Source organism: Anaerococcus sp. HMSC075B03 (assembly GCF_001815585.1).
Classification (GTDB): Bacteria; Bacillota; Clostridia; order Tissierellales; family Peptoniphilaceae; genus Anaerococcus; species Anaerococcus vaginalis.
On sequence record NZ_KV821178.1, the window covers coordinates 88,685 to 146,355 of the forward strand.

Here is a 57,671-nt window from a genome sequence, read left to right on the forward strand (position 1 = left end):
TGTATCAATGCCATCAATGGAATTATTTAGGATGCAAGATGATTCATACAAAAATGAAATTTTACCAAAAAATGTAAAAAAAGTTTCAATAGAAATGGCATCAACATTTGGCTGGAGCGAATTTACCGGAGATGATGGATTAAATATCGGCATAGATAGGTTTGGAATTTCTGGTAAAGGAGAAGAAGTCCAAGAAGAATTAGGATTTTGTGTAGAAAAAATTAAAGAAAAAATTACAAATAAATTTTTCAAATAAAAATACAAAGACATAAATATAAAGAGACTCATATTGATAAAATATTATTGATATGAGTTTTTTATATTCTTCTTATTTTAATTTTCTAATGGGTAAAATTATAATGAAAATAAAAAAAGGAAGTAAAAATGGAATTGACAGAAAAATTTGAAAAAGACAATTGTAAAAATCCTAGAGAGTATTCACTAATACATAAGGAAATTCCCATAAAATTATCAAGCGATATGTGGGCTGCTCTTGCGTATTTGTTGTGGTATGTGCCAGATATTTCATCGATCCAATCAAAATCAAATGAATTGATTTCAAATAAGGAATATGATTATTATACTTTCGTAGAAATAATGACTTATATGGATTTAAGAGATGAGGATTGTTTGTTTACAAATGAAATTGACGAAAAAATTGCATCTGAATATAAAAAAAGAATTTGTACAAATTCTCAAAAATTAATTTTAACTCAATCTGATGGGGAAACAAAAACTGAATCCTTGTTAAGACATATTAGAAATGCAATAGCACACGGCTCTTTTAATATAGTTGAAGATTTGATGGTTGGTTTTGATGAAAAAATAATTGGCAAAGATGAGGCAAAAACTACAGCAATTTTTAAAATAAAACCAAAAAATCTTTTGAATGCCTTAAAAATGTTAAATGAAGATTTGACAAATCAAAAATTAATTTCAAAAGCCTTAAAAAATACTTCTTATTGGGTTGAGCCTTATCAAGAAGGTTTTGAAAGAAGCAATAAATTTGATTTATATGCCAAGAAAAATGAAAGAAGATACGCGATTGAGATTAGAAATTATAAATCTCAAAGAGATATTGATAAAGGATTTGCAAGAAAGCTTGCTGATAATTTTGAAAAATTAAAAAATGAAAGAGTAAGACCTGTTCTTGTAATAAATACATCTTTTTTGCAAGAAGAATCAAAAAACGAATTGATTGCAGCAGATGTATTGATTTTGGATGTGAAAAATATTAAAAAAATGTTAAAGGGCAGAGATATGATAAGAGAAATTGAAGATGCTCAAAGCCTATATAAATATAAAAAATAAAAATAAATATTAAATTTTCATATATAAATAAATAAAAATTACAAAAATACAATCTAAAATTTTAATTTTATTTACTAATCCTTTAGAAAAATTAATTATTATGAGATTTGAAATTGATTCTTAAAATATTTCCAGTATAATCTTCATATATAAATTATTTATATTTTATAAAATTTTAAAGGAGGAATTATGACTGAAAATTATAATGAAAATAATAGGAAGAAAAGAACTTCCGAAATGAGGGAGCACAGAAGAGCTAGATACAATGATGATTATTCTAGAGATAATAGTATTTCTTGGGGTTCAATTATCGCTGGTGCAATTTCATTTGCAGCTGTTTTTACAGTATTAAGTTTACTTGTTGGAGCTTTAGGTCTTGGAATTTTTTCACCAAATAATGAAAATCCAATTCAATCTATGGGAATTGGTGTAGGAATTGCTACAATAATTATTTTGATAATTTCCTTTGCAATTTCTGGATTTATTTCTGGAGCTTTTTCAAAAGGACAATCTTTACTTCATGGATTTATGAGCTGGGCTTTATCAATAATGTTATTATTTGGTTTAGTAACTAGCATTTTATCATCTGCTTTTGGACTTGCAAGTTCTGCTGCAAAATCTGTAGCAAATACTGCAGGAAATGTTGCAGGAAGCGTAGCAAGCACAGCAGCTGATGGAGCAGGAAATGTTCTATCAAGTGTTGGAGATTCAATTTCTGAAGTTGATATAAAAGAGCTTGAAAAAAATATAGAAGATGCTTTAAAAGAAACTGATGTTAAAGAACTTCAACCTGGATATTTAAAATCTCAACTTGATGAATCAAAAGACGAAATTGCAGAAGCTGGAAAAGAACTTGTAACAAATCCAGAAAATTCTGATCAAATAATTGATGATTTAGCAAAATCTTTAGAGAAAAAGGCTAAAAATATTACTGATTCTGTTGATAAAAAAACAATCCAAGAAGAAGTTTACAAAAATTCAGATCTTTCTAAAAAGGAAAGCGAAGAGGCTGTAAATAATATTTATGATGGAATGGATAAGGCATCAAAAGAAGCTAGCAAACAAATTGAAAATGCAAAAGATTCTTTAGAAAAGGCCAAAAAAGATGTAGATAAAACAGTTGAAAAAGCAAAAGATGGGGCAGAATCTGCAACAAATAAAGCATCAGCTGGAGCTGTTTTAGTATTTTTATTCTTAATTGTTGGACTTGCAATTGAAGTTTATACAGCAAAAATTGGAGAACAATACGTAAATAATCTTTAAAAATAAATTCAAAAAATCCTAAAGGAAATTTCCTTTAGGATTTTTTCGTACGCTTAAATAATTTGAATGTCCATAAGATAGAAAAAAACCACCTACTAGTCAGGTGGAAAAATTAAGTTTTTATTATTTTATCATAGATAAAACTTGCTTGTAAGGATTTTGTGCATTTATAATTTGGCTATATTTTAAATATTTATCATCTTCATCTAAACTTTTTGCGCAATCAATGGAAACTAAAATTCCGGAATGATCTAATTTTATGATTTCAGTTCTCATGTGATAAATAATATCGCTTTTGGATTTATCTCCTTCAAATCCGTTTTTTACAACATAAGCATCTGAAGTATTTTTTAAAATATTTGCAAATCTAATGGCGTCATTTTTTGTATTATCATTTGTCAATATATATATTTTTTTATCTGGCAAATCTGGATCTTTTTTGATTTCAGTTTTTATTTGATCATAATACATAAAATCATTTTTATTTATGCCTTGTGATTTTTCAGGGAATTTTATAGCCTGATTTTTCATAAATGAGGAGTAAGTGTTGACTTTATCCTTGTTATTTTTCATGTAGGATAGACTTTGCTTTAATAAATTTCCCCTATAAAAAATAACTTTTTCGTATGAATAATCTTTATGAATTAGCAAAGGAAGAATTTCGTTTGCATATTTGTCATCAATTGATTCGTTGTTTGATAAGTTAATAAAAATATTTTTAATTTCTTGATTATTTTGTAATATTTTTTTCAAATTTTCCTTGTCTTTTTCCAAATCATTTGAATTAAAACTTGGCATATTTATCTCTAAAATATTTTTATTTTCCTTAATTTCTATTTTTTCTAAATCATCTTTTCTTCCAAGAAGTCTTTTGTACCTATTTACAACTTGAGCATCTCCTAAAATTTTTCCCCTAGGAGAATCTTTATTTTCTTTGTAATATCCAAATATACTTCTATAAGTTTTAATATCAATTACATTTGTTCTATTATCATCAAGGATTGAAAGATATGATTGAATTGCATCAAAAAATTCTTGATCTGATTTTGAATTTTTAATTCTTTTTTTGTAAGCGTCGATTTGATTCATTAGAGATTTCAAATTTTCTTTGTTTTCCTTATCAATAGCATAATTTCTGCTTACATAATAAGTAAGTTTATTAAAATCTGCAATTTTTTCTGCACTTGTAAGGGTTCTTTCTTCAGTATTTCCAATAAAAATTTCTTTTTGTACAGAATTCATTACATTATCTCTAAATTTTGGATATTTATAAGTTTCGAATTTATTTTTTGAAGAAAAAATAGCTTTAACAATAAAAAATATTAAAAAAATCAAGATAAGAAGAAGGGCAAGCCTTCTTCTCATATATTTTCTTTTTTTTGCCTTTAATCTTTTTTTTGATCTTTTATTAATATTTGTTTTTTTTGATTTAATTTTTATATCTTTTTTTCTTACTTTTTTTTTCGTATGTCTTGATGCGGACTGATCTTTTTTATTTCTTTTATTATTTTTACTTTTCATAATTCACCTGTATTTAATATATCAAAAAATAATTTATATACAAAATTTTTTGTAATATAAAAAATTATTTAGGGAAAATAACTGAAAAAGTTGAGCCTTTTCCTAGTTTTGATTTTAATTTTATTTTTCCTCCAAGGCTTTCAACGAAATTTTTTGTAATAGAAAGACCTAGACCATGTCCGTTTGTTTTTGTGTTTCTTGCATCATCAATTCTATAAAATCTCTCAAAAATAACTTCTTTTTTTTCATCAGATATTCCAACACCATTATCCTTTATGTCAATGTAAATATTGTTTTTATCTTCATAAAGGCTTACTCTAATCAAGCCATCTTCTTTTATAGCTTTTATAGCATTTGAAATTAAATTTTGAATTATTTGGCTTATCTTATCCTTATCAGAATAAATCATAACTCCATCTTTTATTTCTTCAATCAAAGAAATATCAAGTTTTGTAAGTCTTGGCTTTATAGTATCAAGAATAAGTTTTATATGTTGGGATAAGTCGAATTCTTTTTTATTTATTTTTAAATATTCAGAATTATCATTGAAAGATTTATTTAAATTTACAACAAGCCCTTCAAGTCTTTGAGTTTCCTCTAACAAAGACGAAAGAGTTTGCTCATCAACATCAATAACTCCATCTTTTATCGCTTCTATATAAAGTTGTAGATTTGTAATTGGAGTTCTAAGTTCATGAGAAATATCTTGAGCGTATTGCTTTCTTACATATTTTTGATTTTTTAAATTCCTTGAAAGATACCTTATATTATTTTGTAAATTTTCAAGCTCAATAATTTTGCTTTCCTTTAAATTTATATCATAATCGCCATCTTTAATTTTTAAAGTTGCATCAGAAATTTGCTTTATAGGATTAGTTATATTTGTAGAAAGCACTAAGGCAATAATTATCCCAATAGTAAGAGAGATGACAATGGCAATTATGATTGAATTTCTAAAATTATTTAAAAGTTCATTAGCTGCCATTTCTCCAGTATCATAAGTTATAATTAATTGGCCCCTATAATCATTGAGATTAGGATTTATAATATCGTAACTTTTTGTAGTGGTAAGAGGATTTTCATTGTCATTTCTTCCCTTAAAACGCATTACTGGCTCATTGTTTTTATCTAAAATTTCAATATCAATATTTAAAGCCTTAGAATATTTGCCAAGTCTTTCTTTCATAGTATAAACATCATTATCAGTCAAAAGACTTTCAAATTGCTTTTTAATATTCAAAGGCATATTATCCTCAGTGGTTGCAAGGAAATTTTTTGTATAGATACTTAATAAATAAGAAATTGCAATAGAAAAAACTAAGATGCAGGCAAAAATTCCTCCAACAAAGTTTCTAATTATTTTATTTCGAAGAGACGTCATCGACACCACCAGATTTATAACCCATACCATAAATTGTTTTTATATAGTCAGGTTTTTTTGGATTATCTTCAATTTTTTGTCTGATATTTTTAATGTGAGTATCAATAGCTCTGTCGTAGGCGTCATAGTCAAAACCAAAAGTGATTTCTATAATTTCTTCTCTAGTAAAAATCTTATTAGGATTTGAAAATAGAGTTTTAATTATTTGAAATTCATTTTTTGTAAGGAAAATTTCTTCTCCATCTTTGAAAAATCTATTATATTCAAGATCCATTTCAAGTCTGCCATCAATTGTTTTTATAATGTCAGCTCTTGGAATATTATATTTTTCAATTCTTCTAAGAACAGTTTTGATTCTTTGCATAAGTTCCTTTGGAGAAAATGGTTTAGTAACGTAATCATCAGCGCCAAGTTTTAAACCATTTATAATATTTTCCTCACTTACCTTGGCAGTAACCATGATAACAGGAACATTAGACTTGTTTCTAATCTCTTTAATAAGATCTTCGCCAGAAATTTTTGGAATCATCAAATCAAGCAAGATCAAATCAATTTGTTCATTTTCAAAAAAATCCAAACCTTCCTTGCCATCAAAAGCTTGAAAGACATTGTAGCCTTCTTTTTCAAGATAAGATTTAATAATTTTTGAAATACCTTGTTCATCTTCAATAATTAAAATATTTATATCATTCATCTGTTTCACCTCTGTTTTATTATACCTTATTAAAATTGTTAAAATTAATATATCCTATTAATTAGTTTATATTATGTGAAAAATTTAAAAAAATGATAGATTTTAAATAAGCTGGGTATAAATAATATGTAAGATAATTACAAAATTTTAAAAATATATGAAGGAGAGAAATATGATTAGTTCAATTATAATAGGCGCATTGTGCGGATGGATTGCAAGTATGATAATGAAAACAGATGCTCAAATGGGAGCTATAGCAAATATAGTAGTAGGAGTTATAGGAGGAGCAATCGGTTCTTGGATACTTGGAATGGTAAATATAAGCGTATCAGGATTTGTAGGAAGTTTAATTTCAGGAATCCTAGGTTCTGTAATTTTAATTTATATTTATAATTTAATAACAAAGAAAAAATAAATTTTAAAAATTTTAAGACTGGTTTAGCCAGTCTTTTTTTGTAAACATTTTAAAAAAAATTTAAATTGCTATCAAATGTCAAGAGGGTTTGCTATAATATAATTATGGATGTAAATGAAAAATATATAAAAATCGCAAAAGAAATTTTAGAAAAAGGCTATGACGAAGAAGAATTAAACAAAGAGGTAAGACCTGTTTGGGATGATGGAGAAAGTGCTTACACAAAATATTTGCCCCAACAAGTCGTAAGATATGAGAAAGGAGAATTGCCTCTAATAAGTTTAAGAAAAATTGCTTGGAAATCAGCTATAAAAGAAATTTTGTGGATTTATCAAGATAGGTCAAATGATGTAAATTTATTAAAAGAAAAATACAAAGTAAATTATTGGGATTCATGGAAAAATGAAGATGGCAATCTAGGAACAGCCTATGGCTATCAAATAAATAAAAAATTCAAATCGCCAGAAACAGGACAGATGACAAATCAAATCGAACGTTTAATTGACCAAATAAAAAATAATCCTCTAAACAGAAGATTAATTATGAATTTGATTGATGTAGACGATATGGCAGATATGACTTTGATACCATGTGCATTTTTGACAATGTGGACAGTAAGCGGAGAATATTTAAACCTTACTTTGGTACAAAGAAGCGGAGATTTTTTGGCGGCAGCAGCACCAGGAGGAATAAATGCTTTCCAATATTACGTTTTATTAAGAATGGTTGCCCAAGTTACAGGATATAAAGCAGGAGATTTTGTTCACTTTATTCAAAATTACCACATTTACAAAAAACACATACCAAGCGTTAAAAAAATATTAGAAATAAAAGTTGACGAAAAAAGCAAACCAAAGCTTGAAATAAATCCAGCTATAAAAGAATTTAAAGATTTTACAATAGATGATTTTAAATTAATAGACTATTATCCAGACCAAACAAAATACGACATAGATATTGCTTTGTAGCTTGTTGCAAAGAAATATTTTTTAAGTATAGTCAATCGGTATGGAGGAATTATGGAAAAAATAACTATAATTGGATCAGGAGGTTCTGGAAAATCAACTCTTGCCAAACAGCTAGGAGAAAAGCTTAATATAGAAGTTTTTTACTTAAATAAAATATGGTGGATAAACGATAAAGACCACATTAGCGATGATGAATTTTTAAAAATTCAAAAAAATATAATAGAAAACAAAAAATCATTTATTTTTGACGGCTACTATCCAGACACTTTGGATTTAAGATTAAAAGCTAGTGATACGATTATTTTTTTAGATTTTCCACCAGTAACAAATTTAAAAAGATCAGTAAAAAGATCATTAACAGAAAAAAATAATGAAGACGATCCAAGCCTAGATAGGACCGAAAAATTAAATAAAGATTATATTTCTTGGCTATTAAATTTTGATAAAAACGAAAGAGATAAAATCCTAGAAAAATTAAATAAGTTAAAATTAGAAAAAAAGATTGTAATAATAGACAATGACAATAAAAAAGATTTATTTTTACAATCTATTGCATAAAAAAAGAGCTTTAAGCTCTTTTTTTAATGTAAATTATTTTTATATTATTGACCATTATTTGTATTGTTTTTATTATTTTTATTTTCTTTATTATCTTTAGATTTTTCATCCTTATCTTTTTTATCCTTTTCATTAGAATTGTCGTCTGATTTTGGCTTTTCAGCTCCTAAAGGAGAATACATATAAGGAATATTATATTTCCAATCTTCTGGTATTATTCCATCCCATTTATTAGGATCATAAGATTTTTTTCTATCAACAAAGGCTCTAGTTGCTTGTAAGGATTTAGGGGTTTTATTTGTTGCAAGCAAATTGTTTCTTTTATCAACTGTGATCCAAACGTGCATATCATCTTCATCTTTTGGAAGATTATCTTTTGTAAATATTTCATCTTTGACAGTGCCTCTAGGATCTGAATAAGATGCATAGGTTGGAAGTTTTCCACTTATTGTGTCAACTTTTGCATGGATTATTCCTTCTGGCTCTTCGAATTTTGCAGTTTCATATTCCTCTAAAAGATTTCTATTAACTACATTCCACATACTAGCTGCTCTATTATATGAATAGCCATTTAAAGATAAATTTTGATCGTCTGATCCCATCCAAACTCCAACTGTATAATAAGGACTATATCCTACACACCAAAAATCAACACTATCATCACTAGTACCAGTTTTGGTAGCATAATCTGTACCATCTAAGTAGATAGTCTGGTAACTTTCTCCAGTAGATTGTAAAGCAGATGTTATTTGATAAGCGGTTTCTGGACTAGTAACTTTATTTTTATTAACTTTATTTGAATCAAAAATTACTTTATTTCTATTATCTTCAATTTTAGAAAAAGTAAGAGGTTCAATATACTCTCCGCCATTTGCAAGAGCGGCGTATGCTGCGGTCATATCTAAAACTGATAGACCTCTTGTCATTGCTCCAAGTCCTAACGCTGCTAAATTTTCATCGTTATGAGCACTATCTTCTTCCTTAGTAATAAAATTATCTTTTTTATCTTTTTTTATTAAACCAAAGTTTTCGAGATATTCTTTTGATTTATCTATCCCTATATCTTTAAGGGTTCTAACTGCGTTAGTATTAATTGAATATACCAAAGAATCTCTTAAAGTTACAATACCTTTGTAATATTTATATACGTTTTCTGGCCAAATTTCTCCTTGTTCATTTCTCATAAATGGAACATCATCAATCCCAGTTGCCAAATTATATCCGTTGTCTAAAGCTGGGGTATAGGTAGCTAGAGGTTTAATTGAGGAGCCAGGTTGTCTTGGCTGATCTATGGCTCTATTTAGTGTTTTAAGACCTTTTTGATCACGTCCACCAACAACAGCTTTTACTTCTCCATTTTTATGGTCAATTACAACAGTAGATGATTGTGGTTGAATAACTCCTTCAAGATCAATATCATAATAAGATTTATTAAGAGAATAAGATCCTGATTCGTTTTTTGTAATTAAATCTTTGTGTGCTTTTAAATATTTTGATGTAATTATAATTGAGCCATCATTTCCTTTTTTGACATTTTCATTTGAAATTAATTGTATTAAGCCTGTTTTATGAGTTCTTAGATTTGAATTTTTGTCATCTAATGTATAAAATTTTTTCAAAATTATATTAGTTTGGTCTAGACGAACTTTGTTTGAATTTATTATGAAATTTTCATTTTCATCAAAGTAGGCTTCATCAGCTGATAAAGTAAAATCATTGTTATCATTAATCACATTTGATTTTGCATAGTATAAAACTTCTCCTTGTTCATTAATAATATTTCCAAAATTATCATATAGTAGAGAAAGTAATGGGGCATTATACCAGCCTTGAGTGTTTCCCATTATATATTCTGAAAAATCATCATAAATATTTTCAAGTTGTTCTTGCATTTTTGTATCTATAGTAGTTGTAATTTTTAAACCACCATAATACAACTTGTTATAAGCTTGTTTTTCATCAATGTCATAAAGTTCTTGTAGTTTTTCTACTACTTGTTTTTCTAAAAGTGTATTAAAATAAGAAGCCATTAATGGTTTTTTGTCTTTTGGTGGCTTTATATTGCTAGCTACATCTTCGTTTAAAGCTTGTTGATATTCTTTTTGAGAAATATATCCTTCTTCTTTCATTTTTAAAAGAACATCTTTTTGTCTTTCAAATGGTTTTGGATTATAAATAGCTGAATATTTTTGCCCATCTATTGAAAATTCTCCTAAAACTTTTTGGTTTGTAACTTCAGATGTTGGGATTGTTTTAAATAAAGCAAATTCTGTAGGGGATTGAACGATTCCTGCGATAGCTGCACATTCGGCAAGTGTTAATTCTCCTACGTCTTTTGAAAAATATGTTTGAGCTGCAGCTTGAACTCCATAAACATTTTGTCCTAGAAAAACTCTATTCATATAAGCTTCGAGTATTTCATCTTTGTTTAAATTTTTTTCGATTTCTAGGGCAAGAAATATTTCCTTAATTTTTCTTTCATAAGTTTGGTCGTTTGAAAGATAAGTGTTTCTTGCAAGCTGTTGAGTTAGAGTTGATCCGCCTCTTACTATTGATCCGCTTTTTAAATTTTGAAAAGCAGAACCAATTATTGACATTGGATCAATTCCACCATGTTTGTAAAATCTTCTGTCTTCAACTGCTACAAAAGCATTTTTCATATTTTCAGGAATTTTATCGTAATCAACAATTTCCCTATTTTCGCTAGTCCTAATAGAATCAATTTCATTTCCATCTTTATCAACTATAGTTGAATTTTCACTCATTTCATATTTTATATTATCGGGATTAACCTTTGGAGATTTTTTCATAACCTCAATTATTCCTCCACCAACTAATCCTGCAAATATAGTTGCTAATATGCCTAAGGCAAAAAACGCTATAAGTAAAACTTTTAAAACTATAGAGGAAATTTTTTTATTCATTTTGACCTCCTTGCTTAAAGTCTTTATTTTTTTATTTCAAATTAATCATAAATTTAAACTTACTATTATTTTATCATTTTTTAAAAATTTAATCTATTTTATTCAAATAAATATTGGAGATTATTTTTAGATTCTTTAATTTGATTCAATAAATTGTATAATCTTAATAGAAAGGAAGTTTATGCAAGAAGTTATACAAGTAAATGTTTTTGAAAAAAATGAAAATCCAAATAAAGAATTTGAGCTTGAATCATTAATTAACACAGCAGGCGGAAAATCTGTTGCAAAAATTAGTCAAGTTATTTCGAAAGTAAATCCAGCCTACTACATAGGTTCTGGAAAAGTTTCTGAAATTGAAGATATAGCAAAAAAATTAGATGTAAACACTGTAGTTTTTGATGTGGAGCTTTCGGCATCTCAGCTTAGAAATCTTGAAGAGAAAATGAAACTTCACGTCGTTGATTGGACAACTTTAATTTTGGATATTTTTGCTCAAAGAGCAAATACAAAAGAAGCAAAATTAAAAATTAAACTTGCTCAATTAAAATATCAGTTGCCAAGAATTAATAAATGGTTTGCTTATCTTTCTCGTCAATCAGGTGGAATTGGAACAAGAGGGCCAGGCGAAACAATGCTTGAAACTGATAAGAGAGCTATAGTTCGTGATATAAGAAGTCTTGAAGAAAAACTAAAAGATTTGGAAAAAACAAAAAGTGTAAATAGAAAATCAAGAGATAAGATTTTAAATATTTCACTTTTGGGCTACACCAACGCAGGAAAATCTACAATATTAAATAATATGCTAAAAATTTTTGGTAAAGAAAAATATGTATATTCTGATGATTTGTTGTTTGCAACTTTGGATACATCAACAAGAAGATTAGATTTTTCAAATACCAAGGTTACCTTAACTGATACAGTAGGATTTATTGATAATTTGTCAAAAGAATTAAATGATTCTTTTCTTACAACACTTGAGGAAATAAAATTTTCAGATATGCTTTTAGTTGTAATTGATTCATCATACGATATTGAAACCCAATTGAAAACAATAGATAAGGCTTTGGAAGATATTGACGTTGGAGATAAAAAAATTCTTTATGTTTTTAATAAAATAGACAAAATAGAAAATGATACTCTTCTGTTAGGATATAAGAGAAAAGAAGAAAAAATTTATATATCAGCAAAAAATCAAGATGATATTATAAAATTGAAAGAAAAAATTGTTGATGTTATAAAAGATGATTATATAAAAGTAAAAATGAAAATACCATACGAAGATGGGAAAGTTTTAGATTATATAATGACAAATTACGACATTGACAATAAAGATTATGATGAGAGTTCATCAATATTAGAGTTTGATATTTCAAAGAAAGACTACAATAAATATGAAAGATATATCGAGAAAAATTAGCGAAGATTATAAAACCATCAAGGGCGAAATTAAAGATGAATTTGAAATAGAAAAATCAATTTTTATCACTAATATGAAATATGTGGAAAGCGAAAAAGATGCCATTTCTTTTATTGAAAAAATCAAAGAAAAATACAAGGATGCCAACCACAATTGCCATGCATATATAATAAATGAAAAACCAGAAATAAAAAGATATTCTGATGATGGAGAGCCACAAGGCTCAGCAGGTCTTCCCATGCTTTCGGTTTTAGAAAAAGAAAAACTTTTTAATGTAGTTGCAATTGTAACTAGGTATTTTGGTGGCAAAAAACTTGGGAAGGGCGGTCTAGTAAGAGCCTACACAAGAGGAGTTTCAGATTGCCTTGATGGAAATATTACTTGTCGAAAAATTTTTGTAGAAAGTAAAATAATTTTCGATTATAATTTACTAGGAATAATAGAAAACTTCCTAAATGAAGAAAAATATATTATTATAGAAAAGGACTTTCTTGAAAATGTTAGAATAAATTTATATATTAAAAAGGAAGATTTTGAAAAATTTGAAAAAAAACTTATTGATATGACATCATCGAATATAAAAATAGAAAAAATTGATGAAATAATGTTATACGAAGATTAAAAATAGGAGGAAATATGTCAGGACATAATAAGTGGAGCAAAATTAAAAATAAAAAAGGTAGTGAAGACGCAAGACGTGGAAAAATTTTTACAAAACTTGGTAGAAATATTTCAGTTGCAGTAAGAGAAGGTGGAGATAATCCAGAATATAATCCAGCTTTAAAAGCAGCAATCGACAAGGCAAAAGCAGAAAATATGCCAAATGATAATATAGAAAGAGCAATAAAAAAAGCAAGCGGCGACACAAGCGGAGCAAATTTTGAAAGAATAATTTACGAAGGCTATGCCAAAGATGGAGTAGCTGTAATTGTAGATTGTCTTACAGACAATAAAAATAGAACAGCTCCAGATATTAGACACATTTTTGATAAAAACGGTGGAAATCTTGGAACAGATGGTTCAGTTATGTTTATGTTTAACAGAAAAGGACTTATTGAAATCGAAAAAGATGAAATTGATTTTGATGAATTGATGTTAGAAGTTATTGATTTTGGAGCAGAAGACGTAACAGACGAAGGAGATGTTTATCAAATAATAACAAGCGTTGAAGACTTCCAAACAGTTCTTGATGGAATAAAAAAAGAAAATTATAAACTTGCAAAGGCAGATATTTCGTATATTGCAGACAATTTGATTGATGCACAAGAATCAAATAATAAACAAATAATGAAATTAATCGATTCCCTTGAAGATAACGATGACGTTCAAGAAGTTTATACAAATTGGAATGTGCCAGATAATATAGAAGAATAATATGTTAAATTTTAATATAGATAGAGTAGCATTTTCTCTTTTTGGAATTGATATATATTGGTATGCAATATTAATTATTACCGGAGTTTTAATTGGAGCAAAATTTGCCCAAAAAGAATTTGTAAAAAGAGGATTTAAAGAAGATTTTATTTACGACTTACTTTTTGTGATTTTGCCACTTGCAATTATTGGAGCAAGAGCTTGGTATGTAATTTTTGAATGGGATATGTACAAAAATAATCCAATTCAAATTTTAAATTTCAGAGCAGGAGGACTTGCTATCCACGGCGGAATTTTATTTGCAATAATTGGTATTTATTTTTATGCCAAGAAAAAAGAAATTCCGTTGATAGATATTTTAGATGTAATGGCACCATCTTTAGCTTTTGGTCAAGCCATTGGAAGGTGGGGTAATTTTGTAAATGGAGAAGCACACGGGACACCTACAAATTTGCCATGGGCGATAATAGTTGATGGAGTAAAAGTCCATCCTACATTTTTGTATGAATCAATTGGAGATTTTTTAATATTTTTATTTTTAATAAATTATAGGAAAAAAAATCCCAAAAAAGGAATTCAAACAGCAATATATTTTATCGCTTACGGAATTTTGAGATTTTTTGTAGAAGGACTTAGAACAGATTCTCTAATGATAGGGCCAATAAGAATGGCACAACTTACAAGCGTTATTTATTTAATCGTAGGCTTGTATTTATTTTTCAAATATAAAAATATAAATTTAAAACCATATAGAAAAAATTAAACAGCTTCGGCTGTTTTTTTATTGAAAATTTTTATTTTGGGAATTCAAACCACTTTTTTTAAAAAATATAAAAAAAATTAAAAATTTCAAAAAAATTTTAAAAAAATAAATTTTTTAATCCTTTACAATTTACAGATTTTGGTATAAAATATATGTGAAGTGGAAATAAGTGGTAGAAGGTGGGTCATGTTTTTAGGAGAATTCATTCACAAATTAGATTCTAAAAATAGAATAATGATGCCAAGTGAATTTAGAGATGATCTTGGTAATGAATTTTATGTAACCAAGGGCCCAGAACGCTCATTAGTTTTGTATACTATTGAGGAATTTGAAAAACGTGCTAAAAAGTACGAAGAATTATCCTACCAAAACAAAAACAACAGGGCGATAAAAAGATTGTTTTTTTCTTCCACTATCAAGGCTTATTTGGATAAACAAGGGCGAGTTTTATTAAATAAGCAATTACGCGACTATGCTAATTTAGGCAAAGAGGCTATTATAATCGGAAATAATTCAAACATAGAAATATGGGATTTGAATAATTGGAATGATTATATTGGTGATGTTGAAGTGAACTTATCAGAAATTATGGATCAGTAATATGGAATTTTCTCATAAATCAGTTTTGTTAAATGAAACTATTGAAAACTTAAATATAAAAGAAGATGGAATATATGCTGACCTAACTTTGGGTAAGGGAGGCCATTCTAAAGAAATTTTAAAAAAATTATCACCAAATGGTCTTTTGATTGGCTTAGATCAAGATAAGGATGCTATCAAAGCAGCTAGAGAAAATTTGAAAGATTTTTCTAATGTCTTATATTTTAATGAGAATTTTGAAAATATTGAAAATGTTCTTGATGAAGCTGGTTTTAATAGGATAGATGGCGCTTTGATGGATATTGGCGTAAGTTCTTACCAAATTGACAATGAAGATCGAGGTTTTTCTTATATGAAAGACGGTCCATTGGATATGAGGATGAACAAAGATAATGAGTTAACAGCAAAACAAATTGTCAATGATTACTCTTTGGATGAGCTTTGGAAAATTTTTTCTGAATATGGAGAGGAAAGATATTCCAAAACAATTGCTAAAGCAATAGTAGATTACAGAAAAATGCACGAAATTAATACAACTTTACAACTCCGAAATATTGTTATGAAATCTGTAAATACTAGTGAAGCTCATCCTGAAAAAAGAGTATTCCAAGCTTTAAGAATTGAAGTTAATAGAGAGCTTGAAGTTTTGGAAAATACTTTAGAAAAAATAGTTGATCGTCTAAATAAAAATGGAAGATTATGTGTAATAACTTTTCATTCTTTGGAAGACAGGATCGTTAAAAATAAATTTAAAGAGATGAGTAAAAAATGTATTTGTCCACCTGATTTTCCTGTTTGTGTTTGCAATCATGAAAAAAAGGTAAAATTAATTAGCAAAAAACCTATTTTACCAAGCAAAGATGAATTGAAAAATAATAATAGGTCTCATAGTGCTAAGCTTAGAGTTTGTGAGAGGATTTGATATGTCAAACGCTTTGAAAAAAAGAAAAATAAATAAAAATTTAAATAAAAAATTAAAGCTAAGTTTGCACGATCAAACTTCTTATGATATTAAGTTTAGATATAATAAACTCCAAAAAAAAGATAGGAAGTTTAAGAGAAATATATTAGCTTTATTATTTTTATCTTTTATTTTTATGGGTTTTATTTCATTACATAATTATATTAAATTGAATAATAGAATAAAAGAGTATAATAAATTACAAAGTCAATATACATCTTATCAATTAACAAGGGATAGATTAAATAGTGATCTTGAAGATTCAGTTAGTTTGAAAGAAATTCAAAGATATGCGATGGAAAATCTTGGCATGATTTATGAAAATGAAGGTAATGTTGTATATCTTAATATTGATAGGTAGGAGAGATGAAAAATACGATTTTAATTATTTTAATAAGTTTAATATTAACTTTGATTTTGGGAAAAATTATAATTCCAATTTTAAGATCAAGTCATATTGGACAAAATATTAGACAAGAAGGACCAAAAAGTCATTATGGAAAAGCAGGTACGCCAACTATGGGTGGTATTATATTTTTAATATCAGCACTTGTTTTGACATTGATATTTGTTCCTTTTTCTATGAAAACTTTTATATTATTGTTAGCAACTTTTGGATTTGGAGCTATAGGTTTTATTGATGATTTTAGAAAATTAATTTTAAAGAGATCATTAGGATTAACAGCTAAGCAAAAAATAATTCTTCAAGTTGCTTTATCATTTTTAATTGCAATTTTATGTTTTATTTTCCAAAATGATACAATAACAAAATTGTGGATTCCTTTTACAGATATTAGATTAAATGTTTCAATTTTAGGAATTCCTATAATGATGTTTATTATGATTGGAACTTCAAATGCTGTAAATTTAACTGATGGACTAGATGGTTTATCTACTCAAGTTTCTATTCCAGTATTTTTAACATTTATAATTTTAAGTCAAAATATAGAAGATGAATTGTTTGCAAGTATTATGCTTGGTTCTGTTTTAGGATTTTTATTTTATAACTCAAATCCAGCAAGTGTATTTATGGGGGATACAGGTTCTATGGCAATCGGTGGAGCTGTAGTTGGACTTGCCATAAATATGGGAATAACTTTATTTTTAATTATACTTGGAGGAGTTTATGTGGCTGAGGCTTTAAGTGTAATAATTCAAGTTGCCTCATACAAATTTAGAAATAAAAAGAGAATATTTTTGATGACTCCAATCCACCATCATTACGAATTGAAAGGATACAAAGAACCAAAAATAGTTACTGGTTTTACAATAGTATCAGTAATTTTATCTTTGATTACTTTATTGATAGTATTATGAAAAAAGTTTTAGTTTATGGTTTAGGAATTACAGGCATATCTACAGTAAAAACTTTGGACAAATTAGGTTATGAAGTTTTTACTTTCGATAAAAATAAAAATACTGATGAAAGATTAGAGGGCTATAATTATAGCCCTATTTCTGATATTAAAATTGAAGAAAAATATGATTTTGTAGTAAAATCTCCAGGAATTAGACCTGATGATGATATTATAAAAATTTTAGAAAAAAATAATGAGATAATTACTGATATTGAATTATCATATAGACTTTTTAAAGATAAAAAAAATATAGCAATTACAGGAACAAATGGCAAAACAACAACTACTTCACTTATTAGCCATATTTTAAATCAAAGTGGAAATAAAGCTATTGGAGTCGGAAATATTGGCGAAGGCATTTTGTGGCAAATGTATAAGAATGATGAGATTTTTGTTGAAGAAATTTCTTCATTTCAACTTCACAATACCAAATTTTTTAAGCCACATATAGCAGGGATTTTAAATATTACTCCAGATCACATAGATTGGCATGGATCTTTTGAAAATTATATAGAAGATAAGTTAAAAATTGCTATAAATCAAAATGAAAGTGATTATCTTATCATTAATCACGACGATGAAATTTTAAGAAAAAATAAAAATAAATTCAAATCAAAAATATACGAATTTTCTATAAAAGAAGAAGTTCAAAAAGGAATATATTTGAAAGATGACTCTCTTTATTTAAAAGACGAAAAAGAAATTTATTTATTAAAAAGAGATGATTTAAAAATTGTAGGAGATCACAATCTTTTAAATGTAGCTTGTGCTATACTTTGCTTGTATTTATTTGGCCTTGATCTTGATGAAATTATAAAATATACAAAAACTTTTAAGGCTATTGATCATAGACTTGAATTTGTAAAAAAAATTAGAAATGTATCTTTTTACAATGATTCTAAGGCTACTAATGTAGATTCTGCAATAAAAGCAATAAATAGTTTTGATAAAAATGTTATTTTGATTGCAGGTGGCTATGATAAAAAAATTGATTACACGCCATTATTTAAAGATACAAAGAAAAAAATAAAAACTATGATTTTAATGGGTCAAACAAAGGAAAGTTTACGAAATCTTTGCGAGAAATATAAAATTAATTATTATTTAGTAAATGATATGAAAGAAGCTGTAAATAAATCTTTTGAAATAATGAAAGATTTTGATACGGTATTGCTCTCTCCTGCAAGTGCTAGTTGGGGAATGTATGACAATTACATGCAAAGAGGGGATGACTTCAAAAAAAGAGTTTTAGAAAAGGAAGATTAGATGAGAGTAATAGTATCTGGCGGTGGAACTGGCGGACACATTTATCCAGCCATAGCCATGTGCCAAAAATTAGAAGAAGAAATAGATGATTTGGAAATTCTTTATGTGGGATTAAATGATGGGCCAGAAAAAAGAATTGTAAATAAATATGGTTACAAATTTAGATCTATTGAAGCTATGGGTCTACCAAGAAAAATTTCCAAAAGACTGTTTAAATCTCTTTTGACAAATTTAAGAGGTTTCAAAGAAGCAAAAAAAATTATTAAAGAATTCAAACCAGATCTTGTTATAGGAACAGGTGGTTATGTTTGTGCACCAATTCTCTATCAAGCAAGCAAGAAAAATATAAAAACTTTGATACATGAATCAAATTCTTTTCCAGGAGTTACTACAAGATTTTTGTCAAACAAAGTCGACCTTGTTTGTATATCATTTGAAGAAGCAAAAAAACATTTGAAAAATAAAAATAATGTTTATGTAACAGGAAATCCAGTAAGAACTAATTTTAATACATCATATAGTCAAGAAGATTTGGACAAGTTAGGAATAAAAAAAGATAGACCAGTAGTTTTTTCTTTTGGAGGTTCTAATGGTTCAAAATATCTAAATGATGCAGTTAAACAAATGAGTGAATTTATGGATGGAAAATTTTATTTGCTCCATCAAACTGGATTAAAAAATTATGATGAATTTATTAAAAACACAAAAGAAAATGAATATATAAAGGCATTTTCTTATATAGATAATATAGATTTATTTTATGCGGTAAGTGATTTAGTAATAGCATCATCAGGAGCTATGAGTTTAAGCGAAATATCAAATCTAAAAAAAGCATCAATTTTAATACCAAAAGCCTACACAACAGAAAACCATCAAGAATATAACGCAAGGTCATATTTGAAAAAAGGTGCTTGCTCAATGATTTTGGAAAAAGAATTAAATGGCAAAATCCTCTATGAAAATATACTTGATATTGTAGAAGATAAAGAAAAATTAAAGGAAATGGGCGAGAAGGCAAGCTTGTTACAAAATCCTAATGCAAGTGATGAAATTTTTGATTTGATAAAAAAAGTTATGGGTATGTGAAATGAGCAAAAAAAATAGACAAAAAAATAAAGGCAGAAAAAAGTTAAAAAGAAAACAAAAATTATTTACTCCTTTTTTTGTGATTTTTTTAATGATAGTAATCGCAGCTATATTAATTGTTAATTTATTTAGGCATGACTATTATAAAATTTCTCAAGTTTATATAAAAGGAAATAAAATTTTATCAAATGATCAAATTTTATCAAAATTAAATAATCCAATGGGAAAAAATATAATTTTATACGATGAGAAAGAAAGTATAGAACATCTAAAAAAAGAAAAAATAATAAAAAGTGCCAAAATAGAAAAAGAACTTCCAGATAAAATTATAGTAAGAGTAAAAGAAGAATATCCTTATATGATTGCAAGATACAAAAAGGATAGCTATGTTATTGCAAATACAGGAAAAGTATTAGATAAAACAGTAAATGAAGAAAATAATAATTTACTAAAAATCAAAGGAATAAAAAACAAACCAGAAATTGGAAAAAATTTTACCGATAAAAAAAATCTAATAAAATTTATCGATTCTATTCAAAAGCTAAAATATGCTAAAGACATAAAAGAAATAGACTTGGAAAACTATAATGAAATTGGTATAATAATAAATGATATTCAGATTAATTTCGGAGATTTAAAAAATTATAATTATAAACTTAAACTACTTGATTCAGTTTTAAAGGATATAGAAAATAAAAAAATAAAAGCTTATTCAATTAGCCTAGATAAGGGTAAGAATCCAGTAGTTGAAGTTGAAGAAAAAAGTCTTGACGAAAAAGATGAAAATAATTAAAAATATTAATCTTAATGAAACGGGGGATGAAGATGGCAAATATTAACATGGAAGTAGAAAATAACGCCTTAGCCAAAATAAAAGTAATAGGAGTTGGTGGTGGCGGAAATAATGCTATAAGTAGAATGAGAGAGGGTGGCCTTTCTGGAGTAGAATTTATTGCATTAAATACAGACCTTCAAACTTTAAATGAAGCGAATGCTGACATCAAATTACAAATAGGAGCAAAGCTTACAAGAGGACTTGGAGCTGGAGCTAATCCTGAAATTGGTGAAAAAGCTGCTGAAGAAAGTGAATCAGAAATTGATGAATCACTAAAGGGAGCAGACATGGTATTTATCACTGCTGGAATGGGCGGTGGAACTGGTACTGGAGCAGCCCCTGTTGTAGCAAGAAAAGCAAAAGAACAAGGAATACTTACAGTAGGTGTTGTAACTCGTCCTTTCACATTTGAAGGAAGAAAAAGACAAACATCTGCAGAAGGTGGAATCGAAGCTTTAAAAGAATGTGTGGATACATTAATTACAATTCCAAATGATAGACTTTTACAAATTGTAGAAAAAAGAACATCAATGGTAGACGCATTTAAAATGGCTGACCAAGTACTTATGGATGCTGTAAGTGGTATTTCAGAACTTATAGCTGTACCAAATGTAATCAACCTTGATTTTGCTGATGTTAAATCAATTATGTCAGACCAAGGAATAGCTCACATGGGAATTGGTAAAGCAAGCGGAGAAAACAGAGCAGTAGATGCTGCAAAAGCTGCAGTAAATTCTCCATTACTTGAAACATCAATCGAAGGAGCTAATGCAGTATTATTAAATGTAACTGCAGCAGAAGTTGGTCTAATGGAAGCAAACGAAGCAGCAGAATTAATTAGAGAACATATAGATTCAGATGCAAATATAATTTTTGGTGTAGGAAGCGATGAATCATTGGGCGATGACATTAAAATTACTGTAATTGCCACAGGATTTGATCAAGACAACCAAACAAGAAGAGAAGTTTTAGAAAACAGAAGATCTTCACAAAGTGTTAGCCAAAGACAAACACAAAAAAAACCAAGTTCTTCAAATCCATTTGACGATATAGATCTTCCAGATTTCTTAAAATAAAATGAAGTGTCCATATTGTGACTCAAATGATACAAAAGTTATAGACTCTAGAGCAACAGAAGATAATCATGCTATTAGAAGAAGAAGGCTATGTCAATCTTGCAATAAAAGATTTTCAACTTATGAAAGATATGAAGACCAAACTTTAATGGTTGTAAAAAAAGATAATACTAGAGAATCTTTTGATAGGTCAAAACTTATAAGTGGAATTGTAAAATCTTGCGAAAAAAGACCTGTAAGCATGGAAGACATTGAAAAAATAGCAGATGATGTCGAAGTTTCTATAAATCATATTGGTAAAAAGGAAGTATCATCCACTACCATAGGAAAATTTGTCATGGAGCATCTAAAACAATTAGATCCTGTAGCTTATGTGAGATTTGCATCAGTATATAGGGAATTTAAAGATGTTGAGAGTTTCTATAGAGAGATTAAAAATTTAAAAGAAAAAAATTAGAAAATTTAAGGGGCTATTGCAAGATGAAAATGACAAAAAACAAATTCATTTTGCAACAGTCCTTTTTTTGAAAGATTGGATAAAATGGACTTATTTGAATTAAATAAATTAAGAGAACTAGAAAAGTCTGCGCCATTAGCTGACAGGATGAGACCTGAAAAAATTGAAGATTTTTTAGGACAAGATCATCTTCTAGGAGAAGGAAAAATTTTAAGAAGAATGATAAAATCTGATAGAATTTATTCTTCTATTTTTTATGGACCTCCAGGAGTTGGCAAAACTACCCTTGCAAAAATTATTTCAAATTCAACTAATATGGCTTTTGAAAAAGTTTCTGCGGTAGCTAGTGGAATTAATGACTTAAAGAAAAAAATTCAAATTGCAAAAGATAATTTGAAATTTGAAAATAAAAAAACTATTTTATTTATTGATGAAATTCATAGATTTAATAAAAGTCAACAAGATTATTTACTGCCTTTTGTTGAAGATTCTACGATTATTTTGATAGGAGCTACAACAGAAAATCCATATTTTGAAGTAAATAAAGCTTTAATTTCTAGAATGTATGTATTTGAATTAAAAGCACATACAGATGATGATTTAAAAAAATTAATAGATATGGCTTTAAGTCGAGATAGGCTTTTACAAAATAAAAATATAAAAATTGACGATGATGCCAGAAATACTTTGGTTAAATATTCTAACGGGGATTGTAGAGCCTTGTTGAATGCTTTAGAAATTGCAATATTTTCACAAGAAGATAAAGAAGGTATAATAGTAGTTGATCGAAAAAGTATTATAAATTCTATCCAAAAGAAAATTTCTATTTATGATAGGGATGGAGATAGACATTATGATACTATTTCTGCTTTTATAAAATCTATGCGTGGCTCAGATCCTGATGCAGCAATTTATTATTTGGCAAAAATGTTAAATAGCGGAGAAGATATAAAATTTATAGCAAGAAGAATGATTATATTTGCATCAGAAGATATTTCGCTTGCTGATCCCTACGCGCTAGGCCTTGCTACAAATACTTTTACAGCAATTAATACTGTAGGTATGCCAGAGGCAAGAATTATTTTGGCAGAGACTTGTATATATTTATCTTTAGCAAAGAAAAATAATTCTACATACCTTGCTATAAATAAGGCTATGGATTTTGTAAAAAATGAAAAAGATTTGGAAGTACCAAATAAATTAAAAGATACCCATTATAAAGGAAGTAAAAATTTAGTTAAAGATACTTATTTATATCCTCATGATTATGACGGATATGTAAAACAAGACTATCTTCCAGATGGCTTTGTAGATGAAAAATTTTATAATCCAAAAAATATAGGTTATGAAAAAATACTTAATGAAAGTTTAGAAAAAATTAAGAGAGGAAATAAGGATGAAATTAAGAGAGATTAAAAAAGATGTTGAAAAATACATCGACCAAGAAATTACAGTTGAAGGATGGATTAGACAGGCGAGATTTACAAAAAATGTCGGCTTTATAGAATTAAATGATGGGACAATTTTTAAAAATCTTCAAATTGTTGTTGGAAAAGAATTAGAAAATTTTGAAGATTTACAAAAAGAACATCTTTCAGCATCATTAAGAATCAAAGGAATTCTTGTAAAAACAAATAATGCCAAACAAGCCTACGAACTTCAAGCAAAATCTGTAGAAGTTTTAGGTCACAGTGATGAGAAATTTCCTATTCAAAAACAAAAACAATCTCTTGAATATATGAGAACTATTCCTCATTTAAGAGCTAGAACTAATACTTACAGGGCAGTTTTTAGATTAAGGTCAAAACTTGCTTATGCTCTTCATAAATTTTTCCAAGAAAGAGGATTTATTTATTTAAATGCTCCATTAATTACTGCATCTGATACAGAAGGTGCTGGAGAAATGTTCCAAGTTACTACCCAAAATTTAGATAAATTAGATTTAAATAAGGATGGAAAAGTTGATTATTCTAAAGATTTCTTTGGAAAAAAATCTTATTTGACAGTTTCAGGACAACTTGAGGCAGAAGATTATGCTCTTGCTTTATCAAATATTTATACTTTTGGTCCAACTTTTAGGGCTGAAGAATCAAACACACCAAGACACGCTGCGGAATTTTGGATGATTGAACCAGAAATTGCTTTTGCAGATTATAATGTGTGCATGGATGTGGCTGAAGATATGATGAAATATATGATAAGTTTTGTTTTAGAAAATTGTAAGGATGAAATTGAATTTTTCAACGAAAGAGTTGATGATACTTTGATTGAAAGACTTACAAAAGTTAAAGAGGCAAAATTTGCAAGAATTACTTATACTGAGGCTATAGAAAAATTACAAGAAGCTGATGTTGATTTTGAATATCCTGTAAAATGGGGAATGGATCTTCAAACTGAGCATGAAAGATATTTATCAGAAAAAATAGTTGATGGTCCAGTTTTTGTTACAGATTATCCAAAAGATATAAAGGCATTTTATATGAGAAGAAATGAAGATGGAAAAACTGTTGCAGCTTTTGATATGTTAGTTCCTGCTGTAGGAGAATTAATTGGTGGAAGTCAAAGGGAAGAAAGATATGATGAGCTTGTAAAATCTATGGAAGATAATGGGCTAAAACTTGAAGATTATCAAAATTATTTAGATTTAAGAAAATATGGAACAGTAGTTCACTCAGGTTATGGACTTGGATTTGAAAGAGCAGTAATGTATCTTACAGGAATGAAAAATATCCGTGACGTAATCCCTTACCCAAGAACAGTAAAATCTTTTGCATCAAAAAACTAAGGAGAAAAAATGAGAGAATATAATCCAAATGCCATCGAAAAAAAATGGCAAGAAAAATGGGATGAAAATGAAATTTTTAAATCAGTAATTGATAAAAATAAGAAAAAATTCTATCCACTCGTAGAATTTCCTTATCCGTCAGGTCAAGGTCTTCATGTTGGCCACCCAAGACCATACACAGCTTTAGATATTGTTGCAAGAAAAAGAAGACTTCAAGGAGAAAATGTAATTTATCCAATGGGCTGGGATGCTTTTGGACTTCCTACAGAAAATTATGCTATAAAAAATCACATTCATCCTTCAATTGTAACAAAAAATAATATCGAAAATTTCAAAGCGCAAATGAAATCTATTGGATTTTCATTTGATTGGTCCAAAGAAGTAAATACAACAGATCCAAATTATTACAAATGGACTCAATGGATTTTCATTCAATTGTATAAACATGGACTTGCTTATAAAAAAGAAATGCCAGTAAACTGGTGTCCTTCATGTAAGGTTGGTCTTGCTAATGAAGAAGTTGTAGATGGAAAATGTGAAAGATGTGGGTCAGAAGTAACTCACAAAGTTAAAAATCAATGGATGCTAAAAATCACAGAATATGCCGATAGGCTTATTGATGATTTGGACGAAGTTGATTATGAAGAAAAAATAAAAACTCAACAAAAAAATTGGATTGGAAGAAGCCACGGGGTAGAAATTAATTTTTCTTTAAAAGATAAAGATTACAAATTAAATGTCTACACAACAAGACCTGATACAATTTTTGGGGCAACTTATATGGTAATTGCACCAGAACATCCAATGCTTGAAGAATTTAAAGATGAAATCAAAAATTTGGATGATGTAAAAGAATATCAAGATTTTGCTAAGAAAAAATCAGATTTTGAAAGAAGTGAGCTTACAAAAGAAAAAACTGGCGTAATGCTTGATGGAATTTCTGCAATAAATCCTATAAATGGAAAAGAAATCCCAATTTGGATTTCAGATTATGTATTAATTTCTTATGGAACAGGAGCTATAATGGCGGTTCCTGCTCACGATGATAGGGATTTTGAATTTGCACAAAAATTTGATATGCCAATTGTTCCAGTAATTAATACAGGCGATGAAGATTTACCAACAACTTCAATTGATAAGGGGATTTTAATAAATTCAGATTTTCTAAATGGATTAAGTGTAGCAGATGCTAAAAAGAAAATGATAGAATTTGTTGAAGAAAAAAATCTAGGATCTGCTAAGGTAAATTATAAATTAAGAGATTGGGTATTTTCTAGACAAAGATATTGGGGAGAACCAATCCCAATGATTTATTGTGAAGAACACGGATGGGTTGCTGAAAAAGAAGAAAATCTTCCAATAAAATTACCAGAAGTTGAATCTTATGAAGTAACAGATGATGGCGAAAGTCCACTTTCAAAAATTGATGAATTTGTAAATACTACTTGTCCAATTTGTGGAAAGCCAGCAAAAAGAGAAACTGACACCATGCCACAATGGGCTGGATCTTCTTGGTATTATTTAAGATATACAGATCCAAATAATAATGAAGATCTTGCAAGCAAGGAAAGTTTAGATTATTACACACCAGTTGATTGGTACAATGGTGGAATGGAACATACAACTCTTCACTTATTGTATTCAAGATTTTGGCACAAATTTTTATATGATATAGGAAAAGTTCCAACAAAAGAACCATATCAAAAGAGAACTTCTCACGGAATGATTTTAGGAGAAGACCATCAAAAAATGTCAAAATCAAGAGGCAATGTTGTAAATCCTGATGATATTGTAAGAGATTATGGGGCAGATACCCTAAGATGCTATGAAATGTTTATTGGAGATTTTAGATCAACAGCTCCATGGTCAGACGAAGGCGTTAAGGGTTGTAGAAAATATTTGGAAAGAGTATTTAATCTTTATGATTTAGTTGAAGATGGCGACGAATATACAAAAGAAATTGAAATTCTAATTAACCAAACTATTAAAAAAGTAAGTGATGATTATGAATCATTAAAATATAATACAGCAATAGCTTCACTTATGAGCTTGTTAAATGAAATGAGAAATATTGGAAAAATTACCAAAAAAGATTTCAAAACTTATTTGATTTTATTAAATCCAGTTGCTCCTCACTTGACAGAAGAATTGTGGGAAGAAATTGGTTTTGAAGGCGAATTAAACCAAACTAGCTGGCCAACTTATGATGAAAGTAAACTTGAATATGATTCAATTGAACTTCCTGTTCAAGTTAATGGTAAAGTTAGGGCTACAATAAAAATTTCAAAAGATGCGAATCAAGAAGAAGCTGTAATAAGTGCAGAAAATGATCAAAATATTCAAAAAAATATAGATGGTAAGGAAATATTTAAGGTAATATATGTACCAGGAAAAATATTAAACTTGCTTGTAAAATAATAAAAAGGCTCTTGCAAAAAATTAATGCAAGAGCTTTTATTTATACCTAGATTTTTGAATAAGTGAAATTATTTTTCTGATTTTTTCAGAAGAATTTAAGTCATCAAAAGATATTTTTTTAATATTATTAATTATTTCTATATTATTATTTGTGAAATTTTTGTAGTCAGATCCTGTTATGAAATCAATAAAGAAATTTTTTTCGATTTTTTCTATAGAAAGAATAAAAATTCCTTCTAAATCTTTTGCATTATTTAAATAAACTCCAAAATTATTTTCTCGTTCAAAACCATTTATCCAAACAAAATCTTTATCCTTATTTATTTTTAATCCCAAATCAATTATTTTATTAAAAATTTTCAAAAAATCATCGGCAATAAAATCATCATAGAAATTGGAAATTTTTATTTGCCCATAAGAATTTTTGATTTTTAAAGAAACTTCCTTGTTATTATAAAATTTAGCAAACAGAGATTTAAAAATATAAAAAGCTGTATTATACGATAAATTTTTTTCTCTGGTATTTTTGTCCAAAGAAAGAATTACAGATGATTTTTGGGGTTTATTTTTTATTGTATGAACTAAATTTCCATTTATAAACTCAACGTCCAAAAGCACATTTTCCGAAATTTTTGGATTTTCATCTAATAAATAGGAAGAATTAGGCATAAAAATACTTCTGTCCAAAATTATTTTTGTTGTATCATCTTCGTATTTTCTTTTTACAATTTTGGCGCTTATTTGATTTATTTGTGGATGACTAATATATAACAAATCCTTCATAAAATTACCTCTAAATTATTATATCATATGTTATAATCATATTGGGAGAATCTTATGAGAAAAAATTTGTTTTTTTTACTTATTTCTTTAATATCTGGTATAGGAATTTATACTTATTTTGAGGCTTATGATTTTTTGTTTGGGATTATAGGCTTATTTGTATGTGGAATTTTTCTTTTTGTAAAAAAATCTTCTCTTTCTTTTTTATTTTTTGGATTTTCTCTGGGAATTTTTTTGGCATTTTTTAATTTTCATTCTTATAAGCTTGAAAAATATGATAATTTAGATTTAAATTTAACTGTTGTTGAAAAAATTAAAAATGATAATTCCTATACTTATTATGTAAAAGCAAAAAATACTGATAAAAAAATAGATGGAAAATCTACTTTTATATCTGATAAAAATTTTGAAATAGGAGATAGGTTAAGGGCAAATTGTGATATTTCTATGCCATCATCTAATACCAATCCATATTTATTTTCTTATAGGAAGTATTTATTATCTAAAAAAATAAAAAGCAAGCTTGATATAAAATCTTTTGAAAAATTGGGAGAATCTTCTTCTGTTTTTTTAAAAATCAAGAAAAATTTTAACCAATATATTAATAAGGTGTTTGAAAAAAATTTGTCTAAGGATTCTTTTTCTTTTGTAAAAGCTGTTATTCTTTCGGATAGATTTGAATATAGACAAGGTCTTTCGAAATTAGGATTAGCTCATATTTTGGCGGTTTCTGGTCTTCACATTGATTTATTGATGGCTTTGTTAATATTTTTATTGATAAAAGCAAATATTTCATTCAAGTACGCTTATCCGATTTCTTTGGGAACTTCTTTATTTTATGCCTATTTAATTTCATTTCCATTTTCGGTTTTGAGAGTTTTATTTATATACAGTTTATCTTATTTGGCATTTTTACTAAAAAAAGGCAAGGATACAGGAAAAAATCTCATTGTAGCCATGTTATTAATTTTACTGGCAAATCCTTTTGCAATTTTAAATTCTGGCTTTATTCTTTCGTTTTTGGCAGGATTTGCAATTTATGAGATTTATCCAAAACTTGTAAGGGGGAAAAATTTCTCTTATTTAAAAAAATACATAATTTTTATTCTTTGCTTGCAAATAACTTTGGCTTTTCATGTGATTTACTATTATGGATATTTTAATTTGCTTAATTTTTTTGCGAATTTTTTGGTTGTTCCAATTTTTTCTATAAGTATGTATATAATTTTTGGAATAATTATTTTGTATCCGATATTTGGAGGATTGTTAGCTGGTTTTTTCTTTATTTTGGATTTTTTGATAAAATCTATCATGGATATAGCAAATTTTTTGAGTACTTTTACAATTTTTGGCTTGAATTTTCCAAAAGAGTCGATCTTAATTAGTTTTTATTATTTAATACTTTTGTATATACTTGTGAAATTTAAAAATAAAAAACTAAGGGCAAAAAATTTTTTGGCGATTTCTATGATTATAGTGATTTTTTCTATTTTAAAAGAAAAAAATAAGCCGATTTCCTATCAAATGCTTGATATAGGGCAGGGAGATTTTTTTATTTTGGAAGATAAGGGCGATTTTTATTTGTTTGATTGTGGGGAAGTTTCTTACAAAAATTATTCATCAACTGAAAAAATAGCTATAGATTTTTTAAAGGCAAAAGGAGTTAAAAAAATCAAGGCGGTTTTTATTTCTCATGAGGATAAGGATCATTCGGGCGCTTTGGAAAAATTGAAAAATGAATTTGAAGTTGGTCCTGTAATTTCTAATATTTATAATAAAAATCTAGGGAAAAAATATAAATTTTTGGAAATGAAAGAGGGAAATATTTATAAGGGAAAAAATTTTAGCGTTGAATGTTTAGAAAATTTTTCTGGAGATGAAAATTCTAATTCTATGCCTCTTTTAATTAGGATAAATAATTTTAAAATTTTGACTATGGGAGATTTGCCAATGGAGTATGAACAAAAAGTTGCAAGAGATATTGATATTTTAAAAGTTTCCCATCATGGCTCAAGATTTTCAACTTCAAAGGATTTTGTAAATAAAACAAGTCCACAAGTCGCTTTAATTTCAGCTGGAAGAAAAAATACGTACGGACACCCATCAAAAGAAGTCTTAGATAATTTAAAAAATGTTAAAATATACAATACTCAAAAAGATGGATATTGTAAGATAGAATTTTACAAGAATTCATTTAAGGTAAAAAAATATATGAAAGGAGGATTTTTTAGATGAATTATAAGGAATTTATGGCTGAACTTTTTTCAAAAAAAAGCAGGGGAATTTATCTAATCGATTCAAAAGAAGAATATCTAAAAGAAACAATTATAGACCAAGCAAAGGATTTAATTTCTTTTCCTGACTTTAATTATATAGAAATTAAGGGCAAAAAAAGCCTTGAGGACATAAAAACTGCCATGGATACATATCCAATAATGGAAGATAAAAAAGTTGTGATTTGGAGAAATATCGACTTATCTAAAAATAATATAAAAGATTATGAGGAAATTTGTAATTTGATTATTGAAGATATAGAAAATTTAGCAGATTTTTTGACATTTATAATAATATCTGATGAAAGTGTATTTAAAGGAAAATTTTACAAGGTAATCAAAAAAAATGGAAATATTGTAGAAATTGATAGGCTAAATAATAATGAGCTTGTTTCTTTTATTGGAAAAAGATTTGTAAAAAATAATAAAAAAATCAAAAAATCTTATATAAATGAAATAATTGATAGGTTTTCATATTTAAATAAAAATTCGCAAATCGACCTTTATGAGGTTGTAAATACAGTGGATAAAATTATTGCAAATTCCGATAAAAGCGAGGTTTTATTGGAAGATGTTCACGACCAATTAGACCAAGTTTTAGATTTAAATATTTTTAATCTCACAGATGCTCTGTCAAAAAGGGATACAAAAACTGCTATGAACACATATTTATTTATGGCAAAGGATATGGATGAAATATTTAAAATTTTTTATATGCTAGTAAGACACATTAGAAATTTAATTGGAATAAAAATTTTATCAAAAGATTCTTACAATGATTCCTTTATGCAAAAATCTTTGGGTATATCAAATTTTGAACTTAGAAAAGATAAAAGTTTTATTGGGAATTTTACTTTGGATGAATTATTTGATTTGCAAGATTTTTTATATACTTGCGACTTAAAACAAAAAAGCGAAGATTTTGATATGAATTTAAATATGTTAATTTTTATAGAAAAATTTTCAAAATAAAAAAATCGACTCATTCTAATCTTGGCGACTTTTCTAAGTCGCAAGTTTGAATGAACCGACTAAAAATTAAGCGTTTAATGAATTTAATTTTTTAGCTAATCTTGAAGTTGTTCTACTAGCTTGATTTTTGTGAATTATGTTTTTAGCTGCTGCTTGTTTTACTTTTTTATCAACAGTTTTGAAAAGTTCATTAGCTTTTTCGCTATCATTATTTGCAATAGCTTCTTCAAATTTTTTAACATAAGTTTTTATTTCAGATTTTGCTGATTTATTTCTAGCAGTTTGTTTTCTTGTTACATCAATTCTTTTTATTGCTGATTTAATGTTTGCCATTTTTTCACCCCCAATTTATATCGACTGATTTATTTTACCATAAAACTATATTTATTACAAATCTTTATAAATTTTAAATATTAAAATATTTGGAACTTTTGAGATATTCGTTTATAATTATAAAATGAGAGAGGTGTTATATGACAGAAAAATCTAATGATTTAGAATTTCTTGATTGGATAAAAACAATACTTTTGGCATTGGCAATTGCTTTTGTTATAAAAATTTTTATAATGGATGCAACAAAAGTTGAAGGAAATTCTATGCTAAATACATTACATAGTGGCGATATGCTATTTGTTGACAAAGTTTCAAAACATTTTAAGGGATACAATAGGGCAGATATTGTAATAATTAATGCTCCAGACCAAGAAGATACTTTGTATATAAAAAGAATAGTTGGTATGCCAGGAGATAATATAGAAGTAAAAGATGGAAATGTGTATGTAAACGGAGAAATCTACGAAGAAAATTATATAAATAACGAAGAAACCCTAACGACAAATGAAAATTCATCTTGGGAAGTTGGCGAAGGAGAATATTTTGTTATGGGAGATAATAGACTTCCAAATGCAAGCAATGATTCAAGAAATTTTGGTCCGATTTCCGAAGAAAAAATTGTAGGGCATGCATTTTTAAGATTTTTCCCAATTTATGATATAGGATTTGTAGATAAGGAAAACAGATAATGAAGAAAAAAGAGAATATTAGAAATTTCTCTATAATTGCTCATATTGACCATGGAAAATCGACTCTTGCAGATAGGCTTATAGAAAAAACAGAGTCTGTTGCAAAAAGAGATATAAATGATCAAATGTTAGATAGCATGGAGCTTGAGCAAGAAAGAGGAATAACCATAAAATTAAAATCAGTAAAGTTAAAATACAAGGCTAATGATGGAAAAATTTACGATTTAAATTTGATTGATACTCCAGGCCATGTTGACTTTACTTATGAAGTTTCAAGATCACTAAAAGCTTGCGAAGGAGCAATTTTGGTTGTTGATGCTTCCCAAGGAGTTGAAGCTCAAACTTTGGCAAATACTTACCTTGCACTTGAACAAGATTTGGAAATTTTGCCAGTTTTAAATAAAATTGACCTTGAAAGTGCAAGAGTCGAAGAAACAAAAGAAGAAATAGAAAATCAAATTGGTCTTGATACAGAAAATATTCCCTTAATTTCTGCAAAAACTGGTTTAAATATTGAAGATGTACTTGAAGATATTATAGAAAATGTTCCAGCCCCAGAAGACCATGATGACAAACCATTAAAGGCTTTGATTTTTGATTCATATTATGATTCATACAGGGGAGTAATTTGCTATGTGAGAATTTTTGAAGGAAGTGTAAAAGCAGGCGATGAAATTTTGATGATGGCAAGTGGAAAATCCTACGAAGTAACTGGCGTAGGATATACTATGAAAAATAGAATTGAAACCAAAGAATTAAAAAGCGGAGATGTAGGATTTATTGAAGCAAGCATAAAAGATATTAGAAATGCGAGAGTTGGAGATACAATTACCTTAAAAAATAATCCAACACAAAAAGCACTTTCTGGTTATAAGGAAGTTTTGCCAATGGTTTATTCTGGAATTTATCCAGCTGAAGGAGAATCATTTAACAAATTAAAAGATTCATTGGAAAAGCTTCAAGTAAATGATGCGTCTTTAGTTTTTGAACAAGAAAATTCACAAGCTCTTGGTGTTGGATTAAGGTGTGGATTTCTAGGTCTTTTGCACATGGATATTATTACAGCAAGACTTGAAAGAGAATATGATTTAGATATAATCGCAACAGCACCATCAGTAATTTATAAGGTAAAAACAAAAGGACACGAAGAAAAAAAATTAGAAAATCCTAATGATTTTCCTCCACCATCAGAAATTGAATATGTAAAAGAGCCTATTACAATTTCTGAAATTATGACTCCAAAAGAATATATAGGACCTGTAATGGAACTTGCTCAAGCAAGAAGAGGAGATCTTATAGATATGTCATATATTGACGAAAATAGGGTTTCAATAAAATATAAAATTCCTTTGAACGAAGTAATTTATAACTTTTTTGATTCTTTAAAATCAAGATCAAAAGGATATGCTTCGCTTGATTATGAAGTTGTAGATTATGAAGAAAGTAATCTAATAAAACTTGATATAAAAATCAATGAAGATAAAGTCGATGCTCTATCTACAATTGTTCACAAAGATTTTGCCTATGCTAGGGGAAGATCAATTGTCGAAAAATTGAAAGATCAAATTCCAAGACAACAATTTGCAATTCCAATTCAAGCTACAATCGATTCAAAAGTTATAGCAAGAGAAACAGTAAAAGCTTTGAGAAAAGATGTAATTGCAAAATGCTACGGTGGAGATATATCAAGAAAGAAAAAACTTTTAGAAAAACAAAAAGAAGGAAAGAAGAGGATGAGACAATTAGGAAGCGTACAAATTCCACAAGATGCCTTCCTTGCTGTTTTGAAATATGATGATGAATAAAGCTTTTATCTAGCTTCAAATTAAAAAAAACCTTCAAGCACGAATATCTGACTACAAAAATTTTTGATTTCTAAATCAAAAACTTCTAAAAACCGTAAACTCGCTACGCTCAGACATACGGTTTTTTAACGAAGTTTTTAATTTGAAATCAAGTAAATTTTTTCCGTATGATATTCTTTGCATGAAGGTTTTCTAAATTAATTAAGTGAAGTTAGTAAGGCTTTTTTATTTTTGAAAAATTTAAGGAGAAAATATGGAAAAAATTGGAATCTATATTCATATTCCTTTTTGTAAGAAAAAATGTTTTTATTGCGATTTTACAGCCTTTCAAAATTTAGAATCTTGGATTGATTCGTATTTTGAAAATTTAAAAAAAGAAATAATCTTGTACCAAAAAAATATGAACGTAGAAGTCGATTCTATTTATATTGGTGGAGGTACACCAACTTACGTTGATTATCATTATATAATTGAGCTTGTAGAAATTTTGAAAAATTTTGATTTAAGTCATGTAAAAGAATTTACAATTGAGGCAAATCCAAATTCTTTGACTTTGGAGAAATTAAAAGCCTACAAGAACTTGGGAATAAATAGAATTTCTCTTGGTGTCCAATCTTTTGATGATAAAGTTTTAAAAAAAATTGGCAGGGACCATAATAAGGAAATTGTCTTAAAAGATATAGAAAATATAAGAAAAGCAGGTTTTAAAAATCTATCTTTAGATATGATTTTAAATCTGCCTGGTGGAAATTTTGATTCTATAAAAAATGATTTGGAGATAATAAAAAAGATAAATCCAGAACATTTATCTTATTATTCTTTAATACTTGAAAAAGGATCACATTTTTATAGTTTGTATAAGAAAAATAAGCTTGATTTGATGGATGATGATTTGGAAAGAGATATTTTTTCTTATATTGAAAAATATTTGAAAGATTTGGGACTAAATAGGTATGAAATTTCTAATTTTTCAAAAAAGGGATTTGAATCTTACCACAACAAAAAATATTGGTCAGAAGGTGGATACCTTGCCTTTGGACTTGGTGCATCTGGATTTTTGTCAAATGTAAGATATAATAACGTAAAAAATTTTGTAAAATATGAAAAATTAATTAATGAAGGAAAATTTCCAATAGAATTTAGAGAATTTATTTCAGAAGATGAAAGAGAAAAAGAATATATAATTTTTAAATTAAGAGAAGTGGAAGGGATCAACTTAAAAGAATTTGAAAATATTTTTGGGCATTCTCTTTTAGAAAAGTATAGTGAAATAGTTGAAAAATTTTATAAAGAAGGATTTTTTGAAATTGATAAAAATTTAAGATTTACTCACAAGGGTTTTGATTTATCAAATGAATTTTATATTGAAATAATATAACTTGCAAAAAGAAATTTACCTAGTATATTATAATTAGCAGTCAGATAATTGGAGTGCTAAATGAGGTGAAAATAATGAACGAGAGAAAGAAGATGATACTCTTTTCCATTATAAACTCATACGTTAATCTTGGAGAGCCTATTGGTTCAAATTCATTACTTAATGAATATTCTCTAGATATTTCGTCTGCAACAATTAGAAATGAGATGAGCACTCTTGAAAAAATGGGGCTTTTAGAAAAAGCTCACACATCGGGAGGAAGATACCCATCTGATAAAGGTTACAGACTTTATGTAAATAATTTATTAGAAAATTCATTAAATGAAAAAGAAGATGAAAATTTAGAAAAAATTCTTGATAAAAGATATGGCAATGTTTCAAAAATTGTGGAGACTGCAACACTGCTTCTTTCAAAAATGACAAATCTTACAGCTGTTTCTTACACTATAAGAAACAATATTACTAAAGTCATAAATTTAGAACTTTTAAAAATTGATCCTAATATGCTTTTGTTTGTTGTAGTTTATGATAATGCAAGTATTGTAAGCGATAGAATTTATATAAGTGAAGAAATTAATGATGATAAATTAATAGAAATTTCTAGGACTTTAAAACAAAACATTGAAGGAAAAAATTTAAAAGACCTTGCAAAAATTTTTGAAAAAATCAAAAATTCTGGCTTTAAGCAATATGAGAATTTGTTAGATATTTTGGAGAAAAAAATCAACAATGATTCTTTAAGTGATTTGACAAAAGAAGTTATTATAAAGGGACTAGGCAATATTTTTAATTTTAAAGAATTTGAAGATCCAATTAAGGCTAGAGAGTTTATTAAGATATTTGATAGTAAGGAAAGAATTTGGGAATTAATTGAAAATTCTAACAACGAATTACAAATTACTATTGGTGATGAAAATGAGATAAATGAATTGAAAGATAATACAATCATAACTTCACATTTTAATTATGACAAAGACATTGTAGGCCAAATTGGAATTATAGGACTTACAAGAATTGATTATAAGGAAGTTATTTCTGACATCAAACTAATATCAGATTTACTTAGCAAATAATAAGGTAGGTGTTTAAGGTGGACAATGAAAAAAAGCATGATGAAAATGTTGAACAAGAAGAAAATATAGATGAACAACTAGAAGAAATTGATGCTGAAATAGTTGATGAAGATGGTAATGTTGAAGAAGAATTGCCAAATGATGACGATAATGAATATAAAGAAAAATACCAAAGACTATTGGCAGATTTTACAAATTTCAAAAAAAGAGAAGAAAAAGCAAGAACAGATTTTAAAAAGTTCGCTTCATCAAATTTAATCGAAGAGCTTTTACCAGTTTTAGATAATTTTGATAGGGCACTTAAAGATCAAGACAGCGAAGACTCTTTTGTTAAAGGAATAATGATGACAAGAGATTCTTTTTGGAAAGTTTTGGAAAAAGAAGGACTTGAAGAAATCGAATCTGATGGAGTAGAATTTGATCCAAATTTCCATCACGCTTTTCAAACAGAAGAAAACGAAGATTTTAAATCAAATTATATTATAGAAACCTATCAAAAAGGATACAAACTAAATGATAGAGTTATAAGACCAAGTATGGTTAAAGTTGCAAAATAGGAGGAATTAATATGGCAAAAATTATAGGAATTGATTTAGGAACAACAAACTCAGCAGTTGCCGTTATGGAAGGTGGGGATTCAACAATAATCCCAAATACTGAAGGAAACAGAACAACACCATCAGTTGTAGCATTTACAAAAGATGGAGAAAGACTTGTTGGAGAAACTGCAAAAAGACAAGCAATAACAAATCCAGACAGAACAATCTCATCAATCAAAAGAGAAATGGGATCAGATTTTAAAACAAATGAAATTGATGGAAATTCTTACACACCAGAAGAAGTTTCAGCAATGATTTTACAAAAATTAAAATCAGATGCAGAAAGTTATTTAAATGATACAGTAACAGATGCTGTAATTACAGTTCCTGCTTACTTTACAGATGCTCAAAGACAAGCTACAAAAGACGCTGGAAAAATTGCAGGCTTAAATGTAAAAAGAATTATAAACGAACCAACAGCAGCAGCCCTTGCATACGGAATGGACAAAGAAACTGATCAAGCAAAAATTATGGTTTACGACCTTGGTGGTGGTACATTCGACGTTTCAATTCTAGAAGTTGGAGATGGAGTATTTGAAGTTTTATCAACAAGAGGAAATAATAAATTAGGTGGAGATGACTTTGATAATAGATTAGTTGAATACTTAGCAGCTGAATTTAAAAAAGAAACTGGCGTTGATTTAACAAAAGATCTTACAGCTATGCAAAGATTAAAAGATGCAGCAGAAAAAGCTAAAAAAGAATTATCATCAACAAAAACAACGAATGTAAACTTACCATTTATTACAGCAGTTGATGGACAACCAGTTCACTTAGACCTAACAGTTACAAGAGCAAAATTTGATGAATTAACTCATGATCTTGTTGAAGCAACAAGAAAACCAGTTGAAGATGCCCTAAAAGATGCTTCATTATCATCAAGTGATATAGAAAAAGTATTACTTGTAGGTGGATCATCAAGAATTCCTGCAGTTCAAGATTTAGTTAAAAATATAATTGGAAAAGAACCACAAAGAGATATAAACCCAGATGAATGTGTTGCACTTGGTGCTGCAATTCAAGGTGGAGTTTTAACAGGAGAAGTTAAAGATTTATTACTTCTTGACGTTACACCACTTTCATTAGGAATTGAAACTCTTGGTGGAGTTGCTACAAAATTAATAGAAAGAAATACAACAATTCCAACTAAAAAATCTCAAATCTTTACAACAGCTGCGGATGGACAAACTGACGTAGATATTCACGTTGTACAAGGCGAAAGAGAAATGGCAGCAGACAACACCACTCTTGGTAGATTCCAACTTACTGGAATTCCTGCAGCAAGACGTGGAGTTCCACAAATCGAAGTTACATTTGATATAGATGCAAATGGTATTGTAAATGTATCTGCAAAAGACCAAGGAAGTGGAAAAGAACAAAAAATTACTATCACATCATCAACAAACTTAACTGATGAAGAAATAGATAAAAAAGTAAAAGAAGCTGAAAAATTTGCTGAAGATGATAAAAAGAAAAAAGAAAGTATTGAAGTTAAAAACAATGCTGAATCATTAGTTTACCAAGCAAGAAAAACTCTTGAAGATGCAAAAGTTGAAGGAAGCGAAAAAGATAAGATTGAAGAAAAAATCAAAGATCTTGAAGCTAGCATTAAAGCTGACAATACTGAAGACATCAAAGCAAAAACAGAAGCTCTACAACAAGAAATCTACTCAATGAGCGAAGCAATGTATAAAAACGCTCAAGCAAGTCAAGAAGGTCAAAACGCTGGAAAAGCAGATGATGATGTAGTAGATGCAGATTATGAAGTTGTAGATGACGATGAAGAATAAAAATAAATAAAATTTAAAGAATAGGAAGCCTTGCTTCTTATTCTTTATTTTTATTTTAAATTTTAAAATATAATTTAATTTTTTTATCAAAGTGGTATAATAGATGAGCTTAGATAAAAAGATAAAATTATAAATTAAGATAGGACAAATAAATTAGCAATAATTTATTTTTTTTATATTGGAGGATAAATGAAAGACCCTTATGAATTATTAGAAGTTGACAAAAATGTCACTGATTCTGAATTAAAAAGAAAATATAGGAAACTTGCAAAAAAATATCATCCAGATTTAAATCCAGATGACGAAGAAGCTCAAGAAAAATTTAAAGAAATATCTGAAGCCTACGAAATTTTATCTGATCCACAAAAAAAACGTCAATATGATACTTACGGAGCAGCTGCATTTGAAAATGGTGGAGCTGGCGGATTTTCTGGTGGCTTTGGCGGATTTGATGATATATTTGGGGACATATTTGGAGACATTTTTTCTCAAGGAAGAAGTCAAAATAGAAAAAGACCAAGAAAAGGTTCTGATATTCAACAAGTTATAAAATTAACTTTCAAAGAATCAGCTTTTGGAATTTCTAAAGAAATTCAAGTAAGAAGAGAAGTTGAATGTGAAACTTGTAACGGCAAAGGCGCAAAAGATGAAAGTAAAATTAAAACTTGTCCTAAGTGTAATGGAACGGGCGTTATAAATAATATAAGCCAAACTCCATTTGGAACTGTTTCTCGCCAAACAACTTGTGATAATTGCCATGGATCTGGTGAAATAATTGAAGAAAAATGTCCAGATTGCCATGGAACAGGAAGAAAAATTAAAAATGAAAAAATAAAAATTGATATACCATCAGGTGTTGAAAATGATTCTGTAATGAGAGTTGTTGGAAAAGGAAATGCTGGAGAAAATGGTGGTTCTTATGGAGATTTGTATATAATTTTAAAAGTTGAAGAACACGAAATTTTTAAAAGAGATGGACTTGATATTTATTATGAGATGCCAATTTCTTTTGCAACAGCAGCTTTGGGTGGAAATGTAGAAGTTCCTACTCTTACAACAACTCAAGAATATCATATCCCAGCAGGAACTCAAACAGGAAGTAAATTTAGAATTAAAAATGAAGGAATAAAATCTGATAGATTTAAAAGACAAGGAGACCTTTATTTTTATGTAAAAGTTATTACTCCAACAAAATTATCCAAGGAACAAAAGGAAAAATTAAAAGAGTTTGCTGAAATATCTGGCGATGAGGTAAAAGAAGACAAGAACTTTTTTGAAAAATTAAAGGATTTGTTTGATTAATGAAAAAAACATTTAATATAAAAACTTTAGGATGTAAAGTAAACCAATATGAATCAGAGGCCATAGAAGAATTATTTAAAAAAAGAGGATTTGAAAAAAAAGAAGAAAATGCTGATATTTATGTTATAAATACTTGCACAGTAACAAATATGAGCGATAGAAAATCCAGACAAACTATTTCAAAAGCTAGAAAAGAAAATAAAGATGCAGTAATTGCAGTTATTGGTTGCTATTCACAAGTAAAGGCTGATGAAGTAAAAAAAATTGATGGCGTTGATATAATTTTGGGATCTAGAAACAAAGAAGAAGTGGTTGACCTTTGCGAAAATTTCATTAAAAATAATGAAAAAATGGAAGATGTTGAAGAATTTTCAATAGGAGAAGCTATTGAAGATTTAGAAATTTCAAAACAAGCTGATATGACTCGAGCTTATATAAAAATTCAAGACGGTTGCAATATGTATTGCTCATATTGTTTGATTCCTTATGCAAGAGGAAATATTGCATCAAGGGATTTGGTTTCAATAATTGATGAGGCAAAAAGACTTAGGGATAATGGTTATAAGGAGATTGTCCTTACAGGAATTCATGTTGCAAGTTATGGAAAAGATTTTGATTTGGATATTTCGTTAATAGATGTAATTGAACACATTGCAAAAATTGATGGGATAGAAAGAATTAGATTATCATCAATGGAGCCAAGACATATTGGTAGGGAATTTTTGCAAAGAATGAAAGATACAAAAAAAGCTTGTGATCATTTTCATTTATCCCTCCAATCAGGTTCTGATGATGTTTTAAAATTAATGAATAGAAAATATACCACAAAAATTTTTAAAGAAAAAGTAGATTTGATTAGGGAATATTTTCCAAATGCAGGACTTACAACAGATATAATTGTAGGGTTTCCAAATGAGAGCGAAAAAAATCACGAAGAAACTAAAAACTTTGTAAAAGATATTAAATTTTCCAAAACTCATCTTTTCAAATATTCAAAAAGAGATGGAACGAAGGCTGCTAGTATGAAAAATCAAGTTGATGGAAACATTAAAAAACGTAGGTCAAAGGAATTATCTGAAATTGAAAAAGAAATTTCTCATAAATTTTTAGATAAGCAAATTGGAAAAACTCTTTCAGTTTTATTTGAAACAAAAACAGAACTTGATGGATATAGGTCAGGATATTCTACAAATTATTTAAGGGTTCATAGCAAGGATAGAGTAGAAATTAATGAAATAAAAAATGTAAAAATAACTCAACGAATAGATGATTATTTGATTGGAGATATAATAGATTAAGTCAGCTAAGCTGGCTTTTTTTATGAAAATTATTGTATATAATTTATTTATTTACTATAAATTATATAAAAATTTTGAATTTTATTTTTTATTGTTCTATAATTAAATTGAATTAATTATATACATAAGGAGGATTTATGGTATTATTTTTTGTAGGTCTTGCCTTTCTTATTTTGGGGGGAGTTTTTTATTCAAAAGTTGTTGAAGGTCAATTTCAACCTGATGATAGACAAACTCCAGCTTTAAGAAAAGCAGATGGTGTAGATTATGTAAAAATAAGAACTGGCTAATTAACTTGTTAAATATTGCTGGTACTGGACCAATTCTTGGACCAATCCAAGGAATTTTATTTGGACCAATTGCATTTTTGGCTATTCCTCTTGGATGTGTTTTTGCTGGAGCTGTGCATGATTATTTTACTGGTATGATTTCAATGAGAAATGGTGGAAGTCAAGTACCAAAACTTGTTGGAAAATATTTAGGAACAAATGTCAGAAGAATTTATAATGTTATTATTGCGATTCTTTTGCTTTTAACAGGAACTGTTTTTGTTTATACTCCTGGAGATTTGATTTCAAATGATATTATGGGACTTGACCCTAATTCAAATGTTATTTGGATAATTTATGGATTGATTTTTGTTTATTATATTCTTTCAACAATCTTACCAATTGATAAATTAATTGGAAAAATTTATCCGATTTTTGGAGCATTTTTACTTATTTCTTCAGTTGGAGTTTTTATTGGAATTATTATGAAAGGGCTTCCATATCTTCAATTTGAAGGCTATGGATTATTATATGATCACCCAGCAGGACAAAAATTTATTCCTTCATTTTTTATAACTGTAGCTTGTGGTATTCTTTCAGGATTCCATGGCTCACAAGTTACTCTTGTTTCAAGAACTGTTTCTAAAGAAAAAGAGGGAGTAGCTACATTTTATTCTACAATGATTACAGAAGGACTAATTGCAATGATATGGGCAGCAGGAGCTCTTGTTTTATTTTCATCTGGAAAAGCACCACTTGATACTGCTGGAACATTAATGGTTGGACAAATTTCTAAAAATTTCATGGGTTCAATTGGTGGATATTTGGCAATAATTGGTGTAATAGCTCTCCCAATTACAAGTGGAGATACAGCATTTAGATCACTTAGACTTATAGTTTCAGAAGAGTTAAACATTGATCAAAGATCAAATGCAAAAAGAGCAGGCGTTGCAGCAGTTTTATTTGTCCCAGCAATAGCAATTTTATATTTTGCAAAATCAAATCCTAACGGATTTAATATTTTATGGAGATATTTTGGTTTTACAAATCAACTTGTGGCAGTATTTGCCCTAGGAGTTGCTACAACTTATTTGATAACACAAAACAAAAATTATTTTATAACTTTAGTACCAGGAATATTTTATACTTTTATAGTATTTACATTTATTATAAGTGCAAAAAATATTGGCTTTGGACTTGATATTAAAATATCTTATGTAATTGGAGCAATTCTTGCAATACTTTATGCAGTATTTGTTGTGAAAAATGCAAATAAAAGAAGAAACGAAATAAATAATATTGTATTAGATTAATTCACTAAAAGATCAGAGCAATCTGGTCTTTTTTTATTGAAAATAATAAAAAAATATAAAAGCAATTTTAAAAATTTCTTAGTATCTTTAAACTAAAATAACCGCCAATTTGGCGGTTAAAATATTTGGAGCTGGAAACAGGACTTGAACCCGCAACCTTTTGTTTACGATACAATTGCTCTACCGATTGAGCTATTCCAGCATATAAATTTATTATACGAAAATTTAAAATTTATTCAATATAGATAGATTTCAATTTTTTTTTATATTTGGTATAATTATTTCAAAGGTGGTAATATGAATAATTTAAATTATGATGGAATATATGATATTTTAAACAAAATGAATTTGCCATTAGTAATTATAGTTTTAATTTTAGGACTTGCTATTTTGTTTTTAATATCAAAAATTTTAATAAAGGCTGGTTTATTTTTATTAGTAATGACCTTTATTTTCGATTTTATTATGAGGGTTTTGCCGATAGATATTTACCTAAATTATCCTAGCATTAAGCTTATTATAAATATATTATATGCTTTGGGATTTTTTATTTTCGCCTATAAAAATATAAAAAGAATAATGAAAAATAAGAGAAAAAAAGAACTTTTTAAAGATAAAAATCCAGTAAAAAAACAAAAGTCTGATAAAAATCCTATAAAAAGTTTTTTCGCATACACAGGCTCACTTCCATTTTTGATTATGCTTTTATTAAATGTATTTAATCATGGAGGTGGAATTTATAAAAATATTTTAAACTTACTTACAAGCCTATCTTTTTTATTTATGGTATTTACAACTTTATACAATACATATAAAAGAGTTGATACATTTAAGGGAAATACAGGCAGAATGAGGTTTGATGATTTAAATATTCCTTTTAGAAAAAATTCTCAAAACAAAAGCAAAAATTCAGATAGAAAAGTTTTGAAAAAAGAAGAAAACGAACAAGTAGAGGATGATTTAGAAAAAACTCAAACAAAAAGATTAAATTTGAAAGATATAGATAAAAAATTAAATGAAAATGTAAGTGAAGAAATAAATTTATATGATTTTAGAGATAAAATGAATCAGAATGATTTGATTAATCTTATAAATGACAAAAACAGCAAACTTGTCACGATGATTTCTCTTACAAATTTGGCTGATGGAATAAAAAAATCTTATAAATCAGACAAGTGTAAAGCTGATATTAGACAAGATGATGAATACAAGCTTGATTTGGAATTTGAAAATTTCAATGATTACGATTACGGAAGATTTATTGATTTGCTTTTGGATTATTCAAAAAATAGGTCAAAATATAAATTTCAACTTGATTTGATTCCACAAAAAGCAAAAAATTCAAAGGTAGTATTTTATGATCCATCAAACCTATATGAGCTTGATAGGTCATTTGGAAATGAATTTCAAGGAAGAACAATTTCTATGAATTTCCCAAAATATAAAATAAATTATATAACAGAAAATTAAATTAAAGCTGGTGAAAATTATTAATCAATAATGGTTTTGCACCAGCTTTTTTATTTTGTGAAAAATTCTATATAAAAAGGGAGAATAATATTTAGAAGTCACTGTCTAATAAATCTTCAATATTTACTGAAATATCTTCTTTATTATTTTTTGGGGAAATATTGTCTAACAGTAAATATAAATTATCGTTATAATTTAATTTAAAAATATCATTAAAAGCTTGTTCAAAATAAATACTATTATTTTCTTCATAAATTGAGCTTATAATAAAACCACCATCTTTAATTTTGAATGTAACTATAATAAATTCTTCTTTATCAGGGAAATTTGAAGTACTTATCTTTTTTGTTTTTTCTGAATCTTTTATTATATTTAAAAATTTATTTATATGTGATTTTTTATAAACTTCTCTTTTCTCAACTCCTCTATCATTAATAACTCTAATAAATGTAATACTACTAATATCATCTGGTTTAGGTATCTTTACTTTTTCATTATTAGTTTTATATTTAAAAATCAAACTAAGACTAATGATTATAATAGCTGAAATTAATAAAAATATTTTTTTCTTTTTCTTCATAATCTTTCTCCTTTTATATTTTATATTAAAAATTTGTAGTAATTTATATAGTAACCATACTGGATTAAAATCTAATATAAAAGTTTTAAAGTTATACTACTTTCACAAATTTTAATAATTCTTAAATATTATATTCTATTTTTTCGAATTAATGACCTATTAGGGTATAGTATATTTGTATTTAAAGAAATATATTAATTAAAAAATATAGGAAATATCCTATATTTTTGTGATTTTAGATTGAATTAGTGAGGTAATAATGGAAATATCAAAAATTCTTTCCGATGAATTAAATATTAATCAAAAAAGTATCGATGAGGTTATAAAATTATTAGATGAAGGCTCTACTGTTGCTTTCATTGCAAGATATAGAAAAGAAAAAACTGGTGGCTTAAAAGATACTGAAATTAGAGATATTGAAAGTGGACTTACAAGGCTTAGAAATTTTGAAAAAAGAAAAGAAGAAATTCTTACTTCTTTGGAAAACCAAGAAAAGCTTGATGATGAATTGAAAGAAAAAATTGAAAATGCAAAAACTTTGACTGAGCTTGAAGATATATATGCTCCTTTTAAGAAAAAAAGAAAAACAAGAGCTGATAAGGCAAAAGAGCTCGGTCTAATGGAGCTTTTGGATGAGGTTTTGATGAATGCCACAAGCGAAAAAGAAGGTCTTGAAATTGCAAAAAAATACATAAAAGAGGGCGTTGAGGATGAAGTCGATGCTATAAATAAATCTTTGGATATTTTGGCAGAAGATGTTGCAAATAATATTGATGCCAAAAATATAATCAGAAGAGATGGACTTGTTAGGGCAAGAATTTTGGCAGAAAAAAAAGAAGATGAAGATTTGATTTATGAAAATTATTATGGTTTTGATGAAAAAATTAAAAATTTAAAGCCATTTCAAATTTTAGCCTTAAATAGGGCAGAAAAAAATAATGATTTGACTGTGAAATTAGAATTTACAGATAATTACAACCTAACTTTAATCAAAAATCTTTACAAATCTAACAATGATTATACTGAATCTTTGATAAAAAAAGCTATTGAAGATTCATACAAAAGGCTTTTAATGCCTACAATAACAACTGAAATAAAAAATAAGCTTACAGAAAATGCTGAGAATGAATCAATTAAAGTTTTTTCAAAAAATTTAAAGCCATATATTTTACAAAGACCTATCAAAGATAAAAATATAATTGGTCTTGATCCGGGTTTTAGGACAGGTTGTAAGGTTGCTGTTATTGATAAGCACGGAAAATATTTAGATCAAGCTGTAATTTATCCAGTAAAACCTCACTCTAAAGAAAAAGAATCTATTGAGATTTTGAAAAATTTAATTAGCAAATACGATGTTGATATAATTGCTTTGGGAAATGCAACTGCAAGCAGGGAAACTGAAATTGTCGTAAATAAATTGTTAAAAGAAGTTGATGGTGTTTCTTATGCGATTGTAAATGAAGCAGGAGCTTCTGTTTATTCTGCATCAAAGCTTGGGGAAGAAGAATTTCCAAATCTTGATGTTACAATAAGAGGTGCAGTTTCAATGGCAAGAAGACTCCAAGATCCTATGGCAGAGCTTGTAAAAATTGATCCAAAACACTTGGGCGTTGGACAATATCAACATGATATAAATCAAAAAAAATTAGACGATGAACTTGAAAAAGTTGTAGAAGATAGCGTAAATGAAGTTGGCGTTAATATAAATAATGCATCTTACAAATTATTATCTTATGTTTCTGGTTTAAATTTAAATCTTGCAAAAAGAATCGAAGAAGATTTTAAAAATGGTGAGATAAGAGAAAGACGCGATTTGAAAAAAGTTAAGGGACTTGGAGATAAAACTTATAAAATGGCAGCAGGATTTTTGAGATTTCCTGACTCTCCAAATTTTTTGGATAATACAGCAGTCCATCCAGAAAGCTACAAAATTGCAAAAAAGCTTGTAGATTATAATTTGGATGAAATTGATTTAGAAAAATGTGCTGACGAGCTTGAGGTTGGCGTTTTAACTTTAAAAGATATTATTGAAGAATTAAAAAAACCAGGACGTGATCCAAGAGATGAACTTCCAGAAGTTGTTACAAAAAGTGAAATTTTATCAATAGATGATTTGAATGAGGGAGATATTTTAGAAGGAACTGTAAGAAATATTACAGAATTTGGTTGTTTTGTTGATATTGGAGTAGGAATTGATGGACTTGTTCACATATCAAATATGAGCGATAAATTTATAAAAGATCCAAATGAGATTGTTACAAATTCTGATATAATAAAAGTGAAGGTAATAGAAATTGACAAAAAAAGAGAAAGAATTGGTTTGTCAATGAAAAATTTAAAGGAGAAATAAATGTTTGATTTTTTTAAAAAGAAAAAAAAGGAAGAAAAAATCGTATCTATAGCAAGTCCAGTAAAAGGAAAAGTTGTAAAATTAGAAGAAGTGCCAGATCCTGTTTTTGCAGAAAAAATGGTAGGAGATGGATTTGCAGTAGAACCTGAAAATGGCGAAGTTTTTGCTCCAGTAAGTGGAGAAGTTACTTTACAACCAGAAGGATACCATGCGATTGGAATAAAAACACAAGAAGGACTAGAAGTGTTAGTGCACTTTGGACTTGAAACTGTAGAATTAAAAGGCGAAGGATTTACTCCTCATGTTAAAGTTGGAGATAAGGTAAATAAGGGCGATAAGGTTTTATCAGTAGATATTGATAAAATAAAAGATAAAGTTCCATCAATTATAACTCCTTGCATAGTTGCAAATTTGGAAGAAAATATTTTATCAGAAATAAACTTTGATGCAAATTGTGGCGAAGAAGTTCAAACAGTTACAATCGCAGAATAATTGATTAAAAAAACTAAGTGTGATAATATTTTTAAGGATAAAAATTTAAAAAGTGGAGGATAAATGAGATTATCGAATTATTATATGCCTACATTAAGAGATGATCCTCAAGATGCAGAAACACAAAGTCATAAGCTTTTGGTAAGAGGAGCTTTTATTAGAAAAACTTCATCAGGAGTTTATTCCTACTTGCCATTAGGAATGAAAGTTATAAATAAAATTGAAAATATTGTAAGAAAATCTATGGAAAAATATGATTCTATAGAAGTAAGTACATCAGTATTACAAAGTAAAGATATTTGGGAAAAATCTGGTAGATGGCAAAATTTTGGACCAGAAATGTTTAAAATAAAAGATAGACACGACAGAGAATTTTGCCTTGGACCAACTGCTGAAGAACAATTTACAAATTTAATTAAAGACGAATTAAATTCATATAAGCAACTTCCATTAAATTTATACCAAATAGTTTCAAAATTTAGGGATGAAAAAAGACCAAGATTTGGAATAAATAGGTCAAGAGATTTTATAATGAAAGATGCTTATTCATTTGACGTTGATATGGAAGGCTTGGAAAAATCTTACCAAAAAATGTGGGATGCTTATGTAGAAGTTTTTGATGCCCTAGACCTTGATTATAAAATTGTTGAGGGAGATTCTGGAGCTATGGGTGGAAATATAAGCCACGAATTTATGGCACTTGCAGAAACAGGAGAAGGCGAAATTTTTTATACAGAAAATTCAAATTACGCAGCAACTGATGAATCTGCAAAATTTTTCCTAGAAATTGACGAAAATGAAAAAGAAAAGGAATTAGAATTAGTTGAAACAAAAGATGCAAAAACAATTGAAGAAGTTTCAAATTTTCTAAAAATAGATGAAAATAAATGTGCCAAAGCTGTAGACTTATTGGTAAAAGGCGAGCCAGTTCTTGTTATTGTTCCTGGAGATAGGGAATTAAATATGGCAAAATTAATTTCTTATTTACAAGTCCCAGAACATGAAATAGAAATGATGGATGATGAAACAATAAAAAAAATCACTGGAGCAGAACCAGGTTTTACTGGTCCAAAAGATTTAAAAGAAGATGTGAGAGTTATTGTTGATAAGTCAATTACAAGATATAAAAATATGGTAATTGGAGCAAATAAAACTGACCACCATTATATAAATGCAAATTATAAGAGAGATTTTGATGGAGAAGTTTGCGAAGATTTATTGACAGCAAAAGAAGGAGATCTTTCACAAGATGGAAAAGAAAAACTTCAACTTGCTCGTGGAATTGAAGTAGGAAATATCTTCCAATTGGGAACAAAATATTCTGAAAGCCTTGAGGCTTATTTCTTGGATGAAAATGGAAAACAAAAACCATTTATAATGGGCTCTTATGGAATAGGAATTACAAGATCAATTTCTGCAATTATTGAGCAACATTACGATGAAAATGGAATAATTTGGCCAACAAAAGTTGCTCCATTTGAAGCTTGGATAACTCTTGTAAACAAAAACAATGAAGAGCAAAAAGAAATAGCAGAAAAAATCTACAATAAATTATTAGATGCAGGTATTGAAGTAATGCTTGATGATAGGAAAGAAAGAGCTGGAGTTAAATTTAATGACAGAGACTTGGTTGGAGTTCCTTATAGGATTACTGTAGGAAAAGATGCAAAAGATGATATGGTAGAATTTTCAAAAAGATCTGATATGGAAAATTTAAAAATGCCAACAGATGAAGCTATCGAAAAAATTATATCTTCAATAAAAGATGATTTATGCAAATAGTTGATTATAAAATTTCAAAAGAATTTTTAAAAAAGATATTAGTTGATAATAAAAAAATAATAGCCCTATTTCATGCAAATTGGTCAAGCTCTTCGAATTTAATGAAAAAAAACTTTTTAAAAGAAGAAGAAGACTCATATAAAAATATAAAAAAAATGATTATAGACATTGATAAAAATAGGGAATTAATCAAAAAATTGGGTATTAATCAAATACCATCTTTAGTTTCTATTACTAAAGATAGTCTAAACGAAAATGATTTTATAATAAATTCATTAAGGAGTATTTAAGGAGCAAATATGTTAGTTAATGCAAAAGAAATGTTAGATAAGGCTTATGAAAATGGTTACGGAATTGGACAATTCAATATAAATAACCTTGAATGGACAAAGGCAATACTTGAAGCTTGTGAGGAAAAGAAATCAGCAGTTATTTTGGGAGTATCAGAAGGTGCTGCAAAATATATGGGTGGATTTAATGTAGTTAGTAAAATGGTTGAAGGACTTGATAAAGATTTAAATATCACAGTACCAGTTGCCCTTCATTTAGACCATGGTTCATACGAAGGAGCTAAAAAAGCACTAGATGCAGGATTTACATCAATAATGTTTGATGGTTCAAGCCTACCAATAGATGAAAATATAGAAAAAACAAAAGAAATTGTTGAGTTATGTCATTCTAAAAATGTTTCTGTAGAAGCAGAAGTTGGTGGAATCGGTGGAGAAGAAGATGGAGTTGTTTCTGCAGGAGAATTAGCAGATCCTGAAGAATGTAAAAAAGTTGCATCACTTGGCATTGATTTCTTAGCAGCAGGAATTGGAAATATTCACGGAGTTTATCCAGAAGATTGGCAAGGACTTAATTTTAAAAGACTTGAAGAAATCAAAGAAGCAGCTGGAAAAATTCCTCTAGTTTTACACGGTGGTACAGGAATTCCAGAAGAACAAGTTAAAAAAGCTATCGAAAGAGGAGTTTCAAAAATAAATATTAATACTGAATGCCAAATAGTATTTACAGAAGCTACAAGAAAATATTTTGAAGAAGGTAAAGATAAAGTTGGCAAGGGATTTGACCCAAGAAAAGTATTAAAACCAGGTTTTGAAGCAATCAAAGATAAGGTTAGAGAAAAAATAGAATTTTTCGAATGTGAAAATTCAGCAGAAAAATAAAAATAAAATCGGAGCCTTTTGGCTCCGTATATTTTTATTGTAAAGGAATAATATGGATATAAATATAAATGATTTAGATAAGCTAAAGTTAGATGAACTAAGAGAAATTGGAAAAAATCTTTCGATAAAATCTCTTTCATCTTACAGAAAAAATGAGCTTGTAGAAATAATTAAAGAGGCATATAGCAATAGTAAAAATTTTGAAAATAATGAAAGTTCTAGCAATGATTTAGATGATTCAAATGAAAATTTTGATCTTGGAGAAAAATTTAATTGCGAAGGACTCTTAGACCTTCACGAAGATGGTTTTGGATTTTTAAGAACTGAGCTTTATGAATCTAGCAATGATGATATATATGTTTCTCCTAAACAAGTTAAAATGTTTAGACTAAAAACAGGTGATTTTATTAAAGGAATTGCCAGAGTAAAAAAAGATAAAGATAAATTTTCTCCCTTAATTTTCGTATCAGATGTAAATGGCTTAAAGGCAGCAGATGCTTTTAATAGGTCAAATTTTGAATCACTCACACCAATATACCCAAATCAAAAATTAAAACTTGAAACAAGCAAAGATAAAATTTCTCAAAGAATAATAGATATTATTGCGCCTATAGGAAGAGGACAAAGAGGTCTTATTGTATCTCAACCAAAAGCTGGTAAGACTACTTTGATTAAGGATATTGAATATGCTCTTGAAAAAAACTTTGATGATTTAAAGATTTTGGTTTTATTGATTGATGAAAGACCAGAAGAAGTTACAGATTTTAAAAGATTTGTAAATCAATACAGGGACAAAGATAATGAGCTTACAAGAACAGAAGTTGCAGCATCAACTTTTGATAAGGCTCCTCAAAATCATATTTATATGCAAGAGATGGTTCTTGAAAGAGCAAAAAGACTTGTAGAAGATAATAAAGACGTTGTAATTTTATTAGATTCAATTACAAGGCTTGCAAGGGCTTATAATATTATGACTCCACAATCAGGAAGAACTCTTTCTGGTGGACTTGATCCTTTGGCTTTAATTGGTCCAAAGAAATTTTTTGGAGCTGCAAGAAATATTGAAAATGGTGGTTCGCTTACAATTATAGCCACAGCCCTTGTCGATACAGGATCAAGAATGGATGATATGGTGTATGAAGAATTTAAGGGAACTGGTAATATGGAATTGCATCTTGATAGAAAGCTTGCACAAAGAAGAATTTTCCCAGCCATTGACATAGAAAAATCATCGACAAGAAAAGATAATTTATTGTTAAACAACAAAGAGCTTGAGGCGGTTTATAAACTTAGAAATTCTGATATGAAAGATAAGATGGATTTCACAAATGAATTAATTAATTTAATGGCAAAATGCAAATCAAATGATGAATTTGTAGAACTTATAAATAAAACTTACAAAAATTAGCCATAAATTTATTATATAAGTTATAATGAAGATGTAATAAATTGAGTTAGGGATTTTTATGAAAGTTAAAGCAAAAACTATAATAAATATTACAAGTATTCTTATAATTTTAATTTCTATTTACTTAGGCTACAAGGGTTATAAGTTAGGAATATTTACATCAGTTGCAAGTCTTCAAAAATTTTTGCAACAATATGGGATTTGGGCTCCACTAATTTTTATGATTTTGCAAATAATCCAAATCATAATTCCAGTTATACCAGGTGGAATTACTACAGCTTTTGGAGTTGTTATGTTTGGACCTTTGTGGGGCTTTGTTTATAATTATATTTCCATTTGCCTTGGTTCTATTATAGTATTTTTAATTTCAAGATTTTTTGGAAAAGAAGTTGTGCTTGCAATTTTTGGCGAAGAAAATTTTAAAAAATATGATAAGTGGTTAAACCACGAAAAATATGATAGATTTTTTGCTTGGGCTATTTTACTTCCAGTGGCTCCTGATGATTTTTTGTGTTATTTTTCAGGACTTACTGATATGAAATTAATAACTTTTGTAAAAATAATTATTTTTTGTAAGCCTCCTTCAATATTTATTTATTCGATGGGACTTGTTTTGGGAATCAAAACAATATTTAAAAGTTTTGCTTGAAAGATAAATATTCCTATGGTATAATCATTATTGCTTATTGAAAGAGACAAGAAGAGGTGTTTATATGAAAAAAGAACTACATCCAGAATACCACCAAGCAAAAGTTACTTGCACATCATGTGGTAATGAATTCACTGTTGGTTCAACAGAAGAAGAAATCAAAGTTGAAGTATGTTCACAATGCCATCCATTTTATACAGGAAAACAAAGATTTTCTGACCGTGGTGGTAATGTAGAAAAATTCAATAAAAAATATGGAAGAAATAAATAAGGTTAGGTTTCTAACCTTATTTTTTATATGTATTTATGAAAATTAAAGATATTTTAGAAAAAAACAATAATGATTTGATAATTGCTCTTACATATTTATTAAATACAAACAAAAATTTATTGTTTCTTAATAAAGAAGAAGCTTTAGATGAAAAAATAGAAAATGAATTAAAAATAATTAATGATAAAATAAATGAAGGTTATCCACTCCAATATGCAATTGGCAAGTGGAATTTTTATGGTTTAGATTTATTAGTAGATAAAAGAGCATTAATACCAAGGTATGAAACAGAAATTTTGGTAGATCTTATTATTAATGATAATTCAAATAATAAAAAAATTCTTGATATAGGCACAGGAAGCGGAGCGATTTCTCTTGCTCTTTCAAAAAATCTAAAAGATTCTAAAATTATTGGAGTAGATATATCAAAAAATGCCATAGACCTTGCAAATGAAAATAAGATTAAGTTAAATATTAATAACGTAGAATTTAAAGAAAGTGATATTTTTTCAAATATTGATGAAAAATTCGATATAATAGTTTCAAATCCACCTTATATTAATAAGGAAGATTTTGAAAAACTTGATAATAAATTATATTATGAACCCCAAAATGCTCTTTATGGTGGAGAAGATGGTTTATATTTTTATAAGAAAATAATAAAAAATGCAAAAAACTTTCTAAATAAAAATGGTAAAATATATCTAGAGATAGGTTATGATCAAAAAGATTCCATAAGTAATTTATTAGAAGAATATGGATATAAACAAATAAAATCCTACAAGGATTTTAATGATTTTGATAGGATAATTAAAGCTTGTATCTAAGGAGGATATATGTTAGAAAATCTAGAACATATGAGAGAAAATTTCAAAGAATTAGAAAAAAAACTTGCTGATCCTGAAGTTTTATCTGATACTGAAAGGTTTAAAAAAGTATCAAGAGAATATAATCAATTAAAACCAATTGTTGAAAAATACAATCAAATAAGATCTGCAGAAGATATGATTAATGAAAATACTGAGCTTTTAAAAGAAGCTGATGATAAGGAAATGATTGATCTTTTGAAATCTGAAATTGATGAAAATAAAAAAAATCTTGAAAAATATAATGAAGATTTAAAAGTTTTGCTTATCCCAACTGACCCTAACGATCACAAGGATGTAATTGTAGAAATTAGAGCAGGAGCTGGTGGAGAAGAAGCTGGACTTTTTGCTGGAAATCTTTACAGAATGTATCATATGTATGCCGATAAACAAAAATATAAAACAGAAGATATTGACGTATCAAGTCAAGGAATCGGCGGAATGAAAGAAGCAACTTTTATTGTAAGAGGTGAAGGCGCTTATTCAAAATTAAAATATGAATCTGGAGTTCACAGAGTACAAAGAGTTCCAGAAACAGAATCAGGTGGAAGAATCCACACTTCAACAGCGACAGTTGCTGTCTTGCCAGAAGCTGATGAAGTTGATATAAAAATAGATCCAAATGATATAAGAACAGATGTTTATAGGTCAAGTGGAAACGGTGGACAAAGTGTAAATACAACAGATTCTGCTGTAAGACTAACTCACATTCCAACAGGACTTGTAGTAACTTGCCAAGATGAAAAATCTCAAATTAAAAATAAAGATAAGGCAATGAGAGTTTTAAGGGCAAGATTATATGAAATAGAAGAGCAAAAAAGGCAAAAAGAAATTTCAGACAACAGAAAATCTCAAGTAGGAACTGGAGATAGGTCTGAAAGAATTAGAACTTACAATTACCCACAAGGAAGAATAACAGATCACAGGATAAACAAAACTATTTATCAATTAGATGATTTTTTAGATGGAAATATTGAAGAGATGATAGAATCTTTGATAACTGAAGACCAAACTAGAAAATTAAAGACAATGGGAGAAGACTAATTGTTTGAAATTCTTGCAAAAAAATTTGTAAAAGATTATAAATCGACGGATAAACAAAGAGTAAGATTAAAATTAATTTCTTTATCGGGTTTAGTTGGAGTATTAATTAATATATTTTTGTTTTTAATAAAAATAAGTATAGGAATAATCGCATCTTCTTCAGCAGTAATGGGAGATGCTTTCAATAATATGAGCGATGCCCTTACGAGTTTAATCACTTTGGTTGGAGCAAAAGCAAGTAGCAAACCAGCCGATAGCAACCATCCTTACGGACATGGTAGGAGTGAATACATAGCAAGTTTTTTGGTTTCAATTCTTATTATGTTTGTAGGATTTTTGCTATTTACAAGTTCTATAGATAGTTTTTATAAAGGAAATTTACCAAAACTTTCTAAGCTTAGCATAATAATCCTTGTTATTTCTTTAGGATTTAAATTTTACATTTATTTTTTAAATAAAAACTTAGACAAAAAACTAGATTCTAAATTAAATTATGCAGTAATGATAGATGCAAGAAATGACATATTGTCAACAATTTCTATTATTTTTGCTGTAATTATACAAAAATATATAAGTTTTAACCTCGATGCACTTTTGGGTATAATTTTATCCATTATTGTCTTTAAACCAGGTTTAGATTTGTTTATAGATACTATAGATAAGTTATTGGGAAAAGGAATCAGTGAAGACCTTCATAAAAAAATTGAAGAAATAATTCTTTCTGGCGACTTTGTCCATGGCTATCACGATTTAAAAATTCATGAATATGGCAGAGGAAAGCTTGTAGGAAGTTGCGATGTAGAAGTTCCATCAAATATAAGTGTAGGAATAATGCATCAAGCAGTTACAAATATTGAACTTAGACTTTTAAATGAGTTAAATATTTCTATAACCATACACATGGATCCAACTTATTGCTTAATAGAAAATGAAGAAAACAAAAAAATAATTGAGAAATTAAGAAAGTCAGTAAAAAATGCAAACAGAGATATTGAAAATAGATAGAGAAAATATAGATAAAAATATCCTAAACCATGCAGCTGAAATAATCAAAAAAGGAGAATTAGTTGCTTTTCCCACAGAAACAGTATATGGTTTGGGAGCTGATGGATTAAATCCAAAAGCAGCAAAGAAAATTTTTAAGGCAAAAAATAGACCAGAAGATAATCCTTTGATTCTTCATATAGATGAAGATTATAAGCTTGACGAATTAGTAGAAAAAGTTGACGATAGGACAAAATTTTTAATTAAAAATTTGTGGCCAGGTCCTCTTACTGTAATCCTTAAAAAAAGTTCAATAATTCCTGATATAATTACAGGTGGAGGAGATACAGTTGCTGTTAGAAGACCAAAAGATAAACTTGCAAGAGAGTTTATAAAATATTGTAATACACCAATAGCGGCGCCTTCAGCAAATATTTCTGGCAGACCTTCCCCAACAAATGCAAAAGATGTTTATTATGACATGAACGGAAGAATTCCACTGATAATTGATGGAGGAAGTTCAGATATTGGAATTGAATCAACTGTAATTGATATGAGTTTGGAAAATCCTTGTATATTACGACCAGGCTATTACACTTATGAATACATAAAAAAATTTATTCCAAATGTATGTTTGGATGATTCATTGGTTGACGATTCAAAAGTTCCAAGATCTCCTGGTCAAAAATACAAACATTATGCGCCAAAAGCGGAGATGAAAGTTTTTGTTGGAGATGAAAGTGTAGAAAAAATAAAAGATTTAGCTTTGAAATATAAAAATGAAGGTAAAAAAGTAGGGATTTTAGTTTTTGATAAGGATACTGAAAAATTTTCAGCTTTTACTACACTTTCTTTAGGAAATAAAGATAATTTAATAGAAATGAGCCACGTTCTTTTTGAAGCTTTAAGAGATTTGGATAGAAAAAATGTAGATATAATTCTTGCTGAGGGAGTTAAAGACATTGGGCTTGGAAAGAGTATAATGAATAGGATGAAAAAATCCGCATCTGGAAATATTTTTAATTTGTAAAGGAGAAATAATGGGCAAAGTAACAATTTTGGATCACCCAGTGATCAAACATAAAATTTCAATTTTAAGAGATAAAAATACAGGTTCTAATGAATTTAGATCAATTATAAAAGAGATAACAATTCTTTTAGCTTATGAAGCAAGTAAGGATTTTACTTTAGAAGAATATGATATAGAAACACCAATTTGTAAAACTACAGGTTATAGACTTTCTGGAAAAAAACTTGGAATTATTCCAATCCTTAGAGCAGGACTTGGTATGGTTGAT

52 protein-coding genes, 1 tRNA gene and 2 pseudogenes (1 of these 55 cut by a window edge) are annotated in these 57,671 nt (G+C 27.9%); 47 read left to right on the top strand and 8 right to left on the bottom strand.

The window, feature by feature from the left end; all coding sequences use genetic code 11:
* From HMPREF3045_RS03535 to HMPREF3045_RS03545, 3 genes and pseudogenes are all read left to right on the top strand, one after another.
* Positions 1–256 (top strand): annotated as a pseudogene (locus HMPREF3045_RS03535) (transketolase); the annotation flags it as partial.
* 128 nt (positions 257–384) lie between these two features.
* A complete protein-coding gene (locus HMPREF3045_RS03540; RefSeq protein WP_070737081.1) occupies positions 385–1,311 on the top strand; it encodes a hypothetical protein in 927 nt (308 codons plus the stop codon).
* A 189-nt stretch (positions 1,312–1,500) separates the two neighbouring features.
* Entirely contained in the window at positions 1,501–2,574 is a 1,074-nt protein-coding gene (locus tag HMPREF3045_RS03545; RefSeq protein ID WP_070737082.1) for a hypothetical protein, read from the top strand.
* 123 nt (positions 2,575–2,697) lie between these two features.
* Here the strand turns inward: HMPREF3045_RS03545 and HMPREF3045_RS03550 are convergent, their stop codons facing one another.
* From HMPREF3045_RS03550 to HMPREF3045_RS03560, 3 genes are all read right to left on the bottom strand, one after another.
* A complete protein-coding gene (locus HMPREF3045_RS03550) occupies positions 2,698–4,095 on the bottom strand; it encodes a hypothetical protein (protein ID WP_070737083.1) in 1,398 nt (465 codons plus the stop codon).
* Between the two features lie 64 nt (positions 4,096–4,159).
* On the bottom strand, positions 4,160–5,476 hold the full coding sequence (locus tag HMPREF3045_RS03555) for a sensor histidine kinase (RefSeq protein ID WP_070737084.1): 1,317 nt from the start codon (positions 5,474–5,476) through the stop codon (positions 4,160–4,162).
* Positions 5,457–6,170 (bottom strand): response regulator transcription factor, encoded by a 714-nt coding sequence (locus HMPREF3045_RS03560; protein WP_070606030.1) that lies wholly within the window; start codon positions 6,168–6,170, stop codon positions 5,457–5,459. Before HMPREF3045_RS03560 ends, HMPREF3045_RS03555 begins: the two co-directional genes overlap by 20 nt.
* 172 nt (positions 6,171–6,342) lie before the next feature.
* Between HMPREF3045_RS03560 and HMPREF3045_RS03565 the strand changes: the two genes are divergently transcribed.
* The 3 genes from HMPREF3045_RS03565 to HMPREF3045_RS03575 all read left to right on the top strand — a co-directional run bounded on the left by HMPREF3045_RS03565 (position 6,343) and on the right by HMPREF3045_RS03575 (position 8,111).
* Positions 6,343–6,585, top strand: a complete 243-nt coding sequence (locus tag HMPREF3045_RS03565) for a GlsB/YeaQ/YmgE family stress response membrane protein (protein ID WP_019117459.1) — start codon at positions 6,343–6,345, stop codon at positions 6,583–6,585.
* A gap of 104 nt (positions 6,586–6,689) precedes the next feature.
* Positions 6,690–7,553 carry a thymidylate synthase gene (thyA, locus tag HMPREF3045_RS03570; RefSeq protein ID WP_070737085.1) on the top strand — a complete coding sequence of 288 codons (864 nt, stop codon included), beginning with the start codon at positions 6,690–6,692 and terminating at the stop codon, positions 7,551–7,553.
* Between the two features lie 51 nt (positions 7,554–7,604).
* Positions 7,605–8,111, top strand: a complete 507-nt coding sequence (locus tag HMPREF3045_RS03575; protein WP_070737086.1) for an AAA family ATPase — start codon at positions 7,605–7,607, stop codon at positions 8,109–8,111.
* 44 nt (positions 8,112–8,155) lie between these two features.
* Here HMPREF3045_RS03575 and HMPREF3045_RS03580 read toward each other — a convergent pair whose 3' ends face one another.
* Positions 8,156–11,035, bottom strand: coding sequence for a penicillin-binding protein 1A (locus tag HMPREF3045_RS03580; RefSeq protein ID WP_070737087.1), 2,880 nt, complete (start codon positions 11,033–11,035; stop codon positions 8,156–8,158).
* 181 nt (positions 11,036–11,216) lie between these two features.
* On the opposite strand from HMPREF3045_RS03580, the gene hflX reads away from it, so the two are divergent.
* From hflX to leuS, 16 genes are all read left to right on the top strand, one after another.
* A complete protein-coding gene (gene hflX, locus HMPREF3045_RS03585) occupies positions 11,217–12,452 on the top strand; it encodes a GTPase HflX (RefSeq protein ID WP_070737088.1) in 1,236 nt (411 codons plus the stop codon).
* Complete coding sequence (locus HMPREF3045_RS03590) at positions 12,427–13,074, top strand: YigZ family protein (RefSeq protein WP_070737149.1); 648 nt, start codon at positions 12,427–12,429, stop codon at positions 13,072–13,074. The genes hflX and HMPREF3045_RS03590 overlap by 26 nt, the downstream gene beginning before the upstream one ends.
* Positions 13,075–13,088: 14 nt before the next feature.
* Entirely contained in the window at positions 13,089–13,826 is a 738-nt protein-coding gene (locus tag HMPREF3045_RS03595) for a YebC/PmpR family DNA-binding transcriptional regulator (RefSeq protein WP_070737089.1), read from the top strand.
* A gap of 1 nt (position 13,827) precedes the next feature.
* Positions 13,828–14,589, top strand: coding sequence for a prolipoprotein diacylglyceryl transferase (gene lgt, locus HMPREF3045_RS03600; protein ID WP_070737090.1), 762 nt, complete (start codon positions 13,828–13,830; stop codon positions 14,587–14,589).
* A gap of 186 nt (positions 14,590–14,775) precedes the next feature.
* Entirely contained in the window at positions 14,776–15,189 is a 414-nt protein-coding gene (gene mraZ / locus HMPREF3045_RS03605) for a division/cell wall cluster transcriptional repressor MraZ (RefSeq protein ID WP_019117465.1), read from the top strand.
* Between the two features lies 1 nt (position 15,190).
* Positions 15,191–16,111, top strand: coding sequence for a 16S rRNA (cytosine(1402)-N(4))-methyltransferase RsmH (rsmH, locus tag HMPREF3045_RS03610; protein ID WP_070639980.1), 921 nt, complete (start codon positions 15,191–15,193; stop codon positions 16,109–16,111).
* A gap of 1 nt (position 16,112) precedes the next feature.
* A complete protein-coding gene (locus tag HMPREF3045_RS03615; RefSeq protein ID WP_019117467.1) occupies positions 16,113–16,511 on the top strand; it encodes a septum formation initiator in 399 nt (132 codons plus the stop codon).
* A 5-nt stretch (positions 16,512–16,516) separates the two neighbouring features.
* Complete coding sequence (gene mraY, locus HMPREF3045_RS03620) at positions 16,517–17,467, top strand: phospho-N-acetylmuramoyl-pentapeptide-transferase (protein ID WP_070737091.1); 951 nt, start codon at positions 16,517–16,519, stop codon at positions 17,465–17,467.
* Positions 17,464–18,774: a UDP-N-acetylmuramoyl-L-alanine--D-glutamate ligase gene (gene murD / locus HMPREF3045_RS03625; protein ID WP_070737092.1), complete on the top strand. Its 1,311-nt coding sequence runs from the start codon at positions 17,464–17,466 to the stop codon at positions 18,772–18,774. The genes mraY and murD overlap by 4 nt, the downstream gene beginning before the upstream one ends.
* Positions 18,775–19,860: an undecaprenyldiphospho-muramoylpentapeptide beta-N-acetylglucosaminyltransferase gene (gene murG / locus HMPREF3045_RS03630; protein WP_070737093.1), complete on the top strand. Its 1,086-nt coding sequence runs from the start codon at positions 18,775–18,777 to the stop codon at positions 19,858–19,860.
* Between the two features lie 91 nt (positions 19,861–19,951).
* Entirely contained in the window at positions 19,952–20,653 is a 702-nt protein-coding gene (locus HMPREF3045_RS03635) for a cell division protein FtsQ/DivIB (protein WP_257244370.1), read from the top strand.
* A gap of 32 nt (positions 20,654–20,685) precedes the next feature.
* Positions 20,686–21,771, top strand: a complete 1,086-nt coding sequence (gene ftsZ, locus HMPREF3045_RS03640) for a cell division protein FtsZ (RefSeq protein WP_070737095.1) — start codon at positions 20,686–20,688, stop codon at positions 21,769–21,771.
* Position 21,772: 1 nt separating this feature from the next.
* A complete protein-coding gene (gene nrdR / locus HMPREF3045_RS03645) occupies positions 21,773–22,228 on the top strand; it encodes a transcriptional regulator NrdR (RefSeq protein WP_070737096.1) in 456 nt (151 codons plus the stop codon).
* Positions 22,229–22,312: 84 nt separating this feature from the next.
* Positions 22,313–23,644 (top strand): replication-associated recombination protein A, encoded by a 1,332-nt coding sequence (locus tag HMPREF3045_RS03650; protein ID WP_070737097.1) that lies wholly within the window; start codon positions 22,313–22,315, stop codon positions 23,642–23,644.
* Complete coding sequence (gene asnS, locus HMPREF3045_RS03655) at positions 23,625–25,013, top strand: asparagine--tRNA ligase (RefSeq protein WP_070606016.1); 1,389 nt, start codon at positions 23,625–23,627, stop codon at positions 25,011–25,013. Before HMPREF3045_RS03650 ends, asnS begins: the two co-directional genes overlap by 20 nt.
* A 9-nt stretch (positions 25,014–25,022) precedes the next feature.
* Positions 25,023–27,431, top strand: a complete 2,409-nt coding sequence (gene leuS, locus HMPREF3045_RS03660; RefSeq protein ID WP_070737098.1) for a leucine--tRNA ligase — start codon at positions 25,023–25,025, stop codon at positions 27,429–27,431.
* 36 nt (positions 27,432–27,467) lie between these two features.
* Here the strand turns inward: leuS and HMPREF3045_RS03665 are convergent, their stop codons facing one another.
* Positions 27,468–28,214, bottom strand: a complete 747-nt coding sequence (locus tag HMPREF3045_RS03665; protein WP_070737099.1) for a hypothetical protein — start codon at positions 28,212–28,214, stop codon at positions 27,468–27,470.
* 54 nt (positions 28,215–28,268) lie between these two features.
* Between HMPREF3045_RS03665 and HMPREF3045_RS03670 the strand changes: the two genes are divergently transcribed.
* Together HMPREF3045_RS03670 and holA are read left to right on the top strand one after the other, a co-directional pair.
* A complete protein-coding gene (locus HMPREF3045_RS03670; protein ID WP_070737100.1) occupies positions 28,269–30,449 on the top strand; it encodes a DNA internalization-related competence protein ComEC/Rec2 in 2,181 nt (726 codons plus the stop codon).
* A complete protein-coding gene (holA, locus tag HMPREF3045_RS03675; protein WP_070737101.1) occupies positions 30,446–31,459 on the top strand; it encodes a DNA polymerase III subunit delta in 1,014 nt (337 codons plus the stop codon). Before HMPREF3045_RS03670 ends, holA begins: the two co-directional genes overlap by 4 nt.
* 66 nt (positions 31,460–31,525) lie before the next feature.
* On the opposite strand, the gene rpsT is transcribed toward holA, so the two are convergent.
* A complete protein-coding gene (gene rpsT / locus HMPREF3045_RS03680) occupies positions 31,526–31,792 on the bottom strand; it encodes a 30S ribosomal protein S20 (protein WP_004839050.1) in 267 nt (88 codons plus the stop codon).
* Positions 31,793–31,932: 140 nt separating this feature from the next.
* On the opposite strand from rpsT, the gene lepB reads away from it, so the two are divergent.
* From lepB to HMPREF3045_RS03725, 9 genes and pseudogenes are all read left to right on the top strand, one after another.
* On the top strand, positions 31,933–32,481 hold the full coding sequence (gene lepB / locus HMPREF3045_RS03685) for a signal peptidase I (RefSeq protein WP_004839049.1): 549 nt from the start codon (positions 31,933–31,935) through the stop codon (positions 32,479–32,481).
* Positions 32,481–34,286 carry a translation elongation factor 4 gene (gene lepA, locus HMPREF3045_RS03690; RefSeq protein ID WP_004839048.1) on the top strand — a complete coding sequence of 602 codons (1,806 nt, stop codon included), beginning with the start codon at positions 32,481–32,483 and terminating at the stop codon, positions 34,284–34,286. The genes lepB and lepA overlap by 1 nt, the downstream gene beginning before the upstream one ends.
* A gap of 253 nt (positions 34,287–34,539) precedes the next feature.
* On the top strand, positions 34,540–35,664 hold the full coding sequence (gene hemW, locus HMPREF3045_RS03695; RefSeq protein WP_070737102.1) for a radical SAM family heme chaperone HemW: 1,125 nt from the start codon (positions 34,540–34,542) through the stop codon (positions 35,662–35,664).
* Between the two features lie 74 nt (positions 35,665–35,738).
* The gene (gene hrcA / locus HMPREF3045_RS03700; protein WP_070737103.1) at positions 35,739–36,737 is read left to right on the top strand and encodes a heat-inducible transcriptional repressor HrcA; all 999 of its coding nucleotides are present in this window, start codon (positions 35,739–35,741) and stop codon (positions 36,735–36,737) included.
* A gap of 17 nt (positions 36,738–36,754) precedes the next feature.
* A complete protein-coding gene (grpE, locus tag HMPREF3045_RS03705; RefSeq protein WP_070737104.1) occupies positions 36,755–37,294 on the top strand; it encodes a nucleotide exchange factor GrpE in 540 nt (179 codons plus the stop codon).
* 11 nt (positions 37,295–37,305) lie between these two features.
* Complete coding sequence (dnaK, locus tag HMPREF3045_RS03710; protein ID WP_004839044.1) at positions 37,306–39,126, top strand: molecular chaperone DnaK; 1,821 nt, start codon at positions 37,306–37,308, stop codon at positions 39,124–39,126.
* 189 nt (positions 39,127–39,315) lie between these two features.
* Positions 39,316–40,428, top strand: coding sequence for a molecular chaperone DnaJ (dnaJ, locus tag HMPREF3045_RS03715; protein ID WP_070737105.1), 1,113 nt, complete (start codon positions 39,316–39,318; stop codon positions 40,426–40,428).
* Positions 40,428–41,726 (top strand): tRNA (N(6)-L-threonylcarbamoyladenosine(37)-C(2))-methylthiotransferase MtaB, encoded by a 1,299-nt coding sequence (mtaB, locus tag HMPREF3045_RS03720; protein ID WP_070737106.1) that lies wholly within the window; start codon positions 40,428–40,430, stop codon positions 41,724–41,726. Before dnaJ ends, mtaB begins: the two co-directional genes overlap by 1 nt.
* Positions 41,727–41,863: 137 nt before the next feature.
* Positions 41,864–43,308, top strand: a pseudogene (locus tag HMPREF3045_RS03725) (carbon starvation protein A).
* 126 nt (positions 43,309–43,434) lie between these two features.
* Here the strand turns inward: HMPREF3045_RS03725 and HMPREF3045_RS03730 are convergent.
* Positions 43,435–43,510: transfer RNA gene (locus tag HMPREF3045_RS03730), tRNA-Thr, on the bottom strand.
* A 95-nt stretch (positions 43,511–43,605) separates the two neighbouring features.
* Between HMPREF3045_RS03730 and HMPREF3045_RS03735 the strand changes: the two genes are divergently transcribed.
* Positions 43,606–44,778 (top strand): hypothetical protein, encoded by a 1,173-nt coding sequence (locus HMPREF3045_RS03735; RefSeq protein WP_070737107.1) that lies wholly within the window; start codon positions 43,606–43,608, stop codon positions 44,776–44,778.
* A gap of 91 nt (positions 44,779–44,869) precedes the next feature.
* Here the strand turns inward: HMPREF3045_RS03735 and HMPREF3045_RS03740 are convergent, their stop codons facing one another.
* Entirely contained in the window at positions 44,870–45,358 is a 489-nt protein-coding gene (locus HMPREF3045_RS03740; RefSeq protein WP_070737108.1) for a DUF5301 domain-containing protein, read from the bottom strand.
* A gap of 259 nt (positions 45,359–45,617) precedes the next feature.
* Here HMPREF3045_RS03740 and HMPREF3045_RS03745 point away from each other — a divergent pair, with 259 nt between their 5' ends.
* From HMPREF3045_RS03745 to upp, 13 genes are all read left to right on the top strand, one after another.
* A complete protein-coding gene (locus HMPREF3045_RS03745; RefSeq protein ID WP_070737109.1) occupies positions 45,618–47,708 on the top strand; it encodes a Tex-like N-terminal domain-containing protein in 2,091 nt (696 codons plus the stop codon).
* Positions 47,709–48,200 (top strand): PTS sugar transporter subunit IIA, encoded by a 492-nt coding sequence (locus tag HMPREF3045_RS03750; RefSeq protein WP_070737110.1) that lies wholly within the window; start codon positions 47,709–47,711, stop codon positions 48,198–48,200. It abuts the gene before it with no gap.
* A 63-nt stretch (positions 48,201–48,263) separates the two neighbouring features.
* Positions 48,264–49,982, top strand: coding sequence for a proline--tRNA ligase (locus HMPREF3045_RS03755; protein ID WP_070737111.1), 1,719 nt, complete (start codon positions 48,264–48,266; stop codon positions 49,980–49,982).
* Positions 49,973–50,272, top strand: a complete 300-nt coding sequence (locus HMPREF3045_RS03760; RefSeq protein ID WP_004839036.1) for a thioredoxin family protein — start codon at positions 49,973–49,975, stop codon at positions 50,270–50,272. Before HMPREF3045_RS03755 ends, HMPREF3045_RS03760 begins: the two co-directional genes overlap by 10 nt.
* Before the next feature lie 9 nt (positions 50,273–50,281).
* Positions 50,282–51,151, top strand: coding sequence for a class II fructose-1,6-bisphosphate aldolase (gene fba, locus HMPREF3045_RS03765; protein WP_004839035.1), 870 nt, complete (start codon positions 50,282–50,284; stop codon positions 51,149–51,151).
* A gap of 52 nt (positions 51,152–51,203) precedes the next feature.
* Positions 51,204–52,559 (top strand): transcription termination factor Rho, encoded by a 1,356-nt coding sequence (gene rho, locus HMPREF3045_RS03770; protein ID WP_070737112.1) that lies wholly within the window; start codon positions 51,204–51,206, stop codon positions 52,557–52,559.
* A 58-nt stretch (positions 52,560–52,617) separates the two neighbouring features.
* Positions 52,618–53,208, top strand: a complete 591-nt coding sequence (locus HMPREF3045_RS03775; protein WP_070737113.1) for a TVP38/TMEM64 family protein — start codon at positions 52,618–52,620, stop codon at positions 53,206–53,208.
* A gap of 64 nt (positions 53,209–53,272) precedes the next feature.
* On the top strand, positions 53,273–53,479 hold the full coding sequence (gene rpmE / locus HMPREF3045_RS03780) for a 50S ribosomal protein L31 (RefSeq protein WP_004839030.1): 207 nt from the start codon (positions 53,273–53,275) through the stop codon (positions 53,477–53,479).
* Between the two features lie 35 nt (positions 53,480–53,514).
* Positions 53,515–54,306 (top strand): peptide chain release factor N(5)-glutamine methyltransferase, encoded by a 792-nt coding sequence (gene prmC, locus HMPREF3045_RS03785; RefSeq protein ID WP_070737114.1) that lies wholly within the window; start codon positions 53,515–53,517, stop codon positions 54,304–54,306.
* Between the two features lie 9 nt (positions 54,307–54,315).
* Positions 54,316–55,389: a peptide chain release factor 1 gene (gene prfA, locus HMPREF3045_RS03790; RefSeq protein ID WP_004839028.1), complete on the top strand. Its 1,074-nt coding sequence runs from the start codon at positions 54,316–54,318 to the stop codon at positions 55,387–55,389.
* Positions 55,390–56,394 (top strand): cation diffusion facilitator family transporter, encoded by a 1,005-nt coding sequence (locus HMPREF3045_RS03795; protein ID WP_070640057.1) that lies wholly within the window; start codon positions 55,390–55,392, stop codon positions 56,392–56,394.
* Positions 56,366–57,403, top strand: a complete 1,038-nt coding sequence (locus HMPREF3045_RS03800; protein ID WP_070737115.1) for an L-threonylcarbamoyladenylate synthase — start codon at positions 56,366–56,368, stop codon at positions 57,401–57,403. The genes HMPREF3045_RS03795 and HMPREF3045_RS03800 overlap by 29 nt, the downstream gene beginning before the upstream one ends.
* Positions 57,404–57,413: 10 nt before the next feature.
* Positions 57,414–57,671 carry the 5' end (the start) of a uracil phosphoribosyltransferase gene (gene upp, locus HMPREF3045_RS03805; protein ID WP_019117496.1) on the top strand. 372 nt of this gene lie beyond the right edge of the window, so only the first 258 of its 630 coding nucleotides appear in the window; its start codon is at positions 57,414–57,416; its stop codon lies off the right edge, out of view.

Coding starts and splice junctions, on each gene's coding strand:
- HMPREF3045_RS03540 (WP_070737081.1), top strand. CDS start 385: ATGGAATTGACAGAAAAATTTGAAAAAGACAATTGTAAAAATCCTAGA.
- HMPREF3045_RS03545 (WP_070737082.1), top strand. CDS start 1,501: ATGACTGAAAATTATAATGAAAATAATAGGAAGAAAAGAACTTCCGAA.
- HMPREF3045_RS03550 (WP_070737083.1), bottom strand. CDS start 4,095: ATGAAAAGTAAAAATAATAAAAGAAATAAAAAAGATCAGTCCGCATCA.
- HMPREF3045_RS03555 (WP_070737084.1), bottom strand. CDS start 5,476: ATGACGTCTCTTCGAAATAAAATAATTAGAAACTTTGTTGGAGGAATT.
- HMPREF3045_RS03560 (WP_070606030.1), bottom strand. CDS start 6,170: ATGAATGATATAAATATTTTAATTATTGAAGATGAACAAGGTATTTCA.
- HMPREF3045_RS03565 (WP_019117459.1), top strand. CDS start 6,343: ATGATTAGTTCAATTATAATAGGCGCATTGTGCGGATGGATTGCAAGT.
- thyA (WP_070737085.1), top strand. CDS start 6,690: ATGGATGTAAATGAAAAATATATAAAAATCGCAAAAGAAATTTTAGAA.
- HMPREF3045_RS03575 (WP_070737086.1), top strand. CDS start 7,605: ATGGAAAAAATAACTATAATTGGATCAGGAGGTTCTGGAAAATCAACT.
- HMPREF3045_RS03580 (WP_070737087.1), bottom strand. CDS start 11,035: ATGAATAAAAAAATTTCCTCTATAGTTTTAAAAGTTTTACTTATAGCG.
- hflX (WP_070737088.1), top strand. CDS start 11,217: ATGCAAGAAGTTATACAAGTAAATGTTTTTGAAAAAAATGAAAATCCA.
- HMPREF3045_RS03590 (WP_070737149.1), top strand. CDS start 12,427: ATGAAAGATATATCGAGAAAAATTAGCGAAGATTATAAAACCATCAAG.
- HMPREF3045_RS03595 (WP_070737089.1), top strand. CDS start 13,089: ATGTCAGGACATAATAAGTGGAGCAAAATTAAAAATAAAAAAGGTAGT.
- lgt (WP_070737090.1), top strand. CDS start 13,828: ATGTTAAATTTTAATATAGATAGAGTAGCATTTTCTCTTTTTGGAATT.
- mraZ (WP_019117465.1), top strand. CDS start 14,776: ATGTTTTTAGGAGAATTCATTCACAAATTAGATTCTAAAAATAGAATA.
- rsmH (WP_070639980.1), top strand. CDS start 15,191: ATGGAATTTTCTCATAAATCAGTTTTGTTAAATGAAACTATTGAAAAC.
- HMPREF3045_RS03615 (WP_019117467.1), top strand. CDS start 16,113: ATGTCAAACGCTTTGAAAAAAAGAAAAATAAATAAAAATTTAAATAAA.
- mraY (WP_070737091.1), top strand. CDS start 16,517: ATGAAAAATACGATTTTAATTATTTTAATAAGTTTAATATTAACTTTG.
- murD (WP_070737092.1), top strand. CDS start 17,464: ATGAAAAAAGTTTTAGTTTATGGTTTAGGAATTACAGGCATATCTACA.
- murG (WP_070737093.1), top strand. CDS start 18,775: ATGAGAGTAATAGTATCTGGCGGTGGAACTGGCGGACACATTTATCCA.
- HMPREF3045_RS03635 (WP_257244370.1), top strand. CDS start 19,952: ATGATAGTAATCGCAGCTATATTAATTGTTAATTTATTTAGGCATGAC.
- ftsZ (WP_070737095.1), top strand. CDS start 20,686: ATGGCAAATATTAACATGGAAGTAGAAAATAACGCCTTAGCCAAAATA.
- nrdR (WP_070737096.1), top strand. CDS start 21,773: ATGAAGTGTCCATATTGTGACTCAAATGATACAAAAGTTATAGACTCT.
- HMPREF3045_RS03650 (WP_070737097.1), top strand. CDS start 22,313: ATGGACTTATTTGAATTAAATAAATTAAGAGAACTAGAAAAGTCTGCG.
- asnS (WP_070606016.1), top strand. CDS start 23,625: ATGAAATTAAGAGAGATTAAAAAAGATGTTGAAAAATACATCGACCAA.
- leuS (WP_070737098.1), top strand. CDS start 25,023: ATGAGAGAATATAATCCAAATGCCATCGAAAAAAAATGGCAAGAAAAA.
- HMPREF3045_RS03665 (WP_070737099.1), bottom strand. CDS start 28,214: ATGAAGGATTTGTTATATATTAGTCATCCACAAATAAATCAAATAAGC.
- HMPREF3045_RS03670 (WP_070737100.1), top strand. CDS start 28,269: ATGAGAAAAAATTTGTTTTTTTTACTTATTTCTTTAATATCTGGTATA.
- holA (WP_070737101.1), top strand. CDS start 30,446: ATGAATTATAAGGAATTTATGGCTGAACTTTTTTCAAAAAAAAGCAGG.
- rpsT (WP_004839050.1), bottom strand. CDS start 31,792: ATGGCAAACATTAAATCAGCAATAAAAAGAATTGATGTAACAAGAAAA.
- lepB (WP_004839049.1), top strand. CDS start 31,933: ATGACAGAAAAATCTAATGATTTAGAATTTCTTGATTGGATAAAAACA.
- lepA (WP_004839048.1), top strand. CDS start 32,481: ATGAAGAAAAAAGAGAATATTAGAAATTTCTCTATAATTGCTCATATT.
- hemW (WP_070737102.1), top strand. CDS start 34,540: ATGGAAAAAATTGGAATCTATATTCATATTCCTTTTTGTAAGAAAAAA.
- hrcA (WP_070737103.1), top strand. CDS start 35,739: ATGAACGAGAGAAAGAAGATGATACTCTTTTCCATTATAAACTCATAC.
- dnaK (WP_004839044.1), top strand. CDS start 37,306: ATGGCAAAAATTATAGGAATTGATTTAGGAACAACAAACTCAGCAGTT.
- dnaJ (WP_070737105.1), top strand. CDS start 39,316: ATGAAAGACCCTTATGAATTATTAGAAGTTGACAAAAATGTCACTGAT.
- mtaB (WP_070737106.1), top strand. CDS start 40,428: ATGAAAAAAACATTTAATATAAAAACTTTAGGATGTAAAGTAAACCAA.
- HMPREF3045_RS03735 (WP_070737107.1), top strand. CDS start 43,606: ATGAATAATTTAAATTATGATGGAATATATGATATTTTAAACAAAATG.
- HMPREF3045_RS03740 (WP_070737108.1), bottom strand. CDS start 45,358: ATGAAGAAAAAGAAAAAAATATTTTTATTAATTTCAGCTATTATAATC.
- HMPREF3045_RS03745 (WP_070737109.1), top strand. CDS start 45,618: ATGGAAATATCAAAAATTCTTTCCGATGAATTAAATATTAATCAAAAA.
- HMPREF3045_RS03750 (WP_070737110.1), top strand. CDS start 47,709: ATGTTTGATTTTTTTAAAAAGAAAAAAAAGGAAGAAAAAATCGTATCT.
- HMPREF3045_RS03755 (WP_070737111.1), top strand. CDS start 48,264: ATGAGATTATCGAATTATTATATGCCTACATTAAGAGATGATCCTCAA.
- HMPREF3045_RS03760 (WP_004839036.1), top strand. CDS start 49,973: ATGCAAATAGTTGATTATAAAATTTCAAAAGAATTTTTAAAAAAGATA.
- fba (WP_004839035.1), top strand. CDS start 50,282: ATGTTAGTTAATGCAAAAGAAATGTTAGATAAGGCTTATGAAAATGGT.
- rho (WP_070737112.1), top strand. CDS start 51,204: ATGGATATAAATATAAATGATTTAGATAAGCTAAAGTTAGATGAACTA.
- HMPREF3045_RS03775 (WP_070737113.1), top strand. CDS start 52,618: ATGAAAGTTAAAGCAAAAACTATAATAAATATTACAAGTATTCTTATA.
- rpmE (WP_004839030.1), top strand. CDS start 53,273: ATGAAAAAAGAACTACATCCAGAATACCACCAAGCAAAAGTTACTTGC.
- prmC (WP_070737114.1), top strand. CDS start 53,515: ATGAAAATTAAAGATATTTTAGAAAAAAACAATAATGATTTGATAATT.
- prfA (WP_004839028.1), top strand. CDS start 54,316: ATGTTAGAAAATCTAGAACATATGAGAGAAAATTTCAAAGAATTAGAA.
- HMPREF3045_RS03800 (WP_070737115.1), top strand. CDS start 56,366: ATGCAAACAGAGATATTGAAAATAGATAGAGAAAATATAGATAAAAAT.